Here is a 56005-nt window from a genome sequence, read left to right as displayed (position 1 = left end):
GGCGGAGAGGAGTAAAATGAGCGGGCCGGTCGCGCAGCAATAGGAGGTGAGCCATGAAAAGGCGTCACACTCTCGCGTGGTTCGCATGCAGCGTAATGACTTTCGCTTTCATCGGCACGGGATTGGCCCAGCACCAGCACACGGCCGGTTCCATGAATGATGAGGATCTCATCAAGAGCGCCATGGCGGCGGCTCCGCCCACCATCGCCAAGGATGCGAGTGTCGCGGCGGTTGCCACTGACGGTCAGATGCGGGTTCTCCGGAAAGGCACCAATGGCTTTACCTGCCTGCCCGACAACCCGAATACACCGGGACCCGACCCCATGTGTGGCGATCAGAACGCCATGGAATGGGCGAAGGCCTGGATTGAGAAGAAGGAGCCGCCGAAGAACAAGGTCGGATTCCTCTACATGCTCTCGGGCGGAACCGACGCCAGCAACACCGATCCGTACGCGCAAAAGCCCGAGGCCAACAACAACTGGATCGAGACGGGGCCTCATGTGATGGTCGTAGGCGCCAAGGGCATGATGGAGGGCTATCCCAGAAGTCCGAAGCCAGACACGGCGCAGCCCTATGTCATGTGGCCCGACACACCTTATGAGCACCTCATGCTTCCGGTTTCCACGCCGGAGGCTGCAACACGCTAAGGCCGGCTACGCCGCCGTGCCGATGACCGGTGGCACGGCGGCGTTCCGCAGCCTCAAGCCTGATCGAAGCAAGGTTCGCCCTGTTGCCTTGGACCGCGGACCGCTTTAGGAGAGAGGGGACGTCCGCGTAGCTCAGCAGGACAGAGCAAAGGTTTCCTGTTTTCAAAATCGGGGGTTGCAGTCGGAAACGCTGCAATCGATCTGCTCAAAGTCGGGGAACGCTTCGCCGCACTCGCGGCATGCCAATCCCGAGCCAAGCCCCTCACGGGGAAGGTGTAGAGACTGGACGGGCAGCACCTAAGGGCCTTCAAGCCTAGGGTGAAGGGACAGTCCAGGCCACGAACGTCCTTGAGAAGGCTCTGGGACGGCGGCGAAAGCCGAAGTGGTATGAAACCTGAGGTCGGGGGTTCGAGTCCCTCCGCGGACGCCATTTTATCCGGGTGATGCTCGCCCGGTTAATCCAAGTATCCGAAGCCGCCTTCGGCCTGGCCGCGGCGCCAATAATTCAGAATATACATCTGATCCCGGTCGAGTCCGTGCTTCGTCTTCATGTGCGAGCGGATCGACCGCGCCGTCGCGCTCTCCGCGCCCGCCCAGACGAAGACGCGGCTATGGGCCGGCCATGAGGCAGCCTTCACCGCGTCCTGGAGAACCGGAGTCTCTTTCTTGCCGAGAAGCCATTTGATATCGACGCCCGACGGCTTGCCGAAGATCTGCTTCTCGGATTCGTCGGGGATCTCGATATAGGCTTCGCCGCGCGCCGTTGCCGGCAGGTTTTCCAGAATGAAGGCGATGGCGGGAAGCGCCGTCTGATCGCCGGCGAACAGATACCAGTCGATGTTCTGCGTCGTCGTGCAGCCCGGCCCCCACAGGCCGACAGGGTCGCCTGCTTTCGCGCGCGCGGCCCAGGCCGAGGCGACGCCTCGATCTCCATGCATGACGAAATCCACATGCAGCTCGCAAGCATCCTTATCGAAGTGGCGCACGCTGTAGGTGCGCATGACGGGGCGCCTGTCGAGAGCAGGCCAGATCAGGCGACCGTCATCGCTCAAGGTGGGCCACTCAGGCTCGATGCCGTTCGGCGGAATCAAGAGCTTGATGTAGGGGCCGAGCGCGTTCGTCGGCACGTCGAAATTTTCGAGATCGCGTCCGCCGAGAACGATCCTGCGCATATGCGGCGTCAGATCGTAGATGCGCACCACATGCAGCACGCAGAGCTGCAGCTTCGGTTCGATGCGGGGAGCAGCGGTCAGAGACATGGATGAGTTCCTCTCGAACAAGCGCTCATCGCCCGCGCCTCGTGAGATGCCAGATCAGGTAGGGAACGCCGATCAGGGCCGCCACGAGACCGGCGGGCAATTGGAAGGGGAAGATGACGATGCGGCCGAGCCAATCAGCCAGCACCATGAGAATGGCGCCGATCAGGCCTGCGCCGATCAGTTGCTCGAACGCGCGGCGCAAACCGAGCGCGCGCGAGAGATGCGGACCCACGAGCCCTGCAAATGTGAGCGGCCCGATGGCGAGGACGGAGGCGGCGGTGAGAAGCGCCGTCAATCCCATGATGGCAAGACGCGAGAAACGCAGATCGATGCCGAGCTCCCGCGCGGTTTCCTCGCCAAGCGGAAAGATGTCGAGCTGGCGTGAGAAGAGCGGCGCGACGAGGAGCAGCGGAGCAGCCATCGCCAGCGTCGCCCACACGGTCGCGGCATCGGCCCTGTAGGTCGAGCCCGCGAGCCATGCGAGAAGCTGCGCGGCGCGCGGATCGCCCAATGCGATGAAGCTTACGATGATCGCGTCGAGAAAGGCGCTCAACGCAACGCCCGTCAGAAGCAACTGATCGGGCGCGGAGCGCGAACGGATGCCGCGCCAGAGAAGAACGGCAAGCACGGCGAATGCGCCCACGAAACTCATCGCCAATTGCAAACTGCGGCTGGGCGCAGTGCTGATCACCATACTCAAGAGAATGCCGATGGCGACGCCGGTTCCAATGCCGAGAACTTCGGGGCTCGCTACCGGATTGCGTGTGAGACGCTGTAGAAGCACGCCCGCCATACCGAGCATCGCGCCGCCGAGAAGTGCGACGCTCACGCGCGGAACGCGCCATTCCGCGAGAGCGGACAGCATCTCACCATCGGCAATGGACCAACCTGCGACGGAGCGTCCGACCATGATGCCGATGATCGTAGCTAGCAGAAGGACCGCAACGAGAAGAGGAAAGAGAAAAGCAGGCTTATGCAGTGTCGCAGGCGTGGTGGAATCCGGAGCGAGATCGGTGCTCGACGATTTCAGTTGCGGCAGCAGCCACAGGAGAAGAGGCGCGCCGAGAAGAGCCGTTATCGCACCGGTCGGCAGGAAGTCGGAAAAGCCGCCGCTGACACTCTGAGCCGCTTGATCGACGAGAAGCAGAAGGCCCGCGCCCATGAGCGGTGCCACGACGAGGCGCTCTTGAAATCGGCGTGCGCCGGCCAGGCGTGCAATCTGCGGGGATGCCAATCCGATAAAGCCGATGATGCCGACGGAGGACGTGACGAAAGCGGTGAGCAGAACCGCGATGAAGAGGGCGGCTAGCCGTAGCAGGCGTAGTGATACGCCGAGCGCGCTCGCGCTCTCATCGCTGAGCGTCAGCACGACGAGAGGACGCGCCAGCAATGCGGTGAGAAGGGCGCAGACCAGCAGGCGCGGCAACAGATAGATAACGACGGACCAATCCTGCTGCGCCAGCGATCCTGCGCCCCAGATGTAGAGCGAAGAGATGTATTCCTGGTTCAGCAGTTTCAGCGCGACGACGAGGGAGCCGCAGAACAAGCTCGTGACGAGGCCCGCCAGGATCAGCGTGAGGGATGAGAACCCGCGCGCCGACGAGACGGCGAAGATGAGGCCTGTGACGGCCAGAGCACCGGCAATCGCCACGAATTCGCGGCCAGCACCGAGCAGAAAAGGCGCCCAGATCGTCGCGATTACGAGCGCAAGCTGTGCACCCGCCTCGACGCCGAGCGTGGTGGGCGAGGCGAGGGGATTGCGCAGAACATGCTGGAAGATCGTGCTCGCAAGTCCCAGCGCCGCTCCGCACAAGATGGCCGTGATGAGACGCGGCAGGGAGCTGTAATGGAAGAGAAGCTGTCGTACGTCTTCGATGGCAGGATGCAGCGATGCCTGCGGCCACAGGATGAATGGCAGCTGGGTGCCCAGGCGTAGAGCCGCCCATGTCAAGGCCAGCAACGCAAGGCATGTCGCCAGCGCGAATGAGCGGGAGGAGCTAGCCTGCACGGGCACTCTCCCCGGCAAGCAGCGTCCGTTTCAGATTGCGCGCAAACCGTTCCGCGGTGGAGACATCGCCGAAGGCCCAGGTTGTCGGGAGCGTGCTGACGCGCCCTGCGCGCACGAAGGGCAAACTGCGCCACAGACCTTCATGCGTTGCGTTCAAAGGCGCATCGGGAGGAACGGGTGCAACTGCAAGAAGCCGCGCATTGGCATAGGGGGAAAGCTCGTGGATGCCGATGAGGGTGAAGCCCCAGAAATTTGTCGGCCGGTTCCAGGCGTTGCGCAGGCCCAACCGGTCGAGCACGTTGCCGAAGAGACTATCAGTGCCGTAAACGCGGGTGTGGCGGCCGTCCATGAAGCCTGCCAGAAGAAGAGGCGGGAGGTTGCGTCCCGCGAGACTTTCTCTCGCTGCCGCAAAGGTTGCTTCCGCACGGGCGATGACGGCCTCCGCCTGAGTTTCGGCGCGCAGGTCGCGGGCGATCGCGCGCAGCACCTCGACCGAGCGGGCCAGCGGCTTTCCATCAGGCGTGTAGGTTGCGTAAGAACGCGTCGGTGCGATCCGCTCCAGAAACGGGCGGACGCTTTCGCTGAACGGGGTCGTGAGAATCAGATCAGGTTTCAGTGCGGCGAGAGCTTCGAGGTTCGGTTCCGTGCGAAGGCCGACATCCTGGACGCCAGGAGGAATCGGAAAGTCGTCGGCCCAGCGGCGATAGAGATCGATCTCGGCGATGCCGGCAGGCGTGACGCCGAGAGAGAGAACGGATGTCGTGAGGCCCCAATCGAGAATGGCGACGCGCGGATGCGTGTTTCCGTTTTCCTGCGCGACGACTGGCGTCATCGGCAGCAGAAAGGCGGCAAGGCATTCGCGCCGGTTGAGGCCTTTCCTCATCGGGCGAACCCGATCGGTGCGTCGGAGGCCGGATGGCGGATCACTTCCATGGGAATGCCGTAGACCATTTCAAGCACGTCGCTCTGCATGAGGTCGTCGGGCTTGCCCTGGATACGGATGTGGCCTTTCTGCAAAGCGATCAGCTCGTCGCAGAAGCGGGCCGCCATGTTGATGTCGTGGAGAATGGCGACGACGCCGAGATTGCGGCTGCGGCTCAAATTGCGCAGCAGACGCAGAACTTCGATCTGATGCGCGAGGTCGAGAGCGGATGTGGGCTCGTCGAGAAGAATGAAGCTGCTGTCCTGCGCGACCAGCATGGCGATCCACGCCCGCTGACGCTCGCCGCCGGACAGGGTGTCGACGAGGCGATCCGCAAGATCGTCGAGCTGCGCCAGCTGCATGGCCTCGACGACCTTCAGGTGATCCTCAGAAGAAATGCGGCCCAGCGGGCCATGCCACGGGTAGCGCCCGAACCTGACCAGTTCGCGAACGGTCAGACCCGTGGTGGCCGGAGTCTGTTGCGGCAGATAGGCGACATGGCGCGCGAAAGCCCGCGCGCCATAGTTCTCAAGAGGCGTTCCGGCGTAGCGGATCGTGCCGCTGCTCGGCTGAGCTTGACGGCCCAAGAGCTTGAGGAGCGTGGACTTGCCCGATCCGTTATGCCCGATGATTCCGTAGACGCATCCCTGTCTCAGGGAGAGGGAAGTGGGCGCAAGCAATGTGTGCCCGTCGATGGACAGGCTTGCGCCCGCCATCTCGTAAACGTCACCGGCCCGCCCCGAAAGATCGGGGCAGGCCGTGGCCTCACGATGCCGGAAGGGGCCCTGCATCACCACTTGTAGCTCGCGCTGAGCGTTGCTCTGCGGCGGTCGCCGTAGAAGCAGGCTGCGGAAGACGAGCAGGAGCCGACGTAAACGTCGTCGAACAGGTTCGACACGTTCAGCGCGACGCGCCAGTTGTCCCGCTCGTAGTGGAGAGCGGCATCGGCCAGTGTGTAACCTGGAACGGTCAGGGTGTTGGCGGCATCCGCATAGGATTCGCCGACGAAGCGAACGCCTGCGCCCACGCCGAAGCCTTTGAAGGTTCCTTCCTGCACCGTGTAGTCGAGCCATAGGGAGCCGAAATGCTCCGGTACGCCCGTCGGCATCAGACCGATATTGAGAGGGTTGAGATCCTTGGTCGTCTCGAGATCGTAGACGGTGAAGGCGCCGACGAGGTTGAGGCCGTCCATCAGGCTGGCATTGACCGAGAGCTCGGCACCCTGCGAACGCACTTCGCCAGTCTGAACCTGGAACAGCACGTTGTTCGGATCGGTCGTGATCACGTTCTGGCGCTTCAGGTCGAACAGGGCGACAGTGACGAAGCTGTCCATGCCGACCGGCTGATACTTGACGCCGACCTCGACCTGCTCGCCAGTTTCGGGATCCAGCGGACGGCCTGTTGCGAAGTTGGTGCCGATCTGCGGATCGAAGGAGCGCGAATAGCTCACGTAAGGAGCAAGTCCGACATCGGTGTTGTAGACGAGGCCCGCGCGACCGCTGAACTGGCTGTCGTTCCCCTCATAGCTCGATGAGGGGAAGAGGGTATTCGTATTGTCCGTGTTCACCCAGTCGTGACGTCCGCTCAGCACCAGGGTGAAGCGGTCGATCTTGATCTGATCCTGCACATAGGCGCCGAGCTGCGTCTGAGTGGTGTTGCTTAAGTTGTAGCGCGACGTTGTCGGCGTGGCGGGGATGTAGACCGGGTTCACGAGGTCGAGCGACGGCCCCATCTCGAAACCCTGCTCGTCGTCGATGCTGTAGCGCTTGTAGTCGAGACCGAGTAGCAGTTTGTGCTGAAGCGGGCCCGTCGCGAACCTGGCTTCGGCCTGGTTGTCGACCGTGAACAGATCGACGCGCGGCTTTGTGACGAAGTTGCCGCGGGCCAGCAAGGCCTGAGTGGCCGTCGGAGCGGCGGCATAGCCCAAACCGTAGAGCGTCGTGAAGTCGATGGCGAGATGGTTGTAGCGCAGGTTCTGGCGCAATGTCCAAGTGTCGTTGAAGCGATGCTCGAACTGATAGCCGATCATCGCCTGCTCGCGCTCGAAGGAGTCGAAGCCGGGATTGCTGGTGAACAGCTTGGTGGGGATGCGTCCGAACGGAGCGGGCACCACGGTGCCCGCATAAGGCAGGAAGTTCTGGCCGTTCGTCTTGTCCTTCTGGTACGAGCCGAGGATCGTCAGCGTCGTATCGTCGGAAGGCTTCCAGGTCAGGCTCGGCGCGATGAAGGCGCGGTTGTCTTCCGAGTCCTCGACCTGGGTATCGCCGATGCGGCCGAGGCCGACGACGCGGTAATAGAACTGGCTGTCGCCGCCATTGACCGCGACCGGCCCGCCGAGATCGAAGGCGCCATACACGTTGCCGTAATTGTTGACGCCCATCGTGATTTCACGGAACGGCGTCAGAGGCGGTTTCTTGCTGACGGCGTTGATGAGACCGCCGGGGCTGCCGCCACCGTAGAGAACGGAGGACGGGCCGCGCAGGATCTCGATGCGCTCAAGGCCGTAAGGTTCGAGCTTGAACGTTGCGAAGGCGGTCGAGAAGAGCTGCAGTGAATCGAGATAATAGCCCGTCGCCTGAGAGGGGAAACCACGGATCAGGAACCAGTCGTTGCGGGCATCGTTGCCGAAGGATTCCGAGCGAACGCCGGGAGAATAGCGCGTAGCCTCGACCACCGACTGCGCGCCCTGATCCACGATCTGCTCGCGTCCCACGACGGAGACGGATTGAGGCGTCTCGATGAGCGGCGTGTCGGTCTTGCTGCCGGTTGTTGTCTGCGTGGCGACATAGCCGTTCACGGGGCCCGTGCCGGTCTCGCGCTGCTCCGTCACGGTCACCGCGTCGAGCTGAATGGCACCATTGGCCTGCGGAGCGTTTTGCGCATGAGCCGCTTGAACTGCAAGCACGAGCCCGCCGAGTGCGGTCGTTGCGAGGAGCCCCCAAAGCCCTGCGCGGTGGAACGACATTCCTGTTGCGTCCTGATTGTTCATTTCTTGTCCTCACCGGCGAGGGTCAAGGTCTCGCCCGCATGTCTGTGATGGGAGATCATCTCTCCCTTGTTGTTGCCTGTGGCATGCCAAGCCCGGTTTTGAGCGGTGAGGTCTCCTATCGGCGCAGGTTGAATTGCAGGGTTATTTCGAAGGGCATCTGCGTGTGTGGAAGGCTATCCGGGATAGCCGGCACTGATGAACCCGGACGGGCGGCTGCCAGGGCGGCTTCATCGAGAACTGGATTGCCTGAACTCCGAGCGAGCGAGGAGCTGAGAATTCGGCCCGAACGATCAATGACAAATCGAATGCCTGCGGAGCCTGAAATGTCTCGGCTGCTTGCCGATGATGGATAGCGCAGGCGACTTTTCAGAGTCGCTGAGACACTTGCCCTGTAGCGGTTAAGTATATTCGGATCAGCGGAAGCCGCCGCTCCCTGCATGTTCTCGCGAGAGGCCGAGGCTTGTCCTTGGCTTGCGTTCGACGGAGGGGGCGCGCGCTCGGCAACCACGCGGCGCGGCTTGGGATCGGGCTTGCGCTCTTCCTTCTTCGGAGGTGCAGGCTTCGGTTTGGGCTTCTCTTCGAGAGGCTGCGCGATGATCGCCTCTTCGGGATCGACGGCGGGCACGACTTCGGGAGCAAGTGCTTCCTCGATGGGCTCGGCCTCGACCTGTTCCACGATTTCTTCGGGGGCTTCCTCAGTCTGATCTTCGATGGGGAGAGCTTCCGTGATGGGAACTTCAGTCGGAGGAGATTCAATCGCCTGCACTTCCGAAGGAGCAACAGACACGGCCTCTTGCATGGCGGGAGCGAAATCGATGGCGATCTGCTGCTCGCCAGGCGCGGTTTCTTCCTGCGACTGCCAGAGCGTCACGGCCACCAGCGCACCCACATGGAGCACAAGCGCCATGAGGAAGGCCAGACCCACGCGGCCCGGCTCCTGCATCGACGATGTGCTGTGATGTGTGCTCTGTGCGGACATCGGAACGTTTAAGGAGCAGAACCGCTGGGGGCCTGCGCGATCAGGGACACCTTGCTGAAGCCCGCCGCATTGATCTGGCCCATGATTTCGATGACGCGCCCGTAAGGAACGGTCTTGTCTCCACGCACCAGAACGACCTGCGCCGGATCGGCGCTTGCCAGTTCCTTCAATCGCGGCATGACGGCCTCGGGTGCCAGCTGCTCTTTGTCGAGGAAGGGCTGGCCCTGGTTGTCGATGGTGACGACGACGGGCTGCTTCGGCTGCGAGACCTTCGGCGCGGCCGTCTTCGGCAACTGCACCGGCACGCCAACCGTCATGAGCGGTGCTGCGACCATGAAGATGATGAGCAGCACGAGCATCACGTCGACGAGCGGCGTGACGTTGATCTCGGACAGCGGCGCTGCGCCGAATTCGTCGTCGGTTTCCGATGAGCGGATTGGCCCCATGCCCATTATTCGGCGGCCTCCGACCGGACGTGAAGCTTGCGGTCGCGCGCTAAGCGGTCGCCGAGAGCGGTGATGCCGGAGGCGAAGGCTTGCTGAAGGCGACCGAGATCTGTGGTGAGCTTGTTATAGGCGATCACGGCGGGGATTGCCGCCACGAGGCCGATGGCGGTGGCAAACAAGGCTTCCGCGATGCCAGGGGCTACGACGGAAAGGCTGGTGTCCTGGCTCGCCGCGATGGCCGAGAACGAATTCATGATGCCCCACACCGTGCCGAACAAGCCGATGAAGGGCGCGGCAGAGCCGGTGGTGGCAAGGAAAGCGAGACCGACCTGAAGCTGGCGCATGTCGATGGAGAGCGCGGCGCGCATGGCGCGCTCGATGCGCTCGCGGCGCTCCGCGCGGGTTTCCGACGGGTCCTGATCGCGCCATGCCTCATAGCCTGCGGCGACGATGCGCCCTGTGGTTCCTGGCATCTGCGGATCGAGCTTCTCGCCGGCGCGGGCTTTGGCTTCAAAAGCGCGCGCCTGACGGCGGACGGTCATGAAACGCAGGAGCTTGTCGAGAACAATCGTCCAGCATCCCAGGGATGCCAGCACGAGCATGATCATGACGCCTTTGACGATGGGATCGGCCTGCAGGAAGAGGCCGAGAAACGACAGGTCATGCGCGGGTGCGGCGGCAACTTGATCCACGGGCTCTACCTCACTTGGCGAAGGGAACGGTTTCGACTTTCGAGGCCGTCTCGACGGCGGCCAGGCATTCTTCCCGCGAGCTGGCGGCGCCTTCGCAGGCTACGACGTCATTGAGAAGGACACTGCCGAGCTGCGGGCAGCTCAAGCCCGGAAAGTCGAAGAGTTTGATGAGCGTCTTGCGGGCGGGCACGGGGCCGACTTCGACGGCGAGCCGCTTGGCGGCGACGCCGTCCTTGTCGAGCGCGAACAGATCGAGCTTGAAGGAGCGCCAGGCATCCTGCTGGCGATTGTCGATCAGAAAATATGTGCGGCAGTTCTCACCAGACGCTTCGATCTTGTTGAGCTCGACGCGTAGGGAAACAGCTTTCGCGGGTTCCTGGGCGAGGGCCATGCTGCTGAAGCAGATGATCGTGGAGACGCAAGCCGCATGTCCGATGACGGATGTCACGGTTTCCCACTTGTCCCAGTGCATAGACGCGCTCTCCCTGTGCGGCGAGCATCCGTGAAAGCGGCGAGCGCATAGGCTCCCGCGCCTCGCAGCGGAGGCGATCCACAGATGTCGTCAGCATTGCGATCAGTCGCCGAAAGCCCAATGAACGTCAGGAGGCGACGCTCAGGAAATATCTGAAAGAAGCAAAACAGATCAAGGGCTTAGGACAAGATCAGATCTATTCTAAAAGAGCCTCTAGCACTTTGAGATTGGGATAAGAATCGTCTCTTTAAAATGACTTCAAACTGTTTTTCTTGGAAATTTGTGCCGATCTTCTGATCCGCAGTGCTTGGCGTGTATGGTTAATCATAGGGTTTGGCAGAACACCTTGCAGGCATATGACGAAGCGCTTGAAACCTGAAAGCAGAATTTTAGAGCCTCTCAAAATACTGCCTCGTTTCAAGCGCCGTAGAGCGCTTCTCTGCAAGCCTTCGCGATGCCATAGGGTTGCAGAATTCTGCTTTTGCAGCGTGCTAGAAAGCACCTCTTCAGGCTGACTGATACATTACACATTCGTAATGCGACCGTAAGCTCGGAGACGAGCGGCCAAGCCTAAGCTCCGGATGAGGCGGTCGACTCAACAAAGACGGCCGCTCAGATGTTCGCTGGTGGCGGGATGGGATGTCGGGAGCATGCGGTATCCGCATCTCCAACCCGAGTGCCGCCCGCCATAGCAGTATTTTCGAGTTCATTTCGTATCGAGTCGAGTGGAGCAAGCCGATGGTTCTGGAACGGAAACTGTTCATAGGAGATCTCTCGGGCGACCTCTCACCGGTCATGGCCCGGATTCTCAGCGAGATCAAAGACGTGGTCCGGGAACTAAGACATGCCGAGCCGGACAGCGTCTTGGTCAGACTTGCGGAGCATAAGATCGAGATGATCGAAGGGCGCGCGACAGGCGATTCAGGCCGTGACGGCTCGGACATGGCCGGCGCATGCCGCGCCTGAAACGCGCAGATCAATCACGACGAGGATCGAAGAGTGATTTCAACCGAAGCGAAGGTGCCGACGGCCCATGCCAGCCGCTATCTGCAGCAGCTGAGCAAGCATTGGTCGCATAAGTTCAATGTGATCTTTGACGAGACGAAGAGCACGATCCCGTTTGCGGATGACCGCAGGGCCGAACTCATGGCGGATGCAGATTGCCTGCATATCACGCTCAAAGTGCCCGATGAGGAAAGCCGGGACCGCATGCGCAAGGTCCTGGAGGATCACCTGAACCGCTTCGCGTTCAGAGAAACGCTCGAATATGCCTGGACCTAAGGCAACGTTCTGATCTCGCGAAGTCTTTCGACAGGTGGCTTCGTGGGATTCGGTCTAAGTCCGGTGCTGATGTCTGGCGTGCGCCAACACGTCTTCCGCCAATGGCGGACCTGCAAGCAGAATGAGCAAGAGCGCAAAGGGCAGGGAGAACAAGAAGCCGAGATGGCTGAAGCCGACAGCTCCCGTCACTCCGCCGATGAAGAATGAGCCGAGCAGCAGGCTGAGCAGGCGCAGCTTCGCGCGGTCTGCCGTGACAATTTCCTCGGTGCGGCGGCTGCGGTTCCAATAGATGAGCTTGCCGAGTTCGATTCCAATATCCGTCACGATGCCGGTGACATGGGTGGTGCGCATGCGCGCGCCGGAGATCTTCGTCACAGTGGCGTTTTGCAGGCCCATGATGAAGCAGAGGAGAGGCACTGCGCCGGCAACGAAGCCTGTCGAGGGAAAGGCCATCCAGCCGAGAACGCCGAAGATGCAAAGAAGCACGGCTTCCAGAAACAGCGGGAGCGCATAGCGGCTGCCGAGGCCATGCCGCCTGCCCCAGTTGATGAGAATGGCCGAGCAGGCGGCTCCGAAGACGAAGGGCGCGAAGGCGATCAAGCCGAGGGTGACGATCGCAAGGCTCCCCAATGCGAGATTGTCCGCCATCGATGAGAGGATGCCGGACATGTGCGAGGTGTATTGCCCGACAGCGAGAAAGCCGCCCGCATTGATGGCGCCCGCGATAAAGGTGAGCGCCATGCCGAGATACATATCGGCGACGCCCGTTCGCTCGGAGGCAGCAATCATCCTCACCGATCCGAATGTGCGGACGGCGAAGGCGTGTCGTTTTGCGGATCTGTGCTTCAAATCCATGACGGAGAGACTATCGCGGAGGCCCTCTCGGGTCCATCGGCCAAAACAAAAGCCGCTCAAAAAGGATTTGAGCGGCTTTGCGGAGCTTATTCTATGACGCTCGTGGCAGCGGCGGCGCGCCGCTCGTCAGGTGGAATGCGAATCGTGTTCACGATCTCCGCCTCGCCAGCCTGATCGGCCAGGGAGCTGCCGCCGATGAAGGCTTGGATCGTGCCGGCCTCGACCACATAGCTGCCGTCATCGAGATGGAAGCCGAGAGACTCGACGGGAACGCGCAAGGTCACGCGCTTTGTCTCGCCGGGATTGAGGCTGACCTTCTCGAAGGCCTTCAGCTCACGCACGGGGCGGCTGCGGCTCGCCACCGGATCGCGAGTGTAGAGCTGCACCACTTCCTGACCGGCCTTTGAGCCCTTGTTCGTAAGCGTCACCGATACATCCAACATCTGCCCGGCATCGAGCTTCTGCTGCGCGACGGCAGCATCCGAGTAGGCGAACTGCGTGTAGCTGAGACCCCAGCCGAACGGATAGAGCGGCGTGATCTCCTCATCGATGTAATGCAGCGTGAAGCGGTTGTTCGGGATCGTCGGGCGGCTCGAGGGCAGGCGGTTGTAGTACATCGGCAGCTGTCCCGTAGCGCGTGGCCAGGTAACGGGGAGCTTGCCGCTCGGATTGAAATCGCCGAACAGCACATCGGCCACGGCATTGCCGCCCTCAGTGCCGGGATACCACGTCATGAGGATCGACGGCACACGCTCCGCAAGCGGGCCCAGCACCTGCGGGCGTCCGCCCATGAGCACGAGCGCGATGGGCTTGCCGGTGGCAATGAGCGCTTCCAGCACTTCGTTCTGCTTGCCGCTGAGTTCGAGATGGGCGCGCGAGGCCGCCTCTCCCGAAAGCTCCTGCGGTTCGCCGAACACGGCGATCACGAGATCGGCCTGCTTCGCAGCCTCGACGGCGGCGGGCAATTGTTCCGTCGACCGGCACATGAGATCGCAGGCGGGCGCATGGGTCACCGTAATGCCAGCGGATTGCGCGCGCTGGCGGATGCCCTGAAGATACGTGACGCTGTCTTCCTTGTGACCGCGCGCGGCGTGCGGGCCCATCTGGTCGTGCGGCGCATCGGCGAGCGGGCCGATGACGGCAATCGAGCGAGTGCCGGATTTCACGGGCAGAACGTCGTTCTTGTTCTGCAGCAGCACGAGGGTTTCGCGTGCGACCTCGCGTGCGATTTGGCGCGCCTCGGTCGAGGGAGCCGCTTCCGTGCGCTTGGGGTCGATGGTGGGTTGATCGAACAGGCCAAGGCGCATCTTGGTGCGCAGGATCCGGCGAACCGATTCATCGACCACGCTCTCGGGCACGCGACCGGCGCGCACTTCGTCCGGCAGATGGTTGATATAGAGAAGCCCCATCATGTCCATGTCGACGCCGGCAAGGATCGCCTTGCGCGCAGCCTCGGCGCCGTCCGCTGCGACGCCGTGAAGAATCAGTTCGCCGACGCCGACCCAATCCGAGGTCACGAAACCGTCGAAGCCCCATTGCTTGCGCAGCACGTCTGTCAGCAGCCATGCATTGGCGGTGGAGGGCTCGCCGTTGAGTGCGTTGAAGGCGGCCATGAAGCTCGCCGAGCCGGCATCCACCGCGGCACGGAAAGGCGGCAGATAGGTGTCGTGCATTTCCGCGCGTGGAATATAGGTGGTGTCGTAATCGCGCCCGCCCTGAGGTGCGCCGTAGCCTGCGAAATGTTTGGTGGTGGCAGCAAGGCCGCCTTTGCGGAAACCGTCTACCCGCGCGGCGGTGAGAACCGAGCCGAGATAAGGGTCTTCCCCAAAGCCTTCGACGATGCGGCCCCAGCGGCTGTCGCGTGAAAGGTCGGCCATGGGCGCGAAGGTCCAGTTCACGCCGACATGCGACGCTTCCTTCGCGGCCCATTCGGAAGCGAGAAACGAGATGCGCGGATTGAAGGCTGCGGCCTCCCCCAAGGGAAGGGGAAACTGGGTGCGGAAACCGTGCAGGACGTCGAGGCCGAACAGCAGCGGAATCTTGAGGCGCGATTGCTGAACGAGAGCCTGGGCCCTGGCCACGTCGGCGGCATTGTTGAAGTTGAGGACTGCGCCGGCCTTACCTTCGGAGATGTCTTCCCAGCGCAGCGGCGGGCCGTGGGAGACGAGGTTCAACTGCCCGACTTTCTCCTCCAGCGTCATCTGCCCGACCAGCTCGTTCACACGGCGCTCGATGGCCTCCTGCGCGGTAACCCGTTGAAAAGGCAGGCTGGACACGGCAAGGGCAGAAAGAAGGCCTAGGACATAAGAAAGCCGCACATTCGTCTCCTTAACTACGCACGAAAACGTTATTGCGATAAGAATCTCGCTTGTCATTCCTTCGTGCTACACAAGATTAGGTTCCGAAGTGGCGTCTTGCGGGCGTCAGGTCAATGGATTTGTGAGAAACGCGAGCAACCCGTGCAGGCGATTCTGAGGCTTCCTTTCATGGCTTTGTCCTGCGCCCTGATCCTGTCGGGTCTGGCGCTGGCGGCGGCCGCCTATACCAAGAATTCGGAAGCGCTCGTGGTGGCCCTCGCTTTCTTCCTCGCGGTCGCGGCTGGCGCCCCCCTCCTGCTCGCCCGGCAGCTCGGCAAGATCTTCATGGAGCAGGAACAGGTCATCCAGGAGGCTCCCGTCTTCGAGGCCATGACGGTTGAGCATGTGGCGGAGCCCGAGCCGTTCCAGCTTGTCGAGGAGCCCCCGCCCAGCGAGGATGAGGAAGCCCTGCGGCGTCACCAGAAGGTGCAGGCCCTCGATCATCTCCGCGACGGCATCACCCATGACCTCAACAACAAGCTCATGGTGATCAGCGCCAATATCGACGCGGTGGCCCGCCAGATGAAGGACCAGCCGGGCATTCAGCGCAAGCTGCTCTCGGCCCTCGTTGCATCCGATCAGGCTGCGAAGCTGATTGCGAAATCGACCGCTTTCGCGCGCCAGCGCGAGCCCCAGATTCAGTATCTCGATCTCTCCGAGAGAATCAGCTCGGTCGCGGCTCTCATGGGACGCTCCTTCCTGCGCGACACCGTGGAACTGCGCCTCTCTCTCGATGAAGAACTTTGGCCCGTCGAGGCCGATCCGGACGATATCGAAACGGCGATCGTGACGTTGAGCGCTTATGTCAGGGACGCACTGACGCAAGGCGGCACGATCGCTCTCGAAGCGCAGAATGCGACAATGCGCAAAGGCTCGCTGCCGAACCTGCAGATCGAGGGCGATTTCGTGCAGCTGCGCATTTCCAGCATCGCCGCAGCCGAAAGCATGCCGGATGCGGACGACGATACGGAGCCGACCTTCAAGCTGGAAGATCTGGATGTATCGTCCTGGCTTCGCCTGAACAGGAGCCTGCACTTCCTGCAAGGCATCGGCGGCGCTTCGACGGTGTCCCGCACCGGAGCGGAGATGGCGATCATCGTGTACCTGCCGCGCGCGCAGGCAGCCACCATGCTGCCCTTCGGCATTCCCGGCGAGGATGACCTGCCGAGCGACGACGAGCGGCAGAACGTGGAAATTCTCATCGTCGATGACGAGCTTGAAGTCGCTCTTGCCCTGCAATCGACCCTGGAAGAATTCGGCTATGTCACCAGCATCGCAACCGATGCCGCGCAGGCGATCAAGAATCTGAGCGCACGCAGGCCCGGCCTCGTGCTCACGGACGTGTCCATGCCGGGCACCATGAACGGCGTGATGCTGGCGCGCGAAGTGCGCCAGATCTTCCCCGGCCTTCCGGTGCTGCTGATCACCGGCAATCCTGTCATGGCGGATGAGGCAAGCGAGTTCCCTCTGCTCCAGAAGCCCATCATCAGTCGCGACCTTCATGCTGCGATCCAGCGGCACCTGACGCCGAAGGATGATGACAACAAGGTCGTGCCGCTTTTCCCGCGCCCCACGAAGCGTGTGAGCTGAGTTTAAGACGCGAGAGCGGCAACACCCAAAGGTGCGGTGACTTCCCCGGCTGCATGCGAAAGAGCCGCGAAAAGCCTCTGCTGCGGCTTCTTCCAGACCAGAAGTTCCGGATGCCATTGAACCCCTATGAGGAACGGGGCTTTTTCGTTCTCGATGGCTTGCACGATTCCGATCTCGTCGCGTGCCGCGATTCTCAATCCGTCGCCGAGCCGGTCCACGGATTGATGGTGCAGGGCATTCACCAGACAGGGATTGCAATGCAGGATCTCGTCCAGGCGTGAGCCGCTCTCGATGGAGACACGTTTCTTCGGCAGAACGGTGCGCATCTTGGGAGCCTGTACATAGACTTCGTAAATGTCCGTGTGGAGCGTTCCGCCGAGCGCCACATTGATCATCTGCGAGCCGCGGCAGATGCCGAGAACGGGGAGCTGTGCGGGCAGGGCGGCTTTCAGGAGCGCCAGCTCCATCCTGTCGCGCTCGGGGTCGATACGCACGTCGGGCAGAACCTTTCCGCCATAAATTTCCGCGCCGATATCGTCGCCGCCACCGATGATGAGACCTTGCAGCGGCTCTTCCGGCAGCGGCTCGCCTGGCATGAGGCGCACGGAGCGTGCGCCCACACGTAACAGCGCCAATCGATGCATGAGATAGCTGCGCCAGCCGCCCTGGCGGGATGTGGTGACGCCGATCAGGGGTCTCGTCATGATCGTACGACCTGCTCCACCACGTTGGCCCAGCTTTTGTCCTCGCCCTTGAACGCAAGGTAGGTGCTGCCCGCCGCATCGAGCTTCTCGCGGTCGAAAGCCAAGCGCTCGACGGCGACCCAACGGTTCCATTCGGGTGCGATGCTCCAGCCGGGATCGCTCGCGCGGGCATCGGGAAGCCGGTAGTGGAACGTGGGGCGTCCGTTGATCTTCTCGTTCGGCAACGAGGCTCTCACGCGCTCCCTGTCGAAATGATGCAGAAGAGGCAGAAGGTCGAGGTCGCGGTTGCGGGTGGGGTTGGCGCTGAGATAATCGTCGATGAAGCGCGGAATGTCGGGCCAGTAATCGGGCGAGACGATCCTGCGCACGTAATCGGTGGGAAACGGATCGGCGAAGCCGAGGAGATCGCGTGTGCGGTCCGGCGAGACCTCGCGGCGCAGCCAAGGGTTCAGGAGCACGAAGCTCTTCATGAAGGCCGCAAGAGTCTGTGCGTCCTGGCGCGGGATTTCAGGATTGAAGTGCAGGCCGAAGGCATAGAGGGGCGCGTCCTGCGTGCCCTTCGCTCCGAGCCTGCGCAGGATGTCGAGGATGCGGTCGAGGTCCCGCAGGCGATCGATGGGCATGGGCCCTGTCACCAGTTCGCAAGGCACGAGATAGCTCGCGGCAAAACCGAACAGGGCGGCGATCTTAGGCAATACACCGCTCCGGCTGCCGCTGCTCTTGCCCGGGTGCAGGATGCGGCTGTCGAGTTCCACCGTCAGCTCGCCGATGGCGGAATCCTTCAGGGCAAAGGAATGCGGGTCGACTTCGACAATACGGCCGCCGAGCGCCTCATGCAGCGCCTGCACGGTCTTCTCGGCGGAAGGGCCGACGAACTCGATTTCCACGCCCACGGAGCGCACCTCGCCGCGCTCGTTGCGGAGCACGGGCGGGGACAGAAAATCGATCGAGGTGGAAAGCGCAGCATGCGCCATCGCGGGCTCCCGGAAGGCACGAAACGTGAGGCGGGGAGGGAACGGACGCGGTGCGGCTGGGTTCCTGATTTTTGCCTTCTCCCCCTCTTTTCGGACCCGTGGTGTGGCTTTTGGGCCTTCCTTTGGGTAAAAACCCGCCATCATGACCGCGAAATTCAACAAATCCGCCTGGGTTGCGGAGCTGGTGGCCACTTTGTCCCTGGGCTGGCCCCTGATCCTGACCAACGTCGCTCAGAACGCCCTGATGACCACCGATGTGATCCTCATGGGGTGGATCGGATCGGGCGCGCTGGCAGCGGGCGCGCTCGGCACGAATCTCTATTTCGCGTTCCTCATTTTCGGCATCGGTCTCGTGAGCGCGGTCTCGCCCATCGTCGCCGAGGAGCTTGGCCGCAAGCGCCATTCCGTGCGCGAGGTGCGCCGCACCGTGCGCCAGGGTTTCTGGGCCGCGATAACGGTGGCGGTGCCGATCTGGATCGTCTCCTGGAACGGTGAGTTCCTGCTGCTCGCCATGGGCCAGGAGCCATTGCTGGCCCATGAGGCGGGCCAGTATATCCGCGCCCTCCAATGGAGCCTGCTGCCGTTCCTGCTGTATCTGGTGCTGCGCTCGTTCCTGGCGGCTCTGGAGCGTCCCGGCTGGCCGCTCATCATCGTCCTCATCGCGGTTCCGGTGAACCTGGGCGCTGCCTATTGCTTCATGTTCGGCAAGTTCGGCATGCCCCATCTCGGGCTCATCGGCGCAGGTGTCGGCACGGTGATCTCGAGCACGTTCATGTTCGTGGCGCTTGCTCTCGTCACCATTCTCGATCCGAAGTTGAGGCGCTATCACATCTTCGGCCGTTTCTGGCGCCCCGACTGGCCGCGCTACCGTACGCTCTGGCGCATCGGCGTGCCCATTGGCCTGACGCTCGCCTTCGAGGTCACGATTTTCAACGCAGCCGCCCTGCTCATGGGACGCATCGGCGCCAATGAGCTGGCGGCCCATGCCATCGCGCTTCAGATCGCCTCCTTCTGCTTCATGATGCCCTTCGGCCTCAGCCAGGCAACGACTGTCCGCGTCGGCAGGGCTTATGGCGCGCAGGATGCGGCGGGCGTCACGCGGGCTGGCTGGACGTCCTTCGTGCTGGCTACAAGCTTCATGATCGTCACCGCCTCCCTGATGCTCTTCACGCCGCGTTTGCTGCTGAGCGCTTTCCTCGACCTGAACGATCCTAACAACGCGGCGGTGATCGGCTTTGCCGTATCCTTCCTGGTCATGGCGGCGATCTTCCAGCTTGCCGATGCCTCGCAGGCGGTGGGCGCTGGCATGCTGCGCGGCCTGCAGGATACCCGCGTGCCGATGATCTACGCGGCCGTGGGCTATTGGGGCATCGGCCTGCCGCTCGGTGTGGTTTTGGCCTTCGGCACGGAGCTTCGCGGTATCGGGATCTGGATCGGCCTTGCGACCGGCCTCGCCGTTGTCGCATCCCTGATGCTCTGGCGCTGGACGCGCCGCGATACGCTCGGCCTCGTCACGGCCGTGCCACGGGACGTTCAGGAAGCCTTCGCGAGCTGAGCGACCGGACGAGACAATTCAGCCTTTGAAAGCGGCGTGACCTCTTGCGTTGCGCCCGCATCCTTGGCCTTGCCCCATCGGTTTGGGGCAGGGCTTAAGGGGTATTTTCCTTTGCGGATAATGAAACTATATCCAGGCTATATTTCAAATAATTCGACGATCTCAGGCTATAGATTTCAGTTGTGCCCTGGCCCAAAAGTATGAGTTTCTAAGGCGAAAATCGAAGCGCCTTATTCTTGCCTTTTTAAAGTTGAGCTTCACTTCCAATTGAAACGGAAGGGGAGACCTATTTTTGAAGAACATCCTCACCCGCATGACGGCAATCGCACCACTTCTATTCGTTGCTGCATGCAATACCACTGCCTCCACGGATCCCGACACCACGGGCTCCATCTCACAAGCCAGCCTGGGCAAGGAATTTCAGAGGGGCACCGCCTCCTGGTACGGCCCCGGTTTCCACGGCCGCAAGACCGCCAGCGGCGAGCGCTTCGACTCCTCCGACATGACGGCGGCCCACCGCTCCCTGCCTTTCGGCACGAGGCTTCGGGTCGTCAATGAATCGAATGGCCGTTCGGTGGTCGTGCGCGTCAATGATCGCGGGCCCTTCGCCCACCGGCGCATCATCGACCTTGCCAAAGGCCCCGCCCAGGCTCTGGGCCTGACTTCTGCCGGCGTAGGCTACGTTTCCCTGCATAGGCTCGATTGATGGCTCTGCCGAATTAGGCGCTTCTTAATCCCTTGCGGCGATTCTTGGTCCGATTCGGGACCAAGGGTTGCTTATATGGAATCGAGATCGTCTCTGCCGACGAACGTCATCCGCTTTCCGGGCGCGCGCTCGTCGGCCAATCCCCGCCGCGATCAGAAGAGCCTCATGGATGCGGTCTATGCCGCAGGCTCGCTGCCGGTCGATGCGGAGGATCGGGCAACCAAGGATATGGCAACGCGGCTGAACATCTTCGGCTTCGTCGTCATTGACGAGGTTCAGTCCGACGGGACGGCGCGCCGTCTGCGGCCGTCGGAGGCCTTCCAGTCATCCACGCTGCACCCTTGGCGCGTCTCCAAGCCTTCGGGCTGCTACCGCGTCGACGATGCCTGGCCGGAAACGGATCAGGAGTTGTTTGCAGCACTTCTCGCCTAGAGCATCAGACCCAAAACTGGATTTGCACTTTTGGGATCCATCCGATGCTCCTTGCTTGAAGAGTGCAGCAGGCTCGCCTTTTTCTTCGCCTGAACTATCTCCTGCCGCAGGGCGAGGCTTAACCGAAGCCTCGTCGCTTCTTTGCGAATGCAGGATCGAAAAGATGCATCTGGTGCAGATTCTTCTGCCATTGGCCGACAATGCCGGTCGCCGCTTCGACGGCAAAGCCTATGGCCGCGTCCGCACTGAATTGTCGGAGCGGTTTGGCGGCATTACCAGCTTCACGCGTGCTCCTGCCGAAGGCGTCTGGAAAGAGGGCGGCCATACCGCACACGACGACATCGTGGTCTTCGAAATCATGACTCGCGAGATCGACAGCGCTTGGTGGGAAAGCTATCGCGCCGAGCTTGAGCGGCGCTTCCAGCAGGAAGCCATCGTGATCCGCGCCATCAAGGTTGAAATGCTCTGACGGCGGAACCTCCACCATGCTGCTTCGCTTGTCGTTTCGGTTAGCGGAGCATTGCTATGTCAAAACCTCTCGTCGTCTCCATTCCCCACAATCTCGGCAAAGCCGAGGCTCTGCGCAGGCTGCACGGCGGCATGAGCGGCTTGAAGTCCCAATTCGGCGACAAGGTCGCTTCCATTGATGAAAGCTGGACCGGCGATCGTATGGATTTTCGCGTCGGAGCCATGGGCCAGAACGTGAGCGGCAATGTCCTGGTCATGGACGAGCAGGTGCGCGTGGAAGTGCAGTTGCCGTGGCTTCTCGCGATGATTGCAGAGAAGGCAAAGTCTTTCATCCAAAAGCAAGGCACGCTGATGCTGGAGAAGAAGTGATACGAGCGTGCGCCATGAATAGTTGTTCACAAACATGAACGCAGATGGAACCAAATAGCACCCACAGCGTTATTTAATCGATTGCGCCCGTGACCCTTTTCCGGAGCGCTTCACTAAAGCCATAGCAATATTCGCCCCGGACCGTGATTTTCCCGTCCGTTCGTGACAACACATCTGTTCTTAAGGATCGCGCTATGCATGAGCGTTTGATGACGCAGCCGCATGCCCTCCGTACGTCCAAGGCCTCTTCCGAAAAGCCTCTCCTCGTCTGTTTCTCTCACCTTCGATGGGATTTTGTCTGGCAGCGTCCGCAACATTTGCTCAGCCGTGCCGCCAAGCATTACGATGTGTTGATTATCGAAGAACCGATCTTCAAGGCTGGCATCAAGCCGCATATGGATGTGAGCAGCCGCCCGCAGGGCGTGACCATCGCCGTGCCAATGCTGCCGGAAGGTCTCACGCATGAAGATGTTATCGCCGAGCAGCACGATCTCATCGAAGCCCTGATCGGGCGCGAATCCAACGGTTCGCGCGTGTTCTGGTACTACACGCCGATGGCTATGGCTTTCACCAGCGATTTAGAATGCGATCTGTGCATCTACGACAATATGGACGAGCTGTCGCTCTTCCGTGGTGCGTCGCAACAATTGCTCGATCTCGAGAATGCACTCTTCGGACGTTGCGATCTGGTCTTCACCGGCGGCATGAGCCTTTATGAGGCGAAGAGAAACCGTCACCGCAGCGTTCACGGTTTCCCGTCATCCATCGACTTTAATCATTTCTCGCAGGCCCGTTCGATCAATCACGATCCGAATGATCAGGCGCATATCCCTCATCCGCGACTCGGCTTCTTCGGCGTCGTTGACGAGCGCATGGATATCGAACTTTTGGCACAGACTGCCGATCTGCGCCCCGACTGGCAGTTCGTGATGATCGGTCCAGTCGTTAAGATCGATCCCGCCACGTTGCCTCAGCGTCCCAACATCCACTGGCTCGGCGGTAAGGACTATAAGGAACTGCCGCGCTATCTCGCTGGCTGGGATGTGGGCTTCATGAATTTCGCCCTGAACGAGGCGACAAAATTCATCAGCCCGACGAAGACGCCCGAGTTTCTGGCCGCCGGCGTTCCCGTGGTTTCAACACCCATTACCGATGTGGTGAAGCCGTATGGCGAGAAGGGTCTCGTCGAGATCGCCCGCAGCGCCGAAGAGGTGGTTGCTAAGGTCGAAATGATCTTGGCCCGTCCGAAAGAGGCGTGGCTCGCTAAGGTGGACCGGCATCTGGCGCAGGGTTCCTGGGACAAAACCTGGGGTGCCATGCACAAGCTCATGCTGGATATGACCGGCGATACGGCGTCTGAGCGCCCGGCCGCTGCTTCCCTTCCCATCTATGCCACTACGCCTGCGGAGTGATTTGAATGTACGATTGGCTGATTGTCGGCGCCGGTTTTGCGGGAAGCGTGCTGGCCGAGCGTCTTGCAACCGAGCGCAACGAACGCGTCCTTCTCATCGACCGCCGCAGCCATATCGGCGGCAATGCCTATGACCGCTACGACGATGACGGCCTGCTGATCCATCAATACGGGCCGCACATCTTCCACACCAACTCGAAGCAAATCTTCGACTATCTCTCCCGCTTCACCGAATGGCGCTTTTACGAGCATCGCGTCCTGGCGGAAGTGGACGGCATGCAGGTGCCGATCCCCATCAATCTCGATACCGTCAACAAGCTCTACGGCCTGAACCTCACATCCGAGCAGCTGCAGGATTGGTTTGCCGAACGGGCAGAGAAGATGGACGAGATCAAAACGTCGGAAGACGTGGTGGTCTCGACGGTCGGGCGCGAGCTTTATGAAAAGTTCTTCCGCGGCTATACGCGCAAGCAATGGGGCCTCGATCCGTCGGAGCTCGACAAATCCGTAACCTCGCGCGTGCCGACCCGCACGAACCGGGACGACCGCTACTTCGCAGACGAATTCCAGTTCATGCCGAAGCACGGTTACACCCGGATGTTCGAGAAGATGGTGAGCCATCCGAACATCCACATCATGACGCAAACGGACTATGAGGATGTAAAACACATCGTCCCGCATCGCCGCGTCATCTATTCCGGACCAATCGACGAATATTTCAATTACCAGTTCGGCAAGCTGCCCTACCGCTCCCTGCGCTTCGAGCACATCACCCTCAACAAGCCCTGGCACCAATCGGTCGGCGTGGTGAACTACCCGCAGACGCATGATTACACCCGCGTGACGGAGTACAAGCATCTCACGGGCCAGGAGCACGCCAAGACCGCCTTGACCTATGAGTACCCATCGGCTGAAGGCGATCCCTACTACCCCATTCCGAAGCCGGAAAATCAGGAGCTCTTCAAGAAGTACGAGCGCCTGGCTCTGGCGACACCTGACGTGTGGTTCGTGGGACGTCTGGCGACCTACCGCTACTACAACATGGACCAGATCGTCGGGCAGGCCCTTGCCACCTTCCGGCGCATCAACGAGTCGTTGCCGACCGATGCCGATACTTCGGCGGTCAAAGTCATGTCATCCTCCGCGGCACTGCTGTCGTGACGGGAGAACTTCATCGAACAATCCGCGCTGAACATCGTTTGTGAAGGCCTGATATAAGATAGCTCGGAGTCAATGATGAAGCGAGCCCTGGAGCTTTGGGGCGGGATCGAATGCACCGTCGCGCGTGTTGGCGACGAATATCGCGATCAAAGCCTGGAGACCGGTTACAGCGAGAGGCTCGGCGATCTCGACCAGATCGCCCAACTCGGAATTCGCACGCTGCGCCATCCGGTCCTTTGGGAGGCCATCTCTCCCGAAAGTCCCGACCGCGCGGATTTCACATGGCATGATGAGCGCTTGGCGCGGATGCAAAAGCTCGGCATCCGTGCGATTGCAGGCCTTTGCCATCACGGCAGCGGTCCGCGTTACACTCATATGCTCGATCCGGCGTGGCCCGAATTGCTGGCGCGTCACGCGGCCAATGTCGCCCGGCGTTATCCGCATCTCGATCTCTACACGCCGGTCAACGAGCCGCTCACCACGGCCCGCTTCTCCGGCCTTTATGGCCACTGGTATCCGCACGGCACGAGCTACGAAGCTTTTCTGAAAATCCTCGTGGCGGAATGCAAGGCGACCGTTCTGTCCATGCGCGCCATTCGCAAGGTACGCTCCGATGCGCAGCTTGTACAAACGGACGACATGGGGAAGACTTTCTCGACGCCTCTGCTTGCCTACCAGGCCGAACATGAAAACCAGCGCCGGTTCTTAAGTTTCGACCTCCTGTGCGGAATGGTGAACCGCCATCATCCATGGTGGGAGATATTCCTGGAGAACGGCGTCAGTGAGGCCGATCTCGAACTGCTTCTGGAAGGCGAGGGCGCGCCGGACATCATCGGCATCAATCATTATCTCACGAGCGAGCGTTACCTCGATGAGAACATGAAGCGCTATCCCGAGCATCATTGGGGCGGCAACGGCCGCCACCAATATGCGGATGCCGAAGCCGTACGTATGCCATTGCCGGCAGAAGAACTCGGTCCAGCAGCTCGTCTGAGGGAAGTTTGGGAGCGCTACAAGCGCCCCATCGCCGTGACGGAGGTTCATCACGGCAGCTCGCGTGACGATCAGTTGCGCTGGCTCATGGAAGTCTGGAACGATGTCGATACGTTGCGGGATGAGGGTGCGGATATCCGCGCCGTGACAATCTGGTCCCTTTTCGGCGCAGTCGACTGGAACAGCCTCCTCACTCGACGCAATGGTTTCTATGAGCCTGGGCCCTTCGATGCGCGCGCGCCCGAGCCTCGCCGGACCGCGCTGGCCCATGCGGCCGAAGCATTGGCGAAAGACGGAACCTATGATCACCCGGTCCTCGACCGTGCCGGATGGTGGAAGCGGGATATACGCTTTTACAAGAGGCCAGCCAATCACTCGAAATCGTGCTGGCTTGCAGATGAGCCGCGACAGCTTCTCATCACGGGCGCCACCGGTACGTTGGGACGCGCCTTCTCGCGGCTTTCCGAGTTCCGAGGCCTCAACCATGCGCTGCTCTCGCGAAGCGACATGGATATCGCCGACCCCAAGAGCGTGAGGCAGGCTCTGCGCTGCCACAAGCCCTGGGCGATCATCAATACGGCGGGTTATGTGCGCGTAAGAGAGGCCGAGAGCGATACGAAGGCTTGCTTCCGTGAAAACGCAGTCGGAGCGGAGGTGCTGGCGAAAGCATGCGCGGATCTCGGCATTCCGCTCATGACCTTCTCGTCCGATCTCGTCTTCGACGGCACGCTCGGCAGGCCTTATGTAGAAAGCGACCAGGTCAATCCCACAACGGTCTATGGCGCGAGCAAGGCCGAGGCCGAGGCGCGGGTTATGGCCGCGCATGACAAGGCCCTCATCATCCGCACGAGCGCCTTCTTCGGTCCGTGGGACCGCTACAATTTTGTGTGGTCGGTCCTCAATGCCTTGAGCAAGAGGGAAAGTCTTGAAGCCAGCGGCGATGTCGTGTCGCCCACTTACGTGCCCGATCTCGTCAATGTGGCCCTCGACCTTCTCATCGATGGCGGCACCGGTATCTGGCACATGGCGAATGTCGGTGAGATGTCGCGGCGCGACCTCGCCGCACAGGCCGCCGTACGGGCCGGGTTCGATCCGGCCCTGCTTCGAGGAGCAGAAGGTCTGCCCAAGCTCAATACGGCATTGTCGACCGAGCGCGGCATTCTCATGCCTCACCTAGAGAGCGCACTCGACCGTTTCTTCATCGACAGTGAAGTCGAGTGGTCGGAGGATCATCTCACGATGGCTGCCGAATAGCAGGTTCGATTCGGTTGTAAATGAAAACGGCGCGGAGATTTTCCGCGCCGTTTTGCTTGAAACTGGGAGGCTCTACGCCGCGGCTTCCGCCGCACGCACCGCTTCCTCGAGACGGGCTGCGCGCGACTCGACGGCGAGTTCCACCAGCGCATCCGTCAGCATGGTAGCGGTCGGATCGGCGAGCGGCTTATCGCGGAGCAGGCGCAGCGTCGAGGCGACGAGGCGGCCGCGTCCATAGGAACGCTCGACGCCCAAAGCCACAGGCTTGTGAATCCAGCCGACCACGAGACCGGCGAAGACACGGGCCTGGAAGTCGAGCAGGTTGCAGCCCGAGATCACGAAGTCTGGCAGCACGCGATCCATGGTCTCGTCGAGCAGCGGGCCTGAGGGGAGGCGGGAGAAATGGCCGGAGCGACGCAGCCAACCGAAGGAGGAGGCCCAATCGCCCGACCATAGGGTGCCCGCACGCGGCCTTACCCCTACTGCCTGCCAATGCGGGAAGAACGGATAGAGGCTCATGTCAGATTCCGGCAGAAGCAGCAGTTTCGCACCGGCACGCACATGGTCGGCAATCGCCTTGTCGTGCGTGCGCGCGACGACAAGCGTCGATTCCTCGAAAGCACGCGCCATAGTGTAGCCGAGGGCGCTAAAATGCTCGCGGATATCCTCGTCTGGCGACCACACCAATTCGCGCACATGCATGGGCCGCGTGCGTTTGGGATGAATGGCGATGTCGTGGTGGTTGTGCGCAATCAGCCTGCCGTCTGGCGCACGAAGATCGAGACTGATGCGGCGCAGGGACGGCTCTTCCATCTCAGGCACCAGGATCTCGATGCTGCCGAGATCGAGCACATCCGGTGCCTCGATGCGCGGCAGGACGATCTGCTGCGTTTCGCTGCCGAGGCTGATCTCAAGCTTGCAATCCTCCAGAACAGGCCCCGCCCCATGTGCGAGTGCCAGGCCCAGGACAACCTTCTCGCCCGCCCAATAGGAGGCACGCTCCCATTTCGGCACGATGACCGTATCCGAATTGACGATGTGGAACAGCTCATGAAACACGCGCGGATTGCGGCGCATATCGAGCAGGCCGTTCGATTCCCAATGGCAATCGTGCAGCTCGGTGATCACATAGCCGGCGAGGTTCGGCTTCCGGCGCATGGCCTCGATCTCGTATTTCAGCGCGCGGAACTGTTGCCATTGCGCGGCGATCACGAAACGGCGCAGGTCGCCGAACACGCGGTCGAGGCTCCAATCCGAGAAACGGTTCTCGACGCCGTGGGCGTACATCACGCCCTCGCCCCAATCGTGCCCCGTCTCGAACCACCAGGGCTCCTCGCCATTGGCGTCGCGCAGATCCTTCGGATAGGGCAGACCCCAATTGCCGAATTCGGAGCACATGAGAGGCTCGCGGCCGGTGATTACCGCATCGCCGTGCGGCGAATAGAGCCAGGAAGCGCGGTCCGACAATTCGTCCACGAACTGATCCCATGCGCCGCGATGATCGGGATAGGCGGCGTAGAAGTGATAATCCGCGATGTCGGATTCCACATGGAAGCTTGGGGCAAGCGGCGAGTTATCGACCACGAGACGCGTCGGATCGTAAGCCTTGAGCCATGCGAACGTGCGCTTGAGCCAGTCGCGGTGATCGGCGTCGTTGACGAGATCGACGCCCCAATTTTCGTTGATGATTGTCCAGATGACGATGGATGGGTGATTACCGTCACGGTCGACAATGCCCTTGAGGAGCTTTTCCTTGCGGCCGCGCGAGCGGTCCGTGGCCATGCCGCCGTTGGGCAATTCCGTCCAGATCAGCATGCCCATGCGATCCGCCACGTCGTAATAGCGCGGGTCCGCCGCCTTGATGTGGCAGCGCAGGCAGTTGAGCCCGAGTTCCTTCGCCTTGCGGAACTGATCCTCCAGAAACTCCACCGACGGCACGGTGCAGATCGTGTCGGGGTAGTAATCCTGATCGAGAGCAGAGCGCAGATAGAGCGGCTCGCCATTGAGGTAGAACTTGCCGTTGCGCGTCTCGATGGTGCGGAAGCCGAAATTGTCGGTGATCTCGTCCTTCACCTCACCGTTGCGCATGAGCTGCAGGCGAACGCGATAGAGGTTCGGATGATCGGGCGACCAGGGCTGCACATCCGGCACCGTCAACTCGAACGGCATGCTGGTGACGCCCACTTGCGTCTCGTGCAGTTCTTCCACGACCACATTGCCAGACGGGTCGGCCACTTCGATGCGGATCTGCGTCGCATCCGTGAGCGGACGCGCGAAGAACACGCCGGAGGATACATGGCCCGTGGCGAGATGCGGAACGAGGCGCACGCGATTCATGTGATCGGGAATGCGGCGCTCCAGAAAGACCGATTGCCAGATGCCGGATAACGGTCCGTACCAGCTCTGCTTGCCGAAGGGGATTTCGGCGAAGGGCGAGTCCGGAAACTCGGCGGGATTATCGGTGGGGGAATCCACGCGCACCTTGATTTCGTTCGGTCCCGGCTTGAGGTGGGGCGTCACATCGAACGAGAAGGGCAGGAAGCCGCCTTCATTATGTCCCACGGCCTCGCCGTTGATGAAGACCTTTGTGTTGTGAAAGACGGCGCCGAAGCGAATCCAGATGCTGTCGTGCAGCCACGCTTCGTCGATCTGGATCGTCCTGCGGTAAATGCCGATGCCCGCGCGCATGCGCAGGTCGGAGAACTGAGCCTGCCAGGGACTTGGCACCACAATCTGGCGAACCTCCGCCGGGCCCGACAGGCGGTCGTCGGCCACGTGCAAAAATTCCCAAGCCCCATCCAGATTGATGCGATTGTCCTGCATGTTTTCTCCTTGAATCAGAGATTACCCAAGGGCGCGCAAGGCGGCGAAAAAATGGCTGTGCGCCGGAAGACGAAAGCCTTGCCCGGGGGTGCGACAATCGATGCTTCTCATATCTGGCGGAACCATCAGCCTTCGACCCTGACATTGTTACTGGCCCGTCGTGAACAACGGCGCAAAGCTACATTTGATCCAAGGGGCAAACGCGATCCGAACGTGCTTCCTCATCGAAGCTTGACAGGAAAACATGAGAGGAAAACTTGGCAGGAACCGCCCTAGGTCACCGGCGTTGCCCTGATAACGCCGAGCCCTGCCGCTCGCCTTAACATATCGTCTTTCCAACAAGAGGCTTGAGATGGTTCAACAAGTTCCCGACGATCGCGCCCGACAAGGTCCCTCCGGCCGCCCGGTTCTGGGTGTCCTGATCGGCTCTCTGCTCCTGCTCGCCGTGGCAGTCGGCGGATACCTGATCTGGGTCGGCTCGACCTCGCCCGATGATCCCGGCACGGACGCCGCCCGCTCGGCCACGACGGGGTCGACCTCCGGCTCTTCCGCCAATCCCACGGATCGGACCTCGCCGGCCAATCCGGCCTACCCGGCTCCCGACGCGCAACCTTCGGCGAACCAGCCGGCACAGCGCTAGGAGACTAAATTCTTCGAGAAGGCCTGGATGACAGCCAGCCATCCAGGCTTTTTTGTTGCACTTCGACAGCTCGGCGGCGAGTTTTCGCCTTATTGATTCGCGAAAGAACCAGCCCGTAAGGGAATGCGATAAGGCGGACTGAATGACCGGGATTGGACTGAAGCGGCTCCTGAGCGCCGCGATTGTTGCATGCAGCCTTGCTTCGGGCGGCTTTGCTCTGGCCCAGCAGGCGCAGACGGCACCTCGGGCTCAAGCGCCTGCTCCCCAGGCTCCTGTGCCACAAGCTCCCGCGCCTCAGCAGCCAGCGCCGCCTGCGGCCCAGGATGCTCCCGCCATGGCGGTCTCGGCGGAAACGAAGGCGGCTCGCGCCAAGCTCGATGGCTTCAAGGCCGATCTCGACCAGAAGGAGCTGGCGCTGCAAGGCCGCTCGCAGTCCGATGTGGAGCTGCAGAATCTGCGCCAGCAGATCGAGCCCATCATCGCTGAAATCCGTGTCGTTATCGACGAGCAGACGCCGAAGCTGGAAGCAAGCCGCCAGCGCCTCTCCCAACTCGGCCCGAAGCCCGCAAGCGGTCAGCCCGAGGAAAGCGCCGATGTGGCTAAGGATCGCGCGGATCGCGAGGCGGCCGTTGCCGAACTCGACGAGACGCAACGCCTCGGGCGTGCCTTGCTGGTCCAGGCCGAACAGTTGAGCGCCCAGATCGGCGATTTGCGCCGCACTGGTTTCGCGCGTGCCCTGTTCGAGCGGGGAGACGGGATCTTAAGTCCCAATCTCTGGATGAGCGTCATCCAGGCCATTCCGAGCGAGCTGAGAGCCCAGCGGATCGTGCTGACGGATGCTCTCGAGCAGATGCAGCGCACCGCAACGCTCGGCGTGCTGCTGCTGCTCGGCCTCGCCATCGGTGCCGCCGTGGCGCTTTATGTCAGCCGCCGTTCCATTGCGCCCCGTCTCGTACGGCGCGATCCCGCGATCGCCGATCCGTCCCGGCGCAACCGCCTGATGGCCGCCGTCGGCGTTCTCGTGCTCGGGGCAGGGCCCGCCATCGCGGGAAGTTGGATCGTCTGGATTGCGTTCGACTCGGCGGATCTCGTTCCGCCCCGTCTGGAAGAGGTCATGAAAGCGCTGCTTGGCGGCTTGGCCTTCATCGCCTTCGTGCGCGCGCTCATCGATGCCATTCTCGCGCCCGGCCATACGTCCTGGCGCCTGATCCCGGTGCGCGATGTGTCGGCCACGCGCATCATGGGCTTCTCTGTCACGCTCGCGACGGTGGCGATCGTTGAGAAGGTGATCGAAACTTTCAACAAGGCCGTTGCCGCCGTTCTTCCCATCACGGTGATCACCAGAGCCGTTTTCGCGCTGGCCATGGCGCTCATCTTCGCGGAATTGCTGCGCCGCTTCGCGACGAGCGAGAACCAGGACGAGAACTGCCTTGGTCCTTATGTGGCGCAAGATGTCGATATCGGCGGGCCGGTGCGCAGCATCGGATGGTTCACCGTTGCCGTCGTGATCGGCAGCGTGATCAGTGGCTACACAGCTCTCGCCTCTTTCGTGGTCGGTCAGGCGATCTCGATTTCGCTGGTCATCGCGATGCTTATTCTCTGCATCACACTGGCGGACGAGTTCATTGCCGGGTCCCTGCGCGGCCAGAGCAAGCTGGTGACGACGCTACAGGCGAACACAGGCATTCGCCGCCGCTCCCTGGAGCAGATCGGCGTGCTGGCGAGCGGCGTTGCGCGGCTCGCGCTGATCGTCATCGCCATCCTCATGGTCCTGCTGCCCTGGGGAATCGAATCCACGGATGTGATGGGCTCGCTGCGGGCGCTGTTCTTCGGCTTCAATGTCGGCGATCTCACGATCTCCCTGTCGTCGATCCTGATCGCGGCATTGCTCTTCGGTGCCGGTTTCACGGTCACGCGCATCATCCAGCGTTGGCTCGACAACACCTTCCTGCCGGCAACCGATCTCGATGCGGGCCTTCGCAACTCGATCCGTACGGCGGCGGGCTATGTGGGCATCATCACGGCGGGCGTTCTCGCGTTCACCTATCTGGGCCTGAGCCTGGAACGCGTGACCATCGTCGCCGGTGCCCTGTCGGTGGGTATCGGTTTCGGCCTGCAATCCATCGTCAACAACTTCATCTCAGGCCTCATCCTGTTGTGGGAGCGCCCGATCCGCGTGGGCGATCTCGTCGTCGTGGGCGACGCGGAAGGCTATGTGCGGCGGATCAACGTGAGGTCCACGGAAATTCAGACCGGGGACCGCGCGACGCTCATCGTTCCGAACTCGAACCTGATTTCCGGCGTCGTCCGCAACCGCGTCCGCAACGACCGCGTCGGGCGCGTGCTCGTGACAATTCCCGTACCCCGCGCCTCCGATCCCGATCAGGTGGCGGAGATTATGAGGACTGCGGCACTCGCTCACCGCGAGGTCATGACGGAACCCAATCCGCGTGTCCTGTTCAAAAAGGCGACGGAGAACACCATCGACTTCGATCTCATCTGCTTCGTGGACGACATCGATGCGGCGGGCCGTGTGTCGAGCGACATCTATTTCGAGATCTTCCGAGGCCTCCGCAAGGCCGGCATCGGCATGCCGGCGCCGAGTGCGCCCGAGCCCGAGGAAGATGAGGAGCCCAAGCCCGATGAATCCGGGAAGGACGGGAATGAGGAGGAAACCTTAACCCTTCTCAAGGATAAATCGCGGGCATGAAAAGCCTTCTCTGTTTAAGCCTTGGGGCGCTCGTGCTGGCGGGATGCCAGTCCGATCAGCGTCAAGCAAGCACCCAGATTCCGAGCTTCTATGCTTCCATGGCCAATCCCAGTGCCGTGGTGGATGCGGTCATGGCGCGCGACATGATCGGCGCCTATCGCCGCAACAACGGCTTGGGCTCCCTGACGCTCGATCCGGATCTGCAGGCGGCGGCGCAAGCCGAGGCCAATGCCATGGCGGCGGCGGACAAGCCAAGTTCCGCCGATGCGTTCAAGAGCCGGTTGTTCACGGCGGGCTTCAATGCTCCGGCGGTCAATCTCTCGGCAGGCTATCACACTCTTGCGGAAGCCTTCTCCGGCTGGCGGGAAAGTCCCCAGCACAACCGGGTGCTGCTCGATCCAAAAGCGGCGCGGATCGGCATCGCCACGGCCTATACGCCGAATTCCAAATACAAAGTCTATTGGGTTCTGGCCGTCGCGGCGAAGCCTTGAGCCAAATTTTCCCAGCTTTACAAAGGCCTGGAACCTAAACCGAAGCGTAGCTCTTTAACATCAGCGTCAGTGGTGGCGTTGTAAGAGCGTGCTTTGAAAGACCATGCCGGACTTCGATCCCAAGTTGGGTAAACAAATGCCTCCGCCTCCCGCAACGGGGAGCGAACACGATGTCGGGCCCGGACAGGACAATACGCTCGCGAAGGAAGCGGACCATGCCGCCGCGCATCAGCAGGGCCATCGGCCGCCGGAGCCTGCTCCTGAAATAGCACCCAGCATCGGGCGGGAGCTGTTTCTGCTGTTCCGGGACATGTACCGGGGCGGCAAGGGCTGGCCGATGACGCGGTTGGGCATCGCCATTGTCGTCGTGCTCATTGGCAACATGGTGGGCCAGGTTCGGCTGAATCAATGGAACGGCGCCTTCTTCGATGCAGTGGAGAAGCGCGATACCTCGACCTTCTTTCATCAGCTTCTCGTCTTCGGCGTCATCGTTGCCGCATTGCTTGCCTTCGTCGTGGCGCAGACATGGTTGCAGGAGCGGCTCAAGATCCGCCTGCGGCAGCGCCTGACGCAAGTTCTGCTCGATCTCTGGCTGAGGCCCAACCACGCCTATCAGCTCGGCTTCATGGGAGAGAACAGCAAACAGCCCGACCAGCGTCTGCAGGAGGATTGCCGTCTCTTCTCCGAGCTCTCGACGGAGCTGGGCGTCGGCATGCTGCAGGCCTTCCTCCTGCTCGTCAGCTTTATCGGCGTTCTGTGGACTCTCTCAGGCGACACGACCTTCACGATCAACGGACGAGAGATCACGATCCCCGGCTACATGGTGTGGGTTGCCATCGGCTATGCAGGCATCGGCTCCGGTCTCACCTGGCTCGTCGGCCGCCCGTTGATCCGGCTCAACACGCAACGCTATGCCCGCGAGGCGGATCTGCGCTTCGCGCTCGTACGCGTCAACGAGAGCGCAGAAAGTGTTTCCCTTTACAACGGCGAGGACGACGAGCGGCGCAATCTCGACGAGTTCGTGGAGGCGGTGCTCAAGTCGACGCGGCGCTTGTCGGGGGCACTTGCCCGCCTGACCTGGATTACGTCTGGTTACGGTTGGCTTGCGATCGTCGTGCCGATCTTAGCTGCTGCGCCTGGCTATTTCAGCGGACGCTTGTCCTTCGGCGGCATGATGATGGTGGTCGGTGCCTTCAATCAGGTGCAGGCGGCCCTGCGCTACTTCGTGGATAACTTCCCGAAGATCGCCGATTGGCGTTCAGCCGTGCTGCGCGTCGCCACGTTCCGCCAGGCGGCCATCGATCTTGAAGAAGTGACGATTCAGAACGGCAAGATCGACATCGCGCCGCACCCGCAAGGCTGGCTCAGCTTCGAGGGACTGTCCATCGCCTTGAGCGACGGCAGCATTCTCATCGAAGATGCGACGGCGGAGATCAAGCCGGGCGAGCGCGTGCTGATCATGGGCGAATCCGGAGCCGGAAAGAGCACCTTGTTCCGGGCCATCTCGGAACTCTGGCCCTGGGGCTCCGGCAGGATCCGCCTGCCGCCCGGTCACGAGATGATGTTTCTGCCGCAGCGGCCCTATCTGCCCCTCGGAACATTGCGGGCAGCAATCAGCTATCCCGCATCGCCCGACACGTTCGACGATGCCGAGATCCGCGCGGCGCTGGAGCGCTGCGGCTTGAACGAATTCGTGGACATGCTCGACAAGCACGAGCGCTGGGATAAGACCATGTCGCTCGGCCAGCAGCAGCGTGTCGCTTTCGCGCGCGTTATTCTGCACAAGCCGCGCTGGGTGTTCATGGACGAGGCGACCTCTGCCCTCGACGAGGAAAACCAAGCCTCCATGCTCTCGCTGTTCGACGATGAGCTGAAGGGCGCAACGGTGATGTCCATCGGGCACAGGCCCGGCCTGGAGGAGTTTCACACGCGTACGCTTCACATCCGCAAGACCGAGGAGGGGGCGATTCTTTTACCCAAGCCCCGCCTCCAATATATTCCTCGTCCGCGACGGAAATGGATCGGCAGCTTTCGCAAGCGGTTCAAGAAGGGGCATAACCATAAGCCCAGCGAGGTATGAGGCTTTATGCGCTTCGGCATTGGCATTTCGGGCGAACAGGATTACGAAACTCTCCATCGAGAGCGGAGTTTTCCCGTAAGCTTCGCGCTGGCAGGGTGATCCCATGCGGCTGATCAGGCTTTACATCCGCGTTCTGAGCCAACTCGGGTCGGACCTGAGGGTTGGCGCTCTTTTGGCTCTGGCGAATATTGCACTGGCAATTTCCGCATTTGCCGAGCCGATCCTGTTTGGCCGCATCATCGACGTTCTCACGCGCGCGCAGATTCCGGGCTCGGCTCCGGTCACGTTCACGGTGCTCCTGCCTCTGATCGCGGCTTGGGTCGCCTTCGGTCTCTTTTCCATCGGCGCGGGTGCTCTGGTGGCGCTTCATGCGGATCGCCTCGCTCATCGGCGCAGGCTTGCCGTCGTCGCCAATTACTTCGAGCACGTGCTCGAACTTCCACTCGCCTTTCACACTTCCACACATTCAGGCCGCGTGCTGAAAGTGATGCTGGAAGGCTCGGGCGGCATGTCCTGGCTCTGGCTTGGCTTCTTTCGCGAGCATCTGTCGGCGCTGATCGCGCTCGTAGTGCTTCTGCCGCTCACAGTCTTCCTGAACTGGCGTCTCGGCCTTCTCCTCCTGGTTCTCGTGGGCGTGTTCGCGGTGCTCACCGCCATCGTGCTTCGCAAGACGGAAACCCTGCAGGGCTCCGTCGAGCGCTATCACTCGAGCCTTGCCGAGCACGCGTCGGATGCGCTCGGCAATGTGCCGGTCATCCAGTCCTTCACGCGCATCGAGGCCGAGAGCCGTTCCCTGCGCGTCATCATCCAGCAATTGCTGCAGGCGCAGAACCCGGTTCTGTCCTGGTGGGCGCTGGCCTCCGTCGCATCGCGCGCGTCTGCCACCATCACGGTTACCGCTATTTTCCTTCTCGGCACCTGGCTGCATCTCAACGGCCTTGCCACCATCGGTCAGATCGTCACATTCATGAGCATGGCGACGATGCTGATCGGACGCCTGGAACAGGCGGTGAGCTTCGTCAACCAGATGTTCATGCAGGCGCCGAAGCTGCAGGAATTCTTCGAGATTCTCGATACGACGCCCGCCGTTCATGACCGCGCGAACGCCAAATCGGTGGAGCGATTCAAAGGCGAGGTCGTGTTCGACAACGTGAGCTTCTCCTACGACGGCAAGCGCTCCGCGGTGCAGGACGTTTCCTTCACGATCCAGCCTGGCGAGAACGTGGCGCTGGTGGGTGCTACGGGCTCGGGCAAGTCGACCACGCTTGGTCTCCTGCATCGCGCCTTCGATCCGCAATCGGGTTGCATCCGCATCGATGGCGACGATATACGCGATCTTGCTCTCGCATCCCTTCGCCGCAACATCGGTGTCGTCTTTCAAGAGCCTATGCTTTTCGCCCGCACCATTCGCGAGAACTTGCAGGTCGGCCAGCCCGAGGCCACGGATGCCGAGATGATCGAAGCCTTGCAGCGCGCGCAGGCCATCGAGTTCATTTCGCGACAATCGGATGGACTCGACACCGTCATCGGCGAGCGTGGCCGCTCGCTTTCGGGCGGTGAGCGCCAGCGTCTCTCCATCGCACGAGCGCTCCTCAAAAACCCGCCAATCCTCATTCTCGATGAGGCAACGAGCGCGCTCGATGCTTCTACCGAGCGGAAGCTGCAGAAGGCCTTGGATGAGGTGATGAAGGGGCGAACGACATTCGTAATCGCACATCGCCTTGCTACCATCCGCAATGCCAACCGCATTCTCGTCTTCGATCAGGGTCGCGTGATTGAGACAGGCACTTTCGAGGAGCTCGTGGCAAAAGGCGGGCGCTTTGCCGAACTAGCCCGCGCGCAGTTCATGGCAGCCGAGGAGGAGCCGAAACCGCAAACTCCCAAAGTGCAACCGCATGAAGTCGAGCGCTTGGAAGCAAGCGGGACCTAAGGCAGCAATCTTTGTCAATTCTCATGTCCTGCGCAAAGCGGCGCACTTAAGCTGAAATAGAATAACTGCTTCGTTGTTGCTTTCGAATTGCAGCACTTAATTCGTTTGCGCGTCCGGTATCAAATGCATAGGGTCTCCGCGAAGCGGGTTCCCATGACGTCAATTTCCTTAGAAGAGAGTTCTTTCAACTTGCCGGAGATGTCATCCGGCGAGCATGCTACCAATGGTATCACGCTTCACGATGTTCAGGCTGGCCCAGCCCATGCGCCATTGGCCATACTGTTGCATGGCTTCGGGGATTTCTGGTGGGGATGGCGGCGGCAGATCGGGCCTTTGACGGCGGCAGGCTTCCGCGTCGTCGCGCCGGATCAGCGAGGCTACAATCTCAGCGAGAAGCCCATCGGCCTGAAGGCCTACGATCTCGATACGCTCGCAGCCGACATCGTGGGGCTCGCGAAAGCCTATGGGCGAGAGAAGTTCATCCTCATCGGACATGATTTCGGAGGGCTCGTGGGATGGTGGATCGCATCACGCTATCCGCAGCATGTGGAGCGGTTCGTCGCCATCAATTCTTTCCATCCTCAGGTTCTGGTTCCCTACTGGCGGAAAAGCCCGACGCAGTTCCTGCGCAACATCTACATGGGCTTCTATCAGATCCCCTGGCTACCCGAAGCGGTCCTTCGCATGAAGAACTTCGCTCTCATGCGGCAGCTTTACATCCGCAGCGGCCGGCCGGGCATCTTCTCGCAATCGGACCTCGACCGCTATCAGAAGACCTGGAGCAAGCCGGGCGCTATGACAGGAATGATCAATTGGTATCGCGCCATGCGCCGCAAACCCCATATTGAGAATCTCCGCATCGCGGTGCCGACGATGGTGATCTGGGGCAACAAGGATTTCTATCTCGAGAAGGGATTGGCGGAAGCGAGCCTTGATCTGTGCGACGACGGCCGCGCGGTATGGATCGAGAATGGCACGCATTTCGTCCATCTCGAGGAGCCTGAAATCGTCAACCGGGCGCTGATCGATTTTCTGAAAGCCTGAATTAGCTGTCTTTAGGACGTGCAGGCTGAAGCGGCGTGATCCTGAGTGCCGTGATGCGGTTACGTGACTTGCGCAGGACCTGGAAGCGGCATCCGTGGAAGGTGAAGATCTGTCCGGTATCTGGGATCGTCTGCGCCTCGTGAATGACGAGGCCCGCGATGGTGGTCGCCTCCTCGTCGGGCAGGTTCCAGTCCATGGCGCGGTTGAGATCGCGAACCGGAACAGAGCCGTCCACGTTCACCGAGCCGTTCGGCTGCGGACGTACGCCCTGCACGGAGAGATCGTGCTCGTCCTTGATGTCGCCAACGATCTCTTCGAGAATGTCTTCGAGGGTGACGAGGCCCATCACCTCGCCGTACTCATCCACCACCAGGGCGAAGTGCGTCTTCTTGGCGAGGAACGCCCTCAGCTGATCGCGCAGCGAGGTGGTGTCCGGCACGAACCAGCTCTCCAGCGCAATCGCTTCCACCTTCAGCTTGCTCGCGTCGCCGCCCACCGCATCGAGCGCGCGCAGCAGATCCTTTGCGTGAAGAACGCCGACGATGTTCTCCTGGCTCTCACGCCAGAGCGGCATGCGCGTATAGGGCGAGGAAAGAACCTCGCGCACGATTTCTTCGGAGGAGAGATCCGCATTGATGGTGCGCATCTTCGTGCGGTGAACCATGACCTCCGAGACGGTGAGGTCTTCGAGATCGAGAAGCCCGCCCAGCATGTCGCGCTGAACCTTCGCGACGCCGCCTTCCTTGTGCAGCAGATCGACCTGGCCGCGAATTTCTTCCGATGCGGAGAGGATCGGCGTGTTCTCGCCGATCTTGATGCCGAAGGGGCGCAACATCAGGCGCACCAGGCGCTCGATGGCAATCGCTAGAGGGCCGAGGATCGCTACGACCCAGGACATGGGCCGCGAGAGGAAGAGCGAGACGCTGTCGGGCGAAGAGATGGCGACTGTCTTCGGCATCACTTCCGCGAACACGATCACCAGTACCGACATGATGGCGGTGGCATAGAGCGCGCCGCCGTCGCCGAAGATCGCGACGAGCACGCTGGTGGCGAAGGCCGATACGCCGATATTGACGATGTTGTTGCCGATCAGAACCGTGCCGATGAAGCGCTCGCGGATCTCAAGGAGGCGGTTCACCAGGCGCGCCCGCTTGTCGCCGCCCTTTTCCAGCATGAGCATGCGGGAGCGGGAGGCGCCCGTGAAGGCCGTCTCGCCCGCCGAGAAAAAGGCCGAGAGCAGAAGGCAGAAGATGACGACTAGTGCGGCAAACCAGAGGTCACTGGTAGAAGATTCCTCGATCATGACGACGATGCGTTGATTTCACTCATCAGGAATGCGCGGACTTTCTCCGCCTCGATGCCGGGCGCGATGAAGCTCTGTCCGATCCCTCGCGCGAGGATGAACGTGAGCGATCCGCCCTTCACCTTTTTGTCTTGTGCCATGGCGTCCAGAAGCTCATCCACCGTGCCGCACCCACCCGGTACATGGGACAGGCGCGTGGGAAGTCCAACGTCCTTCAGATGCGCCTCGATGCGCTCCGCGTCGGAGAGCGTGCACAGGCCTAAGGCGGCCGAGAAGCGGAAGGCGAGGTTGAGGCCGATGGCGACGCCCTCGCCGTGGACGAGGCGTGCTGAATCGTATCGCGTGATGCGCTCCAGCGCGTGGCCGAAGGTATGGCCGAGATTGAGCAGGGCACGGTCACCGGTCTCGTGCTCGTCGCGCACCACCACGGCGGCCTTGGCGCGGCAGCTCTGCGCCACGGCCTCGTTGCGCTCCGGGCCGCCTTCGAAGATCCCGGTCCAGTTCTCCTCGCACCAGGCGAAGAAGCCCGCATCGTCGATGAGGCCATATTTCACTACCTCGGCATAGCCGGCGCGCATCTCGCGGGGAGGCAGCGTATCGAGGAGGGCCGTATCGGCCAGCACGAGGCTCGGCTGATGGAACGCGCCGACGAGGTTCTTGCCGTGGCGGGAATTGATGCCGGTCTTGCCGCCGACGGAGGAATCGACCTGCGAGAGCAGGGAGGTCGGCACCTGCACGAAACGCACGCCACGGCGCACCACGGCGGCGGCAAAGCCCGCGAGATCGCCGATCACGCCGCCGCCCAGCGCGACCACGAGATCGCCGCGCTCGATCTTTGCCTCGAGCACCGCGTCGCAAACGCGCTCCAGGCTGGCATAGGACTTCGTCGCCTCGCCTGGGGGCAGGGTGATGATGGACGTGCGCAGGCCATTGGCCTGCAGGGCATGAGCGAGGGAGTGCGCATAGAGAGGCCCTACATGCTCGTCCGTCACGATGGCGGCGGCGCGGGCGCCGAGGGCCGCGATGCGGGAGCCTGCTGTCTCGATCAGGCCTCGCCCGACAAGGATGTCATAGGCCCGGTCGCCCAGGGGGACCGGAACCGTGATGGGCGATGCGCTGCTCATTCGGCGTTCCCCTGTTGTCCCTTGGCGAACCAGCCGCTGACGGCCTTGATGATGTCGGCCACCACGCGGTCGTGCGGCGCCTCGTGCGAATCGATGGTGAGGTCCGCCAGGGCATAGACCGGATAGCGGAGTTCCATGAGCCGTCGCATGGTGCCTTCCGGGTCGGGATTGCGCAGGAGGGGGCGGGTGTCGCGCTTGCGGACACGGCGCATGAGCACGTCGAGATCGGCCTTCAGCCAGACCGAAATGCCCTGCTCGGCGATGTTCCGGCGCGTATCCTCGTTCATGAAGGCTCCACCGCCGGTGGCCAGCACCATGGGGCCTTCCTGGAGCAGGCGGGCGATGACCCGGCGCTCGCCGTCGCGGAAGTGCTCCTCGCCATGGATGGCGAAGATGTCGGGAATCGTCATGCCGGCGGCCGCCTCGATCTCGTGATCGGCGTCGCGGAAAGGCAGTTTGAGCGTCTGGGCCAATCTTCGGCCCACCGTGCTCTTCCCGGCGCCCATGAGCCCGACGAGCACGATCGAACGCGCGCCGAGCTGGCGGCTGATCGGGTGGCCGCGCCGGCGATTTTCAGTCTGCCCGCCAGCTTCATCGAGCGGATTGAAGCGGCTGATATTGTTCATGAGCTTGTCCTAGCACGCGGCATAGGCTCTGTCACAGGGAGCTTATCGGGGCCATGTGGAATGAACCTTAACGTAAGTACTTGCCTTTGCGGCCCATGCATGGTTGTAGCGAAGGAACGCTAAGAAGAGGGTCCATTGCCCACCTTATTCCGGTTTCTCCTCGTCGTTGCCATTCTCGCGGGCCTAGGGTTTGCCGCCATGTTCGCGCTGGCGACCCTCGTCCAGCCCGATCCGCGCGAGATCACGGTGCCGGTTCCCACCCAGCGGAACCCTTCCTCCTGATGAACGGCGCGCGCCAGGCCAGCCTTTTCCTGGATATGCTTGCCGCCGAGCGCGGCGCTTCCAAGAACACGCTGGACGCCTATCGGCGCGACCTCGACGATTACCTAAGCTTTCTCACCGAGGAAAAGGCTCAGCCCGACAACGCCTCCGCCGCCATCATTCGCGGCTTCATGGCAAGCCTGGAGGAGCGTGGCCTGAAGGCCTCGTCCGCCGCCCGCAGGCTTTCCGCCGTTCGCCAGTTTCACAAATTTTTGTATGTGGAAGGCTATGCCCCCGCCGACCCCACGGCAGCCGTCTCGGCGCCGAAGCGGGGCAGGGCACTGCCCAAGGTCCTGTCCGTCGATCAGGTCGACCGCCTGCTGCAGGTGGCCCACGAGGGCGTCTCGCACCCTAAGGCCTCACCTGCCGAGCGTCTGAGGGCCGCGCGCATGGCGTGCCTGCTGGAACTGCTCTATGCCACGGGCCTGCGCGTCTCCGAGCTCGTCTCGCTTCCGCGTAGCGCTGCCAAGACCCGCGACCGCTTCCTCGTGGTTCGGGGAAAAGGCGCGAAGGAGCGCCTCGTGCCGCTCACCGATGCGGCGCGGGATGCGGCGCGCGCCTATCTCGCGCTGCTGGAGGAGCAGGGAAAGGCGGTAGGCCCCTGGCTGTTTCCCGCCGACAGCGAGACCGGTTATCTCACCCGCCAGGCCTTCGCGCGCGAGTTGAAAAACGTGGCGGGCGGAGCAGGCCTGCGCGCCGACAAGATCAGCCCGCACGTGCTGCGCCACGCCTTCGCGAGCCACCTGCTCCAGAATGGCGCGGACTTGCGCGTGGTGCAGGAGTTGCTCGGCCATTCCGACATCTCGACGACGCAGATCTATACGCACGTGTTGGACGAGCGTCTGAAGAGCATGGTGCGCGATCTGCACCCGCTGTCGTCGGGAGAGGGGTAGTTTCAGGCAAGCGCGATGTCTAAGAGCTACGCTGTATATATCTTAGCCAGTCGAAAGAATGGCACGCTCTATATTGGTGTCACCGGAAATCCCTTACAGAGAATGGAGCAGCATAAGTCTCTGGCTATAGCTGGCTTTACGCGTCGGTATGGAGTGACAAGGCTCGTCTATGTCGAATGGTATGACGATATTCACGAGGCCATTGCACGTGAGAAACAGCTGAAGGGCTGGAATCGAGCTTGGAAGATAAAGCTTATCGAGCAGTCCAATCCTGAATGGGCCGATCTCGATCCAACAGCTGCTTGAGGAGGTGGTGTCATCCTCAGGCCAAGCCGCAGGCGAGGGAAGGGGATCCACGATCAAGCGCTGCGCTATGGATTCCCTTCCCCTTCGCTGCGCTCCGGCCGGGAATGACACTGAGGCTGACTACTTCCGCTTCAGCAGAAACACGCCCTGATCGCCGACGAGGTTCCAGACCCACCAAGGCAGGCTCACCTGCATGGGCTTGCCGCCTGCATTGAGGGCGACAGCTTTTTCCATCTGCGCGCCGACTTCGCGACACAGCTCCACGAAATCGCGGATGGTGCAGAAATGGATGTTGGGCGTGTCGTACCAGGAATAGGGCAGGTTTTCCGTTACCGGCATCCGACCCTTGAGCGCCAGATCGACACGAACGCGCCAATGGCCGAAATTCGGGAACGACACGATGGCGCGGCGGCCGATGCGCAGCAGGTTTTCAAGCACCACGCGCGGCTGGCGTGTCGCTTGGATCGTCTGCGAGAGGATCACGTAATCGAAGGCATCGTCCGGGTAATCGGAAAGATCCGTATCCGCATCGCCCTGGATCACCGGCAGGCCTTTTGCAAGGCAGGCATTCACGCCCTCGCGGGAAATCTCGATGCCGCGCCCGTCCACGTTCTTGCGGTCGCGCAGGAGCGAGAGCAGCGCGCCGTCGCCGCAGCCCACGTCAAGCACGCGCGAGCCTGGCTCGACCATGTCGGCGACGAGCAGGAAGTCGAGGCGGTGGCCGGTAGCGAGGTCCGTGGCGGGCAGGGTGAGACCTGATGTCATGCGATCCCCCGCACGCGTGCTGCCGCGTCGATGAAGCCCCGCGCTGCCGCAAACATTTCCGGCTCTTCGAGCAGGAAGGCGTCGTGCCCCTTGTCGCTTTCCACCTCCACGAAACCGACCGATGCTGCCGCCGCATTGAGCGCATGCACGATGGCGCGCGAGTCGGTGGTGGGGAAGAGCCAGTCGGAGGTGAACGAGATCACGCAGAAGCGCGTGGCCGAGCCCTTGAAGGCTTTGGCGAGTGAGCCGCCATGCTCCGCCGCGAGATCGAAATAATCCATCGCCCGCGTCACGTAGAGGTAGGAATTGGCATCGAACCGCTCGACGAAGGAGATGCCCTGATAGCGCAGATAGCTCTCGATCTGGAAATCGGCGTCGAAGGAGAAGGTCGGCGCTGAACGGTCCTGGAAGTTGCGGCCGAATTTCCGGTGCAGCGCCATCTCGGAAAGGTATGTGATGTGCGCGCCCATGCGCGCCACCGCGAGGCCTTTCGAGGGCCGCGTGCCCTCGAGCAGATAGCGTCCGCCGCGCCAGTCGGGATCGGCCATCACGGCCTGGCGGCCGACCTCGTGAAAGGCGATGTTCTGGGCCGAGTGGCGCGCGGCGGTGGCGATGGGCAGGGCCGCGAAGACGCGATGCGAATAGCTCGCCGCCCATTGCAGCACCTGCATGCCGCCCATGGAGCCGCCGATCACGCAGAACAGGGTTTCGATGCCTAAGCGGTCGATGAGGGCTCCTTGAGCGCGCACCATGTCGCGGATGGTGACCACCGGAAAATTCAGGGCATAGGGCTGGCCGGTCGCAGGATCGGTCGAGGCCGGGCCCGTGCTGCCCATGCAGCCGCCGATCACATTGGCGCAGATCACGAAGAAGCGGTCGGTGTCCACCGGCTTGCCGGGGCCGATCATGGTCAGCCACCAGCCCGGCTTGCCCGTCACCGGATTATCGTTCGCCACATGCTGGTCGCCGGTGAGCGCATGGCAGATCAGCACCGCGTTGGACTTCTCGGCGTTGAGCGTGCCGTAGGTCTGGTAGGCGATCTGCCAGGGGCTAAGCGCGATGCCGGAATCCATCATCAGGGGCTCGTCCGCGCCGAAGCGCATGACCAGACTCGACGGATCGTCGGCTTGGCTTCGCGCTTCCAGGGAGAGGGGGGACGATGTCATGGATGATGCGGCCGTGTTCGGTTTGCCGAACAATCCGTAATTCGGGCAGGTCCAGCCGTCAACGAAGATGAGGGTTCATGGCTGAGTTGCGAGGTCTTGGTGCGAGGGGAGCAACACGGTTGTCTGTTGTCAAAGAGCGCGTGGGCAAAGGCATGGGGGAATGACCTCGCGAGCTTTTGGCTCCGAGGGGATAGGTCGAGGGAGACGCGAGGAGGCGTCCGGCTCGATTGTGGAGTGTGTGAAGAACCCGACGGCTCCTCGCGCACGGTTCTTTTAGGCGTACACCGTGTCTTTCAACGATGGGCCTCCCGCCGACAGGTTTGCGAAACCTGACACAGGACCGCTCCCGGCTCCGACAATCACGACGCCTCGCGAGCGCGCCCCTCGTTGAGCCGGGACACCAACAGCTATAGCCAAGGTTAGGAACCTTGTCAAGAACAAAAGCGGAACATGCGCTCCTTGCACCGGCTCCTCCCTGTCCACCTCTCGTCATCCCGGACGGCAAAGCCGAGCCGGGATCGTACGCAGGATAGGACGCCTCCTCCCTCCCCCTTGCGGGGAGGGGTTAGGGGTGGGGGTGGTGCAACCGGGTGGGCGGGATGACAAGTCGGACGCTGTAGCCTCTGTGCATGCACTGGATGAAGCGCAGCGCTTGGACTTTGCGACCCCCACCCTTCATCCCTCTCCCACTCGGGAGAGGGGATCTGCGCCATTCTCGTCGGGCGATCCCGGGTTCCGCTGCGCGGCCCCGGGAGGAAGCTGTTCTCATCAAGGAGATTGTTGCCGCTTCCTTCGCTCCCCATCGCCGGGGATGACAAGCGGATGCAAACGGGTCAAAGAAAGGCGCAACGTTTCAGGACCGAAGCCATGAGCACCGCAAAGCCCGCACCGTCCCTTGCCGAGCTGCGCCAGGAGATCGACCGTATCGACGAGGCGATGCACCGGCTGCTCATGGAGCGCGGCACTATCATCGACCGGCTGATCGAGTCCAAGAAGGCGTCCGAGACGGGGATCAGCTCCGCCTTCCGCCCGGGCCGCGAGGCCTCGATGATGAAGGCTTTGGCCGAGCGCCACACGGGCCTGCTGCCGCTCGATACGGTGGAGAGCATCTGGCGGGTGATCATCGGCACCTTCACCTATGTGCAGTCGAACTACTCGGTCCATGCCGACGTGTCGGGGGGCGATGCGCCCATGCGCGACTCGGCCCGATTCCATTTCGGCTTCACAGTTCCTTACATCACTCACCCCAGTGCGGCGGCGGTGATCGAGGCCGTGGCGACCTCCAAGGGCGATCTCGGCATCTTCCGCCTCGACCAGGGCGCGACCAGTGGCGCGTGGTGGCGCACGCTCGCAGAGAAGGACCGGCCGAAGGTCATCGCGCGGTTGCCCTTCATTGAGCGGCCGGACCATCCGGCGGGCACGCCGGTTTTCGTGATCTCCAAGCCTCTCGTCGATAATGCCGTGCGCGACGTAGTGCTCTATGCGGCCCAGTTCGAGCGCTGGCACAAGGGCGCGAACCAGGCGCTGACGCGGCTCGGCGGTGAGGTGGTGGCAAGTGCTGCCGATGCCAACGGCCTCTCGGAGTTGATCGCGGTGCCCGGCATCGTGGAAGCCTCCCGCCTTCAGCAGGAGCTGACGGAGGCGGGCGCCAGCCTCGCCCAGCTCGCGGAGATCGGCAGCCATGCCGAACGTTTCCACGTGAAATGAAGATCAAGCTGGGTTAGAGCCCTGTTCGCAATCGTTTGCCTAGAAAGTTTTGAAAATGTCCGTCCGTCCCGAACCCCGTCCCGGCGTGATGCAGATCGACGCCTATGTGCCCGGCAAGAGCAAGGCCGCGGGAGGCGTGAAGGTTCATAAGCTCTCCTCGAACGAGACGCCGCTGGGCCCCTCGCCGAAGGCCATCGAGGCGGTGCGGACGTTCGATCATCTCGAGCTTTACCCGGATGGCTCGGCCACGAAGCTGCGCGAGGCCATCGGCGCGAAGTATGGGCTCGACCCCAGCCGCATCATCTGCGGCGCGGGCTCCGACGAGCTGCTCTCGCTGCTCGCCTATACCTATGTGGGTCCGGGCGATGAGGGCGCCTTCAGCGAGCATGGCTTCCTCGTCTATCGCATCGCGATTCTCGCTGCCGGCGGCACGCCCGTCGTTGCGCCGGAAAAGGATTTTCACGCGGATGTGGATGCGATTCTGGCGCGCGTGACGGAGAAGACGAAGATCGTTTTTCTCACCAATCCCAACAATCCGACCGGCACCTACATTCCCTTCGACGAAGTGAAGCGCCTGCATGCGGGCCTGCCGCCCCATGTGGTGCTGGTGCTCGATGCGGCTTACGCGGAATACGTGCGCCGCAACGATTACGAGGCCGGTCTCGAACTCGTCGCCACGGCAGAGAACGTGGTGATGACGCGCACCTTCTCGAAGATCTACGGCCTGGCGAACATGCGCGTCGGCTGGATGGTCGCGCCCGCGCACATCGCCGATGCGGTGAACCGCGTGCGCGGACCCTTTAACATGAACGGCCCCGCCATGGCAGCGGGCATCGCGGCGGTGCAGGACGAAGAGCATGTGGCGAAGGCTTTCGCGCACAACGAGCAATGGCTCGCATGGCTCACGAAGGAGATCGAGGCGCTGGGGCTGAAGGTCACGCCGAGCGTCGCGAATTTCATGATGATCCATTTCCCCGAAGCAGCCGGGCAGACCGCGAAAGACGCGGATGCGTTCCTCTCCAGCCGCGGCCTCATCCTGCGCCGCATCGAGGCTTATGGCATTCCCAACGCGCTGCGCCTGACGGTCGGCAGCGAGGAAGCGAACCGTCTCGTGGTCGAGGCTCTGCGCGATTTCATGAAAGGCGGCAACCATGCCTGAGCGTCTTGGTCCCCCTCTCGACAAGCCGCTGTTCAAACGCGTCGCGCTGATCGGCCTCGGCCTGATCGGCTCGTCCATTGCGCGCGCGGTGAAGCATCTCAATCTTGCAGGCACCCTCGTTGCCATTGATCGCAGCGAAGAGGTGGTGGCGCGCGTGCGCGAATTGGGAATCGCCGACGAGGCGACGACCGATTTCGTGGCGGGCGTGACGAATGCCGATCTCGTGATCCTCTGCGTGCCGGTCGGTGTCTGCGGCGCTGTCGCGGAAGTCATCAAGCCGGGATTGAAGCCCGGCTGCATCGTGTCCGATGTGGGTTCGGTGAAAGCGTCCGTGATCGCGCAGGTGCAGCCGCATCTGCCTGAAGGCGTGCATTTCGTGCCCGCGCATCCGGTCGCAGGCACGGAGCATTCAGGCCCCGATGCGGGCTTCGCCACGCTCTTCCACAATCGCTGGTGCATTCTCACCCCACCGGAAGGCGAGGATGAAGGTGCCATCGAACGCGTGCGCGCTTTCTGGACGGCCATGGGCTCCAACGTGGAGATCATGGCGGCGCAGCATCATGATCTCGTGCTGGCGATTACGAGCCACGTGCCGCATCTCATCGCCTACAACATCGTGGGCACGGCGGCGGATCTGGAAACCGTCACGCAAGGCGAGGTGATCAAGTTCTCTGCCGGCGGCTTCCGCGACTTCACGCGCATCGCCGCATCCGATCCCACTATGTGGCGCGACATCTTCCTGCACAACAAGGAAGCCGTGCTCGAAATGCTGGGCCGTCTCAACGAGGATATCGCGCTGCTTGCGCGCGCCATCCGCTGGGGCGAGGGCGACAAGCTGCACGATCTCTTCACCCGCACCCGCGCCATCCGCCGCGGCATCATCTCGTCGGGTCAGGAAACGGCGGAGCCCGATTTCGGACGCCGCAAGGATCAGGCGTAAGCGCTGCGCTTCATTCAGTAAGCAGCGACGATCTTACAGTGTCATTCCCGGCCGGAGCGCAGCGGAGGGGAAGGGAATCCACGATCAAGCGTTGCGCTATGGATCCCCTTCCCTCGCCTTTGGCTCGCCGGGGATGACACAACTGCGCATCGTCAATAAAGCGGCTGCAGCCTCACGTTCGGGATCACGAATGGTCCCATCGCGATGAAGCCATTGTTGAGGGTGAGCGTCGGCAGCGGTGTGAGCTGCTGCTGCGCATTGTTGCCGCCTTGCGCGCGCGGGCCTTGTCCGAGCAAGGCGCCGAGAAGAGCGCCGCTGGCGCGATTGCCCGTGAGATTGCCGATGAGGCCGTCGAGGCCTGCGGCCGCCACGTTGAGCTGGCCTGCGGGACGATGCTCCTCGTCGAGGTTGAGCTTGCCTTTCGCCTCCATGCGGCGCGGGCCTTTAGTGGCGGACAGCATCAGGATGTCGAGCGTGCCGCCGGCGCTGCGCCAGCGTTCCAGCTCCTGCGCGATCGGACGGCCCTGGAAGCCCGTGGCCTGCGAGACGGTGACATCCGCATTGAGATCCGTGAGTTCCGAGCCACCGATGAGCGCATCAAGCAGCGGCACGGTCGCCTGCCGGATCGACAGGGCCGCGTCATAGGCCTTCTCCGACGCGCGGGATGGATTGGGGCGCAGGTGTAGTTCGAGATACTGGCTCGAGGTGGCGATGTCCTGCGGCGCCAGACCCGTCACCGTGAACTTCGGCGCCGTCACAGCCACGGACAAACGCTGCAGCCCACTCCGCGAAGCGTGGATGCTCGCCTGCAGCAGATCCCACTGTCCCTGCACGTTCGCCTTGCCGTCGGTGACGCGCAAGGGACCGGCTGCTTCCACGATCACGAGGCGCGGCTGATAGACCTGCGCGATGGCTTCCGTGCGTCCGAAGGAGGCGGTCACCGCGCCCTGCTTCAGTTGCAGCGTGTTGCAGACGATCTCGATGCGGAACGGATAGCCCGCGATGGTGCGGTCCGTGCAGGTCCATTGCCGCCCATTGCGCGCCTCCGCTGTCATCCACGCATCGAGCGCCTCGGCCGCGCGGTTGCGGATGAAGAACCAGGCGACGCTCCAGGCAATTGCGACGAGAAGCAGCAGGATGAAAGGCGTATAGAGCCAGAAACGGCTACGGCGATGGTTTTCCGTGCTGACGGCCTCGACCATGCAAGATCTCCTGTTGTGCTGCTGCTTCGTAGCTGGTAGCGCCCGATAGGAAAAGCGATCTCCGCTTTTCCGTCAAAGCGCGGCTTCCTAAAAGACGAAGCAGGCAAGGTTCGGGCATGAAAGCAGTGACGGACGGGTCTGGCGATCTGTGGGTTTTCGGCTACGGCTCCCTCATGTGGAGGCCGGGCTTTCCTTTCGTCGAGCGCCGCCATGCGCAGCTCTACGGCTATCGCCGCGCGCTTTGCGTTCTCTCCCATGTCCATCGTGGAACACCTGAGAACCCTGGGCTCGTGCTCGGCCTCGACCGGGGCGGCCGCTGCCACGGCGTGGCCTTTCGCGTCGCGAAGGACGAGGCGGAGGCGACGGTGCATTACCTGCGCGAGCGCGAGCAGGTGACGAGCGTGTACCTCGAGCGGCACCTGTCCTTGCGGCTCGACGACGGCAGTCCGGTCACCGCCCTCGGCTACGTGGCCGACCGCAAGCATCAGCAATATGCGGGCAATCTCGGCTTCGAGGAGGTGTTGGCCCTGGTGCGGCAGGGGAAGGGCATCTCAGGCGCGAATCCCGATTACGTCCGCTCCACACACGAGCATCTGCTGACCATGGGGGTCGTCGACCCGCTGATGCAGCGAATCGTCGAGGCGCTCGATCAGGAGGCGTGATCCGCGTTCTCGCGCAGGTCCGCCAGGATTTCGCGACGGCGGGCCTCCGTGTCGGCGAGGCGGTGGATGTGAAGCTCGGAGGCGCCGTGCTCCTGTACCTTTTCAAGCCATCGCGTCCGCGTCTCCGCGCTGGGCTCCGCGCCCGCGAGCACGGAATCGACCACGTGGCCGGTGCCGCCTGCATCGCGGCTGACCGCCAGAATCACGGCGTCCGTGATTTCGAGGAGTTCGTTCAGATCGAGAGGATGCACGCCGACGATATAGCGGCGGCCCGACAGGCCACGCCATGAGCTCAAGGTAGCGGGAGAGGAGCGCAGCCCCGCCGTTGCCCTCAACCTTTCCTCGCGCACGCCAGCCCTCCGCATTCGGTCGTTGCGGAGGTCCCGCATAGCCGTATTCCAGGATATGGTTCGCTTGTTCGCCATATGTTCTTATATGTAGGTGCGGCGAAGCGACCCGTCAAGGTCGAGAAAGCTTAGCAGTATCAGATATTTGTGGTCGAAGCGGCGGGCGTCTGGGCCGAATCGCTCAAGCCCAGCTCACGCCGTCCTTCCGCAAGCAATCTGTTGGAGGATTCCTCAATCCGCTCCTGCGTGAGCTTGAAGAATTCCTCTCGCGGCAGGCCGGGCGCGATGGGGTCGAGAATCTCCACGCGGATCGTACCGGGGCGGCGGATGAACTGGCGGCGGGGCCAGTAGAGGCCGGAATTCAGGCCGACCGGAATGCAGGGAAAGCCGAGGTTCTGATAAAGATGCGCCACGCCGTATTTGTAGGCCGGGGGCGCTCCCGGCGGACGGCGCGTGCCTTCCGGAAAGATGATGATCTGGCGGCCGTGCTGCGCCTCTTCCTTGGCGCGTGCCGTCATCTGCATGAGGGCTGAGGATCCGGCCTTGCGGTTCACCGGCACGCAGCCCGCCTTCCAGAGATACCAGCCGAAGAAGGGAAGCCACATCAGCTCCCGCTTCAGGATGAAGGTCGGATCGTCGAACAGCGTCAGCAGCGCGAAGGTTTCCCACAGGGACTGGTGCTTGGCCGCCACCAGAGCGCCGCCGGGCGGAATCTTCTCAAGCCCGCTAATCTCGACCTTCGTGCCGGCGATGATCTGCTGCAGCCAAAGGGAGGAGCGCGCCCAGGCCTGCACCATCCTGATGAAGACCTTGCGCGGCATCACCATGCCCGGGATCAGCAGGATCAGCCATAGGATGAGGTAGGCGTAGAAGACGACGTTGAACAGCAGGGAGCGAACGAACAGCATGGCTTCGTGAAAAAGGAAAAAGCGGAGCATGAGGCTCCGCGGGTAATTTCACCTTAGTGAGTTCGGGCTCTAGTGCAAGGACGTGTGAGCGCTGGCCTGCTGGCTTGGGGCGCCACGGCTGATGAGATAGGCCATCGAGGAATCCTCCGGGTCGTCCTCGAAGCGGGTGCGGACCCAGACGGCCAGGAACTTCAGATATTCGGTGGCCAGTACCTTGGCAGTTGCCGGATCGTGCCACCAGGCATGCGGGTCGACGGTCGCGGCGACAGGGTAGGGGATCTTCTGCCGGTTCGGCAGGGCATGGTCGAGTTCCACCAGCATGCGGGGCATGTGGTAGTTCGAGGTCACGACGATGAGGGTGTCGAAGCCGTTCGTTTCGGCCCAGCGCCGCGTCTCGATGGCGTTGCCGATGGTGTTGCGGGCCCGGTAATCCAGGTCCACGCAGCAATCGAAGAGCTGGCGCTGGCCGGGATTGAGGCGCGAGATCTGGTCGCGGCTGGTCTTCTCGTTGACGCCGGAGATCAGGAGCCGCTTGGCATAGCCCTTGGCCAGCAGGTCGATGGCGTCGCCGATGCGCTGCGCGCCGCCGGTCATGGCCACGATGCCGTCGGCCCGGGTTTCCGGCTGCTGCTCGAAACGATCAAGGCTGTAGACGAAGGCCAGGAAACCGAGAAAACCGGTCAGGCAGAAGGTGGCCAGGCTCCATGCACCGATACGCAGGATACGCCGCATGGGGGACCTTTTATCGGGGCGCGCCGCGGCACCGGACATCGTCCAGCCCCAGCCCAAGGCTTCAGCGGATTCCATGGCGCTCGGCGTCCAACTCTGCGTCTGCGAACTCATCTCGGGTGATGATAAGGGAGAATGCGGCAATGGAGAGGCAACTCTCTTTATCCACTGGAAGCTGCGCAACATGCAGAAAGAAATTCCGTTTTTCCGCGTAAGGCGATGGGCTGCTTCACAAAACGAGCAAGGGATGGAGCCCGAAGGCGGGAAGACCTTTCGAGTCCGGCAATGAAGGATCAACCATTTCCGTTAAGAAAACGTCTCACCGTCAGCCGCGACACGACACCCGTGACCAGCGCCACCAGGAGCGCGATGAGGATGACGACGAGATAGCCGGTCCAGCTGATGCTGAAGGCTCCGAAGAGGGCCTCGATCTGGTCTCCTGCCGGGCTGGCGCGCCAGGAGCGGGTGATGAGGCCGAGGATGATGGTGAGCACCAAGGCGCCTCCTGCGCCGAAGGCGCTGCCGCGAAGGCCGAGCCTGAAGAAGCGGCGTTGAAATTCCTTGGCGATGAAATCGTCGTTGGCGCCTACGAAATGCAGCACTTCCACCACTTCCTTGTTGCCTGCCATGGCTCCGCGCGTGGCGAAGACGACGGCCAAGCCCGCCGCGACCAGAACGAGGGCTACCAGGAAGATGCCGGTGCCGATGATGGTGTTCGCCATGGTGGACAGGCGTGAGACCCACAGCGCGTGATCGTCGAGGGTCGCCCCCGGAACGTCCTTCTGCAGGCTTTGGCGCAAGGGTCCGAAATCGGGCCGCTCGTCCTCTTTCAGCTTGATGACGATGAGGCGCGGGACCGGCAGGTCCTTGAAGTCGAGGCCCGTGCCGAGCCATGGCTCCAGCAGGCGCTCGGATTCTTCCTTCGTAAAGGGCTGGGCCGTTTCCACGCCCGGCGTCTGGCGCGCGAGCACCACCGCCCGCGCCACGTCGTCTTCCATGGAGCGTTGCGGATTGGGGCGGATCTGGATCGTAACCTCGCGGGCGATCTCCGAGCGCCATTGGGCGGAACTGGCGGAGACCAGCTCCGCGCCGCCCGCGCAGAGCGCGGCCAGGAAGGTCAGGATCGCGATGACGGCGGCGAGCGCCTGACCGCCCGCCGAGTCCACGGGCACCAGAGGCGCGTTGCGGCTCAAGGAGGCGGGAAGGCGCTTGGCTCCTCCCTGCTCCTTCTGCGGAGCGGCCCTCTTGAGGCGGGGTTGGGGCGCGTTCATCCGGCTCATTCGTCGATATGCAGCCGCCCGTCGCCGAGCACGAGGCGGCGCACGTTGAGCTGATCCATGAGGCTGAAATCGTGGGTGGCGATGACCACCGAGGTTCCGAGCCGGTTGAGTTCGATGAAAAGACGCAGCAGGCGCTTGGCGAGCGAAGGGTCCACGTTGCCGGTGGGTTCGTCGGCGAGCAGCAGGTCAGGCCGCACGATGAGCGCGCGGGCAATCGCCGCGCGCTGCTTCTCGCCGCCGGAGAGCACGGGCGGCAGCATGTGCATGCGGTCCCCTAAGCCCACCCAGCGCAAAAGCTCCACGACCTCGGCGCGGTAGCTCCCCTCGTCCTTGCCCTGGACGCGCAAGGGAAGGGCCACGTTCTCGTAGGTCGTGAGGTGGTCGAGCAGGCGGAAATCCTGGAACACCACGCCCATGCGGCGGCGAAGGCCGGTGAGTTCGTTCTTCGAGATCCGGGAGACGTCCTCGCCGAAGAGCGAGATCAATCCGCGCGTCGGCTTGACCGAGAGCAGGATGAGGCGAAGCAGGGTTGTCTTGCCCGCGCCCGAGGGGCCGGTGAGGAACTGGAAGGAATTCGGTTCGATGGAGAAGGTCAGGTCGCGCAGGACCTCGGGCCCCATGCCATAGCGCACGCCCACATTCTCGAAATGCACCGATGGGGCGGCGCCCTCATCGAATTCCTCGTCGTAATAGGCTCTCACGCGCGCCTGAACCCTCCTGGAAAGCAAGACAAAGTGGCCGGACGGGATGCCGGCCACAGGCGATTCGTCTCAACTTATCGCCCGGTCATGGTTAGCAAGCCATAAACTTGCGGGGCATGGACGGAAAGCAAAGCGGCCGGGGAACATTGCCGCAGGAGCGGTCACGATCTCCCGATTTGCCGGGAAAATCGTGAAGTCCGTTTGACTTCCGCGCGTCGCCATGGTCGTGAAGAGGGAAGCCTTCGGGCCTTTTTGACAATTTTTTCTGGACTGACCGACGATGACCGCTGCCCACCGTATCCGGGTTCTTTTCGACGAAGACGCCATCGCCAAGCGCAACGAGGCGCTGGCGGAGGAGATCGCGCGTTCCAAGCCGGAGAACCTGCTCGTCGTCGCCGTGCTCAAGGGCAGCTTCATGTTCGCGGCGGACCTCATCCGCGCCCTGCACCGGGTGGGCCTCGAGCCGCAGGTGGAGTTCGTGCATCTCTCCAGCTATCTCGACGGCACTGTCTCCTCCGGCAACGTGACGATCCTGCGCGACGTGGAAAGCGACGTGCGCGGCCGCGACGTGCTGCTCGTGGACGACATTCTCGAATCCGGCCGCACGGTGACCTTCGCCAAGGACCTGTTGATGGCCCGCGGCGCGAAGAGCGTGAAGACGGCTGTCCTTCTGGAGAAGCCCGGCAAGCGCGCCGTGTCCATCGATCCGGATTACGTGGGCTTCACCTGCCCCGACGTGTTCGTGATCGGCTACGGCATGGATGTCGCCCATTCCTACCGCCAGCTTCCTTTCGTCGGTGTGCTCGACCGCTACGACACGAACCCGGACCTGTTCGACAAGCCGGAGTAGCTAGCCGTTCAGCTGCCAGATCGAGCCGTTCAGCAGGGTCGCGAAGCAGACCCAGGCGAGATACGGCGCGAGAAGCAGCGCGGCGATCCGGTCGAGCTTCCAGAAAGCAAGGATCGTGGCGAGGATTGCGACGATCAGGGCGGCGATGACGACGAGGCCCAGGAGCGGGCTCTGCGCGCCGAAGAAGGCGAAGGACCAGGCTGAGTTCAGGGCGAGCTGCACGAAGAAGAGAACCACCGCTCCCGTGCGTCCGGGCATGCTCCTCGGCAGCGACAGGATGCGCCAGAGCGCATAAGCCATCATCGCATAAAGAGTGGTCCAGACCGGGGCGAAGAGCCAGTTCGGCGGGCTGAAGCCGGGTTTGGCGAGCCCCGCATACCAGGTCGGGATCTTGGCACGGGTCACGAGGCTGCCCGCGAAGCTGACGGCCACGACCGGCACGACGGCGATCAGAAGCCGCAGGAGCGGCGGTGTTGCATGGCTGCCCGTCACGGTTTGATCTGTCGGCATTACTGAAATCCCTTTAAGAGGTACGCGTCTTCATATCACGCAACTGCCACGCTTGTCGGAGGTTCCCATGTCGTCGTCCCGTCTTCCCTGGTCGAAGCGCAGCCTGACCGCTCAAGCCATGGGGCATGTGGATCCGATCACGAAAGCGGTGGTGCCGCCGATCCACGTGGCGACCACCTATATCCGCGACGAGGACAACGCCTATTCCACCGGCTACGTCTATGGCCGCCCCGACAACGCCACCATCCGCGAGGCGGAAGAGGT

At 62.3% G+C, this 56005-nt stretch carries 53 protein-coding genes and 1 pseudogene (1 of these 54 cut by a window edge); 28 read left to right on the top strand and 26 right to left on the bottom strand.

What is annotated here, in order from left to right; translation table 11 throughout:
• Nucleotides 1-53 precede the first annotated feature (53 nt).
• Nucleotides 54-647, top strand: coding sequence for a hypothetical protein (locus tag MHY87_RS12025; protein WP_239352021.1), 594 nt, complete (start codon nucleotides 54-56; stop codon nucleotides 645-647).
• Between the two features lie 455 nt (nucleotides 648-1102).
• Here MHY87_RS12025 and MHY87_RS12020 read toward each other — a convergent pair whose 3' ends face one another.
• The 9 genes from MHY87_RS12020 to MHY87_RS11980 form a co-directional block, all read right to left on the bottom strand.
• Nucleotides 1103-1906 (bottom strand): siderophore-interacting protein, encoded by an 804-nt coding sequence (locus tag MHY87_RS12020; RefSeq protein WP_239352019.1) that lies wholly within the window; start codon nucleotides 1904-1906, stop codon nucleotides 1103-1105.
• A 25-nt stretch (nucleotides 1907-1931) separates the two neighbouring features.
• The gene (fhuB, locus tag MHY87_RS12015) at nucleotides 1932-3914 is read right to left on the bottom strand and encodes a Fe(3+)-hydroxamate ABC transporter permease FhuB (protein WP_239352017.1); all 1983 of its coding nucleotides are present in this window, start codon (nucleotides 3912-3914) and stop codon (nucleotides 1932-1934) included.
• Nucleotides 3904-4797 carry an ABC transporter substrate-binding protein gene (locus MHY87_RS12010; protein WP_239352015.1) on the bottom strand — a complete coding sequence of 298 codons (894 nt, stop codon included), beginning with the start codon at nucleotides 4795-4797 and terminating at the stop codon, nucleotides 3904-3906. The genes fhuB and MHY87_RS12010 overlap by 11 nt, the downstream gene beginning before the upstream one ends.
• Nucleotides 4794-5627, bottom strand: coding sequence for an ATP-binding cassette domain-containing protein (locus MHY87_RS12005; protein ID WP_370644919.1), 834 nt, complete (start codon nucleotides 5625-5627; stop codon nucleotides 4794-4796). Before MHY87_RS12005 ends, MHY87_RS12010 begins: the two co-directional genes overlap by 4 nt.
• Nucleotides 5627-7825, bottom strand: coding sequence for a TonB-dependent siderophore receptor (locus MHY87_RS12000; protein ID WP_239352013.1), 2199 nt, complete (start codon nucleotides 7823-7825; stop codon nucleotides 5627-5629). The genes MHY87_RS12005 and MHY87_RS12000 overlap by 1 nt, the downstream gene beginning before the upstream one ends.
• Nucleotides 7826-7940: 115 nt before the next feature.
• Nucleotides 7941-8804, bottom strand: a complete 864-nt coding sequence (locus MHY87_RS11995) for an energy transducer TonB (protein ID WP_239352011.1) — start codon at nucleotides 8802-8804, stop codon at nucleotides 7941-7943.
• Nucleotides 8805-8812: 8 nt separating this feature from the next.
• Nucleotides 8813-9256, bottom strand: coding sequence for a protein TolR (tolR, locus tag MHY87_RS11990; RefSeq protein WP_239352010.1), 444 nt, complete (start codon nucleotides 9254-9256; stop codon nucleotides 8813-8815).
• Nucleotides 9256-9942 carry a MotA/TolQ/ExbB proton channel family protein gene (locus MHY87_RS11985; RefSeq protein WP_239352009.1) on the bottom strand — a complete coding sequence of 229 codons (687 nt, stop codon included), beginning with the start codon at nucleotides 9940-9942 and terminating at the stop codon, nucleotides 9256-9258. The genes tolR and MHY87_RS11985 overlap by 1 nt, the downstream gene beginning before the upstream one ends.
• Before the next feature lie 10 nt (nucleotides 9943-9952).
• Entirely contained in the window at nucleotides 9953-10414 is a 462-nt protein-coding gene (locus tag MHY87_RS11980; RefSeq protein ID WP_239352008.1) for a Tat pathway signal protein, read from the bottom strand.
• Nucleotides 10415-11053: 639 nt separating this feature from the next.
• On the opposite strand from MHY87_RS11980, the gene MHY87_RS11975 reads away from it, so the two are divergent.
• Both MHY87_RS11975 and MHY87_RS11970 read left to right on the top strand, forming a co-directional pair.
• Nucleotides 11054-11380, top strand: coding sequence for a hypothetical protein (locus MHY87_RS11975; RefSeq protein WP_239352007.1), 327 nt, complete (start codon nucleotides 11054-11056; stop codon nucleotides 11378-11380).
• Nucleotides 11381-11413: 33 nt separating this feature from the next.
• A complete protein-coding gene (locus tag MHY87_RS11970; protein ID WP_239352006.1) occupies nucleotides 11414-11695 on the top strand; it encodes a DUF2218 domain-containing protein in 282 nt (93 codons plus the stop codon).
• Nucleotides 11696-11782: 87 nt separating this feature from the next.
• Here the strand turns inward: MHY87_RS11970 and MHY87_RS11965 are convergent.
• Both MHY87_RS11965 and bglX read right to left on the bottom strand, forming a co-directional pair.
• Nucleotides 11783-12550: pseudogene (locus tag MHY87_RS11965) on the bottom strand (YoaK family protein); the annotation flags it as partial.
• An 86-nt stretch (nucleotides 12551-12636) separates the two neighbouring features.
• Nucleotides 12637-14868, bottom strand: a complete 2232-nt coding sequence (gene bglX, locus MHY87_RS11960) for a beta-glucosidase BglX (RefSeq protein WP_239352005.1) — start codon at nucleotides 14866-14868, stop codon at nucleotides 12637-12639.
• Between the two features lie 168 nt (nucleotides 14869-15036).
• Between bglX and MHY87_RS11955 the strand changes: the two genes are divergently transcribed.
• On the top strand, nucleotides 15037-16497 hold the full coding sequence (locus MHY87_RS11955) for a response regulator (RefSeq protein WP_239352004.1): 1461 nt from the start codon (nucleotides 15037-15039) through the stop codon (nucleotides 16495-16497).
• Between the two features lie 2 nt (nucleotides 16498-16499).
• On the opposite strand, the gene MHY87_RS11950 is transcribed toward MHY87_RS11955, so the two are convergent.
• Nucleotides 16500-17201: a gamma-glutamyl-gamma-aminobutyrate hydrolase family protein gene (locus MHY87_RS11950; RefSeq protein WP_239352003.1), complete on the bottom strand. Its 702-nt coding sequence runs from the start codon at nucleotides 17199-17201 to the stop codon at nucleotides 16500-16502.
• The gene (locus MHY87_RS11945; protein ID WP_239352001.1) at nucleotides 17198-18175 is read right to left on the bottom strand and encodes an amidoligase family protein; all 978 of its coding nucleotides are present in this window, start codon (nucleotides 18173-18175) and stop codon (nucleotides 17198-17200) included. The genes MHY87_RS11950 and MHY87_RS11945 overlap by 4 nt, the downstream gene beginning before the upstream one ends.
• A 142-nt stretch (nucleotides 18176-18317) precedes the next feature.
• Between MHY87_RS11945 and MHY87_RS11940 the strand changes: the two genes are divergently transcribed.
• From MHY87_RS11940 to MHY87_RS11905, 8 genes are all read left to right on the top strand, one after another.
• A complete protein-coding gene (locus MHY87_RS11940; RefSeq protein WP_239351999.1) occupies nucleotides 18318-19730 on the top strand; it encodes an MATE family efflux transporter in 1413 nt (470 codons plus the stop codon).
• Nucleotides 19731-20022: 292 nt separating this feature from the next.
• Nucleotides 20023-20436 (top strand): septal ring lytic transglycosylase RlpA family protein, encoded by a 414-nt coding sequence (locus MHY87_RS11935; protein ID WP_239351997.1) that lies wholly within the window; start codon nucleotides 20023-20025, stop codon nucleotides 20434-20436.
• 75 nt (nucleotides 20437-20511) lie between these two features.
• Nucleotides 20512-20868, top strand: a complete 357-nt coding sequence (locus MHY87_RS11930) for a hypothetical protein (protein ID WP_239351996.1) — start codon at nucleotides 20512-20514, stop codon at nucleotides 20866-20868.
• A gap of 163 nt (nucleotides 20869-21031) precedes the next feature.
• Complete coding sequence (locus MHY87_RS11925) at nucleotides 21032-21337, top strand: hypothetical protein (protein WP_239351995.1); 306 nt, start codon at nucleotides 21032-21034, stop codon at nucleotides 21335-21337.
• Nucleotides 21338-21393: 56 nt separating this feature from the next.
• Nucleotides 21394-21705, top strand: coding sequence for a polyhydroxyalkanoic acid system family protein (locus tag MHY87_RS11920; protein ID WP_239351994.1), 312 nt, complete (start codon nucleotides 21394-21396; stop codon nucleotides 21703-21705).
• Nucleotides 21706-21914: 209 nt separating this feature from the next.
• Nucleotides 21915-23117, top strand: coding sequence for a glycosyltransferase family 1 protein (locus MHY87_RS11915; protein ID WP_239351993.1), 1203 nt, complete (start codon nucleotides 21915-21917; stop codon nucleotides 23115-23117).
• Nucleotides 23118-23122: 5 nt separating this feature from the next.
• On the top strand, nucleotides 23123-24277 hold the full coding sequence (gene glf / locus MHY87_RS11910) for a UDP-galactopyranose mutase (protein ID WP_239351992.1): 1155 nt from the start codon (nucleotides 23123-23125) through the stop codon (nucleotides 24275-24277).
• A 72-nt stretch (nucleotides 24278-24349) separates the two neighbouring features.
• Entirely contained in the window at nucleotides 24350-26524 is a 2175-nt protein-coding gene (locus tag MHY87_RS11905; RefSeq protein ID WP_239351991.1) for a family 1 glycosylhydrolase, read from the top strand.
• A gap of 72 nt (nucleotides 26525-26596) precedes the next feature.
• Here MHY87_RS11905 and MHY87_RS11900 read toward each other — a convergent pair whose 3' ends face one another.
• Complete coding sequence (locus tag MHY87_RS11900; protein WP_239351990.1) at nucleotides 26597-29347, bottom strand: glycoside hydrolase family 2 protein; 2751 nt, start codon at nucleotides 29345-29347, stop codon at nucleotides 26597-26599.
• Between the two features lie 352 nt (nucleotides 29348-29699).
• On the opposite strand from MHY87_RS11900, the gene MHY87_RS11895 reads away from it, so the two are divergent.
• The 6 genes from MHY87_RS11895 to MHY87_RS11870 all read left to right on the top strand — a co-directional run bounded on the left by MHY87_RS11895 (nucleotide 29700) and on the right by MHY87_RS11870 (nucleotide 38242).
• Nucleotides 29700-29987, top strand: coding sequence for a hypothetical protein (locus tag MHY87_RS11895; RefSeq protein WP_239351989.1), 288 nt, complete (start codon nucleotides 29700-29702; stop codon nucleotides 29985-29987).
• 142 nt (nucleotides 29988-30129) lie between these two features.
• Nucleotides 30130-32697, top strand: coding sequence for a DUF3772 domain-containing protein (locus MHY87_RS11890; protein WP_239351987.1), 2568 nt, complete (start codon nucleotides 30130-30132; stop codon nucleotides 32695-32697).
• On the top strand, nucleotides 32694-33188 hold the full coding sequence (locus MHY87_RS11885) for a CAP domain-containing protein (protein WP_239351985.1): 495 nt from the start codon (nucleotides 32694-32696) through the stop codon (nucleotides 33186-33188). The genes MHY87_RS11890 and MHY87_RS11885 overlap by 4 nt, the downstream gene beginning before the upstream one ends.
• Nucleotides 33189-33324: 136 nt before the next feature.
• Nucleotides 33325-35268, top strand: coding sequence for an ABC transporter ATP-binding protein/permease (locus tag MHY87_RS11880; RefSeq protein WP_239351983.1), 1944 nt, complete (start codon nucleotides 33325-33327; stop codon nucleotides 35266-35268).
• A gap of 103 nt (nucleotides 35269-35371) precedes the next feature.
• Entirely contained in the window at nucleotides 35372-37198 is a 1827-nt protein-coding gene (locus MHY87_RS11875) for a glucan ABC transporter ATP-binding protein/ permease (RefSeq protein WP_239351981.1), read from the top strand.
• A 198-nt stretch (nucleotides 37199-37396) separates the two neighbouring features.
• A complete protein-coding gene (locus MHY87_RS11870; protein WP_239352274.1) occupies nucleotides 37397-38242 on the top strand; it encodes an alpha/beta fold hydrolase in 846 nt (281 codons plus the stop codon).
• Nucleotide 38243: 1 nt separating this feature from the next.
• On the opposite strand, the gene MHY87_RS11865 is transcribed toward MHY87_RS11870, so the two are convergent.
• Genes MHY87_RS11865 through MHY87_RS11855 form a run of 3 tightly spaced genes read right to left on the bottom strand, consistent with a single transcriptional unit; the run spans nucleotide 38244 to nucleotide 41295 of the window.
• Nucleotides 38244-39545, bottom strand: a complete 1302-nt coding sequence (locus MHY87_RS11865; RefSeq protein ID WP_239351979.1) for an HlyC/CorC family transporter — start codon at nucleotides 39543-39545, stop codon at nucleotides 38244-38246.
• Nucleotides 39542-40669 carry a 3-dehydroquinate synthase gene (aroB, locus tag MHY87_RS11860; protein WP_239351975.1) on the bottom strand — a complete coding sequence of 376 codons (1128 nt, stop codon included), beginning with the start codon at nucleotides 40667-40669 and terminating at the stop codon, nucleotides 39542-39544. The genes MHY87_RS11865 and aroB overlap by 4 nt, the downstream gene beginning before the upstream one ends.
• Nucleotides 40666-41295, bottom strand: coding sequence for a shikimate kinase (locus MHY87_RS11855; RefSeq protein WP_239351974.1), 630 nt, complete (start codon nucleotides 41293-41295; stop codon nucleotides 40666-40668). Before MHY87_RS11855 ends, aroB begins: the two co-directional genes overlap by 4 nt.
• Before the next feature lie 135 nt (nucleotides 41296-41430).
• Between MHY87_RS11855 and MHY87_RS11850 the strand changes: the two genes are divergently transcribed.
• Genes MHY87_RS11850 through MHY87_RS11840 form a run of 3 tightly spaced genes read left to right on the top strand, consistent with a single transcriptional unit; the run spans nucleotide 41431 to nucleotide 42815 of the window.
• A complete protein-coding gene (locus MHY87_RS11850; protein ID WP_239351973.1) occupies nucleotides 41431-41577 on the top strand; it encodes a histidine kinase in 147 nt (48 codons plus the stop codon).
• On the top strand, nucleotides 41577-42509 hold the full coding sequence (xerD, locus tag MHY87_RS11845; RefSeq protein WP_239351972.1) for a site-specific tyrosine recombinase XerD: 933 nt from the start codon (nucleotides 41577-41579) through the stop codon (nucleotides 42507-42509). Before MHY87_RS11850 ends, xerD begins: the two co-directional genes overlap by 1 nt.
• Before the next feature lie 15 nt (nucleotides 42510-42524).
• Complete coding sequence (locus MHY87_RS11840) at nucleotides 42525-42815, top strand: GIY-YIG nuclease family protein (RefSeq protein ID WP_239351971.1); 291 nt, start codon at nucleotides 42525-42527, stop codon at nucleotides 42813-42815.
• A gap of 120 nt (nucleotides 42816-42935) precedes the next feature.
• Here MHY87_RS11840 and metW read toward each other — a convergent pair whose 3' ends face one another.
• Both metW and MHY87_RS11830 read right to left on the bottom strand, forming a co-directional pair.
• Nucleotides 42936-43580: a methionine biosynthesis protein MetW gene (gene metW, locus MHY87_RS11835; RefSeq protein WP_239351970.1), complete on the bottom strand. Its 645-nt coding sequence runs from the start codon at nucleotides 43578-43580 to the stop codon at nucleotides 42936-42938.
• Nucleotides 43577-44746 (bottom strand): homoserine O-acetyltransferase, encoded by a 1170-nt coding sequence (locus MHY87_RS11830; protein WP_239351969.1) that lies wholly within the window; start codon nucleotides 44744-44746, stop codon nucleotides 43577-43579. The genes metW and MHY87_RS11830 overlap by 4 nt, the downstream gene beginning before the upstream one ends.
• An 867-nt stretch (nucleotides 44747-45613) precedes the next feature.
• On the opposite strand from MHY87_RS11830, the gene MHY87_RS11825 reads away from it, so the two are divergent.
• Genes MHY87_RS11825 through MHY87_RS11815 form a run of 3 tightly spaced genes read left to right on the top strand, consistent with a single transcriptional unit; the run spans nucleotide 45614 to nucleotide 48552 of the window.
• Complete coding sequence (locus MHY87_RS11825; protein WP_239351968.1) at nucleotides 45614-46453, top strand: chorismate mutase; 840 nt, start codon at nucleotides 45614-45616, stop codon at nucleotides 46451-46453.
• Nucleotides 46454-46508: 55 nt separating this feature from the next.
• A complete protein-coding gene (gene hisC, locus MHY87_RS11820; protein WP_370644901.1) occupies nucleotides 46509-47612 on the top strand; it encodes a histidinol-phosphate transaminase in 1104 nt (367 codons plus the stop codon).
• The gene (locus MHY87_RS11815; RefSeq protein ID WP_239351965.1) at nucleotides 47605-48552 is read left to right on the top strand and encodes a prephenate/arogenate dehydrogenase family protein; all 948 of its coding nucleotides are present in this window, start codon (nucleotides 47605-47607) and stop codon (nucleotides 48550-48552) included. The genes hisC and MHY87_RS11815 overlap by 8 nt, the downstream gene beginning before the upstream one ends.
• Nucleotides 48553-48704: 152 nt before the next feature.
• Here the strand turns inward: MHY87_RS11815 and MHY87_RS11810 are convergent, their stop codons facing one another.
• Entirely contained in the window at nucleotides 48705-49754 is a 1050-nt protein-coding gene (locus MHY87_RS11810) for a DUF2125 domain-containing protein (protein WP_239351964.1), read from the bottom strand.
• 116 nt (nucleotides 49755-49870) lie between these two features.
• Here MHY87_RS11810 and MHY87_RS11805 point away from each other — a divergent pair, with 116 nt between their 5' ends.
• Nucleotides 49871-50416 carry a gamma-glutamylcyclotransferase gene (locus tag MHY87_RS11805; protein WP_239351963.1) on the top strand — a complete coding sequence of 182 codons (546 nt, stop codon included), beginning with the start codon at nucleotides 49871-49873 and terminating at the stop codon, nucleotides 50414-50416.
• Here MHY87_RS11805 and MHY87_RS11800 read toward each other — a convergent pair.
• The 3 genes from MHY87_RS11800 to MHY87_RS11790 all read right to left on the bottom strand — a co-directional run bounded on the left by MHY87_RS11800 (nucleotide 50404) and on the right by MHY87_RS11790 (nucleotide 52514).
• Nucleotides 50404-50766: a hypothetical protein gene (locus MHY87_RS11800; protein ID WP_239351962.1), complete on the bottom strand. Its 363-nt coding sequence runs from the start codon at nucleotides 50764-50766 to the stop codon at nucleotides 50404-50406. The genes MHY87_RS11805 and MHY87_RS11800 overlap by 13 nt on opposite strands.
• 134 nt (nucleotides 50767-50900) lie before the next feature.
• Nucleotides 50901-51701: a 1-acyl-sn-glycerol-3-phosphate acyltransferase gene (locus MHY87_RS11795; protein ID WP_239351961.1), complete on the bottom strand. Its 801-nt coding sequence runs from the start codon at nucleotides 51699-51701 to the stop codon at nucleotides 50901-50903.
• A gap of 39 nt (nucleotides 51702-51740) precedes the next feature.
• Entirely contained in the window at nucleotides 51741-52514 is a 774-nt protein-coding gene (locus tag MHY87_RS11790) for a YdcF family protein (RefSeq protein ID WP_370644900.1), read from the bottom strand.
• On the opposite strand from MHY87_RS11790, the gene MHY87_RS11785 reads away from it, so the two are divergent.
• Nucleotides 52402-52689 carry a hypothetical protein gene (locus MHY87_RS11785; RefSeq protein WP_239351959.1) on the top strand — a complete coding sequence of 96 codons (288 nt, stop codon included), beginning with the start codon at nucleotides 52402-52404 and terminating at the stop codon, nucleotides 52687-52689. The genes MHY87_RS11790 and MHY87_RS11785 overlap by 113 nt on opposite strands.
• 4 nt (nucleotides 52690-52693) lie before the next feature.
• Here MHY87_RS11785 and MHY87_RS11780 read toward each other — a convergent pair whose 3' ends face one another.
• Both MHY87_RS11780 and MHY87_RS11775 read right to left on the bottom strand, forming a co-directional pair.
• Nucleotides 52694-53680, bottom strand: a complete 987-nt coding sequence (locus MHY87_RS11780) for a cell division protein FtsX (protein ID WP_370644899.1) — start codon at nucleotides 53678-53680, stop codon at nucleotides 52694-52696.
• Nucleotides 53677-54300 (bottom strand): ATP-binding cassette domain-containing protein, encoded by a 624-nt coding sequence (locus MHY87_RS11775; RefSeq protein WP_239352272.1) that lies wholly within the window; start codon nucleotides 54298-54300, stop codon nucleotides 53677-53679. Before MHY87_RS11775 ends, MHY87_RS11780 begins: the two co-directional genes overlap by 4 nt.
• A gap of 361 nt (nucleotides 54301-54661) precedes the next feature.
• Between MHY87_RS11775 and hpt the strand changes: the two genes are divergently transcribed.
• Entirely contained in the window at nucleotides 54662-55231 is a 570-nt protein-coding gene (hpt, locus tag MHY87_RS11770; RefSeq protein WP_239351956.1) for a hypoxanthine phosphoribosyltransferase, read from the top strand.
• On the opposite strand, the gene MHY87_RS11765 is transcribed toward hpt, so the two are convergent.
• Nucleotides 55232-55741, bottom strand: coding sequence for a TspO/MBR family protein (locus MHY87_RS11765; protein ID WP_239351954.1), 510 nt, complete (start codon nucleotides 55739-55741; stop codon nucleotides 55232-55234).
• Nucleotides 55742-55808: 67 nt separating this feature from the next.
• On the opposite strand from MHY87_RS11765, the gene MHY87_RS11760 reads away from it, so the two are divergent.
• Nucleotides 55809-56005, top strand: the start of a protein-coding gene (locus MHY87_RS11760; RefSeq protein ID WP_239351952.1) for a PLP-dependent aspartate aminotransferase family protein. Its footprint extends 958 nt past the window's final position; the window shows 197 of its 1155 coding nt (coding positions 1-197); the start codon lies at nucleotides 55809-55811; its stop codon lies off the right edge, out of view.

The sequence above is a fragment of the Microvirga sp. ACRRW genome, from assembly GCF_022346925.1.
In the GTDB taxonomy this organism is placed as follows: domain Bacteria; phylum Pseudomonadota; class Alphaproteobacteria; order Rhizobiales; family Beijerinckiaceae; genus Microvirga.
The sequence above is the reverse complement of the archived record's forward strand: the minus strand, read 5'-3'. Positions and strand labels throughout refer to the sequence as shown.

What these genes read in the sequence shown, in the direction of transcription:
- MHY87_RS12025 (WP_239352021.1), top strand. Translation starts at nt 54, where the DNA reads ATGAAAAGGCGTCACACTCTCGCGTGGTTCGCATGCAGCGTAATGACT.
- MHY87_RS12020 (WP_239352019.1), bottom strand. Translation starts at nt 1,906, where the DNA reads ATGTCTCTGACCGCTGCTCCCCGCATCGAACCGAAGCTGCAGCTCTGC.
- MHY87_RS12010 (WP_239352015.1), bottom strand. Translation starts at nt 4,797, where the DNA reads ATGAGGAAAGGCCTCAACCGGCGCGAATGCCTTGCCGCCTTTCTGCTG.
- MHY87_RS12005 (WP_370644919.1), bottom strand. Translation starts at nt 5,627, where the DNA reads ATGCAGGGCCCCTTCCGGCATCGTGAGGCCACGGCCTGCCCCGATCTT.
- MHY87_RS12000 (WP_239352013.1), bottom strand. Translation starts at nt 7,825, where the DNA reads ATGAACAATCAGGACGCAACAGGAATGTCGTTCCACCGCGCAGGGCTT.
- MHY87_RS11995 (WP_239352011.1), bottom strand. Translation starts at nt 8,804, where the DNA reads ATGTCCGCACAGAGCACACATCACAGCACATCGTCGATGCAGGAGCCG.
- tolR (WP_239352010.1), bottom strand. Translation starts at nt 9,256, where the DNA reads ATGGGCATGGGGCCAATCCGCTCATCGGAAACCGACGACGAATTCGGC.
- MHY87_RS11980 (WP_239352008.1), bottom strand. Translation starts at nt 10,414, where the DNA reads ATGCACTGGGACAAGTGGGAAACCGTGACATCCGTCATCGGACATGCG.
- MHY87_RS11975 (WP_239352007.1), top strand. Translation starts at nt 11,054, where the DNA reads ATGTCGGGAGCATGCGGTATCCGCATCTCCAACCCGAGTGCCGCCCGC.
- MHY87_RS11955 (WP_239352004.1), top strand. Translation starts at nt 15,037, where the DNA reads ATGGCTTTGTCCTGCGCCCTGATCCTGTCGGGTCTGGCGCTGGCGGCG.
- MHY87_RS11950 (WP_239352003.1), bottom strand. Translation starts at nt 17,201, where the DNA reads ATGACGAGACCCCTGATCGGCGTCACCACATCCCGCCAGGGCGGCTGG.
- MHY87_RS11945 (WP_239352001.1), bottom strand. Translation starts at nt 18,175, where the DNA reads ATGGCGCATGCTGCGCTTTCCACCTCGATCGATTTTCTGTCCCCGCCC.
- MHY87_RS11940 (WP_239351999.1), top strand. Translation starts at nt 18,318, where the DNA reads ATGACCGCGAAATTCAACAAATCCGCCTGGGTTGCGGAGCTGGTGGCC.
- MHY87_RS11930 (WP_239351996.1), top strand. Translation starts at nt 20,512, where the DNA reads ATGGAATCGAGATCGTCTCTGCCGACGAACGTCATCCGCTTTCCGGGC.
- MHY87_RS11925 (WP_239351995.1), top strand. Translation starts at nt 21,032, where the DNA reads ATGCATCTGGTGCAGATTCTTCTGCCATTGGCCGACAATGCCGGTCGC.
- MHY87_RS11920 (WP_239351994.1), top strand. Translation starts at nt 21,394, where the DNA reads ATGTCAAAACCTCTCGTCGTCTCCATTCCCCACAATCTCGGCAAAGCC.
- MHY87_RS11915 (WP_239351993.1), top strand. Translation starts at nt 21,915, where the DNA reads ATGACGCAGCCGCATGCCCTCCGTACGTCCAAGGCCTCTTCCGAAAAG.
- glf (WP_239351992.1), top strand. Translation starts at nt 23,123, where the DNA reads ATGTACGATTGGCTGATTGTCGGCGCCGGTTTTGCGGGAAGCGTGCTG.
- MHY87_RS11905 (WP_239351991.1), top strand. Translation starts at nt 24,350, where the DNA reads ATGATGAAGCGAGCCCTGGAGCTTTGGGGCGGGATCGAATGCACCGTC.
- MHY87_RS11900 (WP_239351990.1), bottom strand. Translation starts at nt 29,347, where the DNA reads ATGCAGGACAATCGCATCAATCTGGATGGGGCTTGGGAATTTTTGCAC.
- MHY87_RS11895 (WP_239351989.1), top strand. Translation starts at nt 29,700, where the DNA reads ATGGTTCAACAAGTTCCCGACGATCGCGCCCGACAAGGTCCCTCCGGC.
- MHY87_RS11890 (WP_239351987.1), top strand. Translation starts at nt 30,130, where the DNA reads ATGACCGGGATTGGACTGAAGCGGCTCCTGAGCGCCGCGATTGTTGCA.
- MHY87_RS11885 (WP_239351985.1), top strand. Translation starts at nt 32,694, where the DNA reads ATGAAAAGCCTTCTCTGTTTAAGCCTTGGGGCGCTCGTGCTGGCGGGA.
- MHY87_RS11880 (WP_239351983.1), top strand. Translation starts at nt 33,325, where the DNA reads ATGCCTCCGCCTCCCGCAACGGGGAGCGAACACGATGTCGGGCCCGGA.
- MHY87_RS11875 (WP_239351981.1), top strand. Translation starts at nt 35,372, where the DNA reads ATGCGGCTGATCAGGCTTTACATCCGCGTTCTGAGCCAACTCGGGTCG.
- MHY87_RS11870 (WP_239352274.1), top strand. Translation starts at nt 37,397, where the DNA reads ATGTCATCCGGCGAGCATGCTACCAATGGTATCACGCTTCACGATGTT.
- MHY87_RS11865 (WP_239351979.1), bottom strand. Translation starts at nt 39,545, where the DNA reads ATGATCGAGGAATCTTCTACCAGTGACCTCTGGTTTGCCGCACTAGTC.
- aroB (WP_239351975.1), bottom strand. Translation starts at nt 40,669, where the DNA reads ATGAGCAGCGCATCGCCCATCACGGTTCCGGTCCCCCTGGGCGACCGG.
- MHY87_RS11855 (WP_239351974.1), bottom strand. Translation starts at nt 41,295, where the DNA reads ATGAACAATATCAGCCGCTTCAATCCGCTCGATGAAGCTGGCGGGCAG.
- xerD (WP_239351972.1), top strand. Translation starts at nt 41,577, where the DNA reads ATGAACGGCGCGCGCCAGGCCAGCCTTTTCCTGGATATGCTTGCCGCC.
- MHY87_RS11840 (WP_239351971.1), top strand. Translation starts at nt 42,525, where the DNA reads ATGTCTAAGAGCTACGCTGTATATATCTTAGCCAGTCGAAAGAATGGC.
- metW (WP_239351970.1), bottom strand. Translation starts at nt 43,580, where the DNA reads ATGACATCAGGTCTCACCCTGCCCGCCACGGACCTCGCTACCGGCCAC.
- MHY87_RS11830 (WP_239351969.1), bottom strand. Translation starts at nt 44,746, where the DNA reads ATGACATCGTCCCCCCTCTCCCTGGAAGCGCGAAGCCAAGCCGACGAT.
- MHY87_RS11825 (WP_239351968.1), top strand. Translation starts at nt 45,614, where the DNA reads ATGAGCACCGCAAAGCCCGCACCGTCCCTTGCCGAGCTGCGCCAGGAG.
- hisC (WP_370644901.1), top strand. Translation starts at nt 46,509, where the DNA reads ATGTCCGTCCGTCCCGAACCCCGTCCCGGCGTGATGCAGATCGACGCC.
- MHY87_RS11815 (WP_239351965.1), top strand. Translation starts at nt 47,605, where the DNA reads ATGCCTGAGCGTCTTGGTCCCCCTCTCGACAAGCCGCTGTTCAAACGC.
- MHY87_RS11810 (WP_239351964.1), bottom strand. Translation starts at nt 49,754, where the DNA reads ATGGTCGAGGCCGTCAGCACGGAAAACCATCGCCGTAGCCGTTTCTGG.
- MHY87_RS11805 (WP_239351963.1), top strand. Translation starts at nt 49,871, where the DNA reads ATGAAAGCAGTGACGGACGGGTCTGGCGATCTGTGGGTTTTCGGCTAC.
- MHY87_RS11795 (WP_239351961.1), bottom strand. Translation starts at nt 51,701, where the DNA reads ATGCTCCGCTTTTTCCTTTTTCACGAAGCCATGCTGTTCGTTCGCTCC.
- MHY87_RS11785 (WP_239351959.1), top strand. Translation starts at nt 52,402, where the DNA reads ATGGGGGACCTTTTATCGGGGCGCGCCGCGGCACCGGACATCGTCCAG.
- MHY87_RS11790 (WP_370644900.1), bottom strand. Translation starts at nt 52,514, where the DNA reads ATGAGTTCGCAGACGCAGAGTTGGACGCCGAGCGCCATGGAATCCGCT.
- MHY87_RS11780 (WP_370644899.1), bottom strand. Translation starts at nt 53,680, where the DNA reads ATGAGCCGGATGAACGCGCCCCAACCCCGCCTCAAGAGGGCCGCTCCG.
- MHY87_RS11775 (WP_239352272.1), bottom strand. Translation starts at nt 54,300, where the DNA reads ATGGGGCCCGAGGTCCTGCGCGACCTGACCTTCTCCATCGAACCGAAT.
- hpt (WP_239351956.1), top strand. Translation starts at nt 54,662, where the DNA reads ATGACCGCTGCCCACCGTATCCGGGTTCTTTTCGACGAAGACGCCATC.
- MHY87_RS11765 (WP_239351954.1), bottom strand. Translation starts at nt 55,741, where the DNA reads ATGCCGACAGATCAAACCGTGACGGGCAGCCATGCAACACCGCCGCTC.